The sequence below is a fragment of the Dietzia sp. oral taxon 368 genome (genome assembly GCF_002999155.1).
Lineage (GTDB): Bacteria > Actinomycetota > Actinomycetes > Mycobacteriales > Mycobacteriaceae > Dietzia > Dietzia cinnamea.
Window position 1 is genome coordinate 1,587,324 of record NZ_CP027238.1, and the last position, 57,671, is coordinate 1,644,994.

Genomic DNA, 57,671 nt, shown 5'->3' on the forward strand with positions numbered 1-57,671 from the left:
CGGGTCGGCGGCGGCGTCGGTCGCGTCGTCGGGCAGCCTGCCGGGATCGGTGTACGTCAACCCCACCGGGTCGGTCGGCTCGGGCACGATCGGGTTGGGGTCGATCGCGATCCCCGAGTACATCTTCCCCGTTCTGAGCCTGCAGTTCGCGGGCGGATACTTCGCCGCGCTGGACGAGCGTCAGGACGCGGGCGAGCTCTACCCGCACGAGTTGGACTTCTGGCACGGCCTGGTCGAGGGGTCCGCCGAGGGTGGTGCGCTGCTCACGGACGCGGCGGCCGCGGCGGGCACCGAGCTGCCCGGCGGGCTGGCGGGGAGCATCGAGGCGGTGCAGATCGCCGCGCTGCAGGACCCGTACGAGGACAACGAGCGCCGCCGCGCCGAGGCGCAGGCGGCCGCGGAGGCGGAGGCCGCCGGGCAGACGCAGGAGGACGAGGACGCGTCCGGTGCCGCGGACGGTGCGCCCGGGGCCACGACCGGGGGCGACGACGACGACGAGCTCCCCGCCACCCCGGCCGGCGCGAACGGGCCCGCGGCTGAGGCGGGGGTCGGAACCGGTGCCGGGGGCCGCACCCTGGACGCCGCCGCCGCTCCGGCGCCCGCTCACGCCGCGGCGGCGGACACCACCTCCGGCCCGGCCGGGCAGTCGGCTACCGCCGCGTTGGCGGTGACCGGCGTGCGGACGGCCACGGTGGCGGGTCTGGCGGCCGGGACCGTTCTGCTGGGCGTGCTGCTGCTGGCCGCGTCCCGCCGGCGGGCGTAGGGCGCACCTCGTCGTCGTCGCCCCCCCCGGTGGGCCTCCCCGCGCGGCGGCGGTCGACATCGCGGCGCCGGTGCGCGGCGGTGGGCATCTGGGCGCCGGCGCGCGCGGCGGTATCCGGCGGCGCGGCGGGACTCAGGCGGCGGTCATCTGCGCGCACCGCTCCCACAGGGCGGCCGCGACGTCCGGGTCCCGCGAGGCGCGCGTGGACCGCACTGTCGTCGGGTACCCGGTGAGCTCACCGGGGCCGTCGGGGCCGATGTACGCGCCGCGCCGCACGGACTCGACCGTCGCCGCGTACAGCTGCGGCAGCGCGCCCCGCTCGGCCGGCTGCACCAGGTACGGGATCTTCTCCACGCCCTTCATGACCAGGTCCTGCACGCGGCTGCCGCTGCGGTACTGCAGGTTGGTCGCCGAGTACCCCGGGTGCGCGACCACCGCCTTGAGCGACGACCCCGCCAGCTCGAGCCGGCGTTGCTGCTCGTACGCCAGCATGACGCAGGCCAGCTTGGAGGCGGCGTACGCCGTCATCGGCGAGTAGCGGCGGCGGGTCCAGTCCAGGTCGTCCGGGTCGACGGAACCGAAGCGGTGCATGATCGACCCCAGCCACACGACCCGGTCGGTGAGCGCCGGCGCGAGCAGCTCGGTGAGCGCGAAGTGGCCCAGCACGTTGACGCCGAACTGCATCTCGTGCCCCTGTGCGGTGCGCGACCGCGGGATGTTCATCAGGCCGGCGTTGTTGATGAGCGCGTCCGGCGCCCGGCCACCCAGGACCTCGCCCGCCGCCCGCACCGAGTCGAGGTCGGCCAGGTCGAGCTCGACGACCTCGGCGCGCTCCGGGTGCGCGAGCCCGGCGCGGACGGCCTCGGCGCGTGTCGTGTCGCGGCAGGCCATGACGACCCGGGCGCCCACCTCGGTCAGCGCCCGGGTCGCCTGCAGGCCCAGGCCGGAGTTCGCCCCGGTGATGACGAACGTCCGGCCGGTCTGGTCGGGGATGTCAGCAGTGGTCCATCGGCTCATGCGGGCCAGCGTACGGCCGCCGACCGCCCCGCTCACGGCGCGCGGCGGCGATTCAGTCCCACGTCGCGGTGTCGGGGTCGACGCCGTGGGCGCGGGCACCCGCCTCGACCGCCGCGACGAGCCAGTCCGTCAGGCCGGGCTCGAGGGCCTCGTACGTCGCCGCGAACCGCTCGTCCTGCCGGTACATGCGCGCCAGCAGCACCTGCATCGACCGGGAGCAGTCGTAGAACTGCGAGATCGACGCCCGGTGTCGCTCGACCAACGCGGCCGCCTCCGCCGAGCCGGGATCCACCCCGGCGCGCTTCGCGGCGGCCAGGTCGGCGTTCAGCGACTCCGTCTCGGCCTTGACCCGCTTCCACTCCTCCTTGCTCATCTTCGCCGTGCGCTGCTGCGACTGCTCCCACTGCGGGGTGTCGCCCCAGCGCTCGGCGGCTTCGTCCTGCCAGTTCGGATCCCAGTCGGTGCCGAAGATCTCGGCCCGGTCCTCCGGGGTCAGGGGTGCGTTCACGTCGATCGCCTCCTTCAGGCGGTCCACTGCGGAGACCATCTCCTGCAGGTGAGAGATGCGCTCGACCAGCAGCCGACGCTGGCGGTTCAGGTGGGCGCGCTCGTTGACCTCGGGGTCGTCGAGCAGTGCGCCGATCTCCGCGAGCGGGAAACCCAGCTCCCGATAGACCAGCACGCGGTGGAGCCGCGCGATGTCGTTGTCGTCATACACGCGGTAGTCCGACCACGTCCGCCCGCTCGCCCGCGCCAGCCCGATCCGGTCCCAGTGGTGCAGGGTCCGCACGCTCACGCCGACCAACGCGGCGGCCGCGCCCACTGTGAGCCCGGCCGACCCGCGAGTCCCGTCCGGAGCGGGCGTGCCGTCACCTTCGTGCGTCGTCATCGATCCAGCATCTCTCACACCGACGAGCGTGGGGCCTGACGCCGCGTCAGGGTCAAGCATCGGGTGCGTGGATTGACAAATCATGCCGGGGTGTACAGCGGCGCGTACTCGCCGGTAACCTTGGCGGGCATGAGCCGACCTGCGCCCCGCGTGTACGACCGCCTCCGCGACCTCGTCGCGATCCCCGAATTCCGCGCCGACCCGTCGAGTCGCCCGTCGTCGACCATCAACGAGGTCTTCACCGGCGAGCCGCTCGCGGAGATCCCCGCCGGCACCGCCGACGACGTGGTCGCCGCGGTGGAGCGGGCCCGCGCCGCCCAGGTGGCGTGGGCCGACCGCGACGTAGCCGACCGCGTCGCCGTGATCACCCGGTTCGCCAAGGAGGTCATGCGCAACCGGGCCGAGCTCATGGACATCGTCCAGGCCGAGACCGGCAAGAGCCGTTCGTCGGCGCAGGAAGAGGTCCTCGACTGCCTCATCACCGCCCGCCACTACGCTCGCACCGCTCCCGGCCTGCTCGCGCCCAAGCGGGTCCAGGGCATGCTGCCCGGGTTGACCAAAGCCGTGGTCCGCCGCCAGCCCAAGGGCGTCGTGGGCGTGATCGCGCCGTGGAACTACCCGCTCAACCTCGCCGCCACCGACGCACTCGCCGCGCTGATCGCCGGCAACGCCGTCGTGATCAAGCCGGCGTCGATCACCCCGTTCTGCGCGCTCGCGGCGGCCGACATGTTCTACCGCGCCGGCCTGCCACGCGAGCTGTTCCAGGTGGTCCCCGGTGCGGGCGGGACCGTCGGCGGCGCGATCGTCGACAACGTGGACTACCTCATGTTCACCGGTTCCACCGCGACCGGCCGCACGCTCGGGCGCCAGTGCGGCGAGCGTCTGATCGGATTCTCCGCCGAACTCGGTGGCAAGAACGCCATGATCGTCACCGCGGGCGCCGACCTCGACCGCGTCGCCGAGGTCGCCACGCGCGCCTTCTTCTCCAACTCCGGCCAGCTGTGCATCTCGGTTGAGCGCCTCTACGTGGAGAAGTCCGTGGCGGCGCAGCTGACGGAGAAGCTCACCGCCCGCGTCAAGGCCATGAGCGTCGGCCCGGGGTACGACTTCGAGGCCGAGATGGGCAGCCTCATCTCGCAGGACCAGCTGGACACCGTGAGCGCGCACGTCGACGACGCCGTGTCCAAGGGGGCCCGCGTCCTGGCCGGCGGGCGGGCCCGGCCCGACCTGGGCCCCCTGTTCTACGAGCCCACCCTGCTGGCCGACGTGCCCGAGGACGCGACCTGCTTCGGCGACGAGACCTTCGGCCCGGTGGTGTCGATCTACCCGGTCGACTCCGTCGAGGAGGCGATCGCCGAGGCCAACAAGACCGAATACGGGCTCAACTCCTCGGTGTTCGCCGCCACGGACGCGGAGGGCGAGGCGATCGCGGCGCGCCTGCGGACGGGCACCGTCAACGTCGGCGAGGGGTACGTCGCGGGCTGGGGTTCGGTCGCCGGGCCGATGGGCGGCATGGGCGCCTCCGGGGTCGGCCGCCGGCACGGTGACGAGGGCCTGCTCAAGTACACCGAGGCCCAGACGATCGCCACGCAGCGAGTGATGCACATGGGCGGGCCGTCGTTCCTGCCGCGTAAGCGGTGGCAGCAGGTGCTCGCGCCCGCGACCAACGCGATGCGGTTCCTGCCGGGGCGGTAGCCCGACTACGGGCCGGAGCTGGCCGGTCGTTTGCAGGCCGCGCTCGACCACAGCCGCTCGCCAACATGGCGTCTCGCCCGCCCCGAAGTGTGGGCGAGACGCCATGGCGAGGAGCGGCTGTGTGTCTCGCGTACATCCGGAGGAGCGAGACGCCAGGGAGGCGTGCGGCTGGCCAGGATTTCGCGGGAGCGAGACGCCCGGCCCAGGAGCGAGACGCCATCTGGACGAGCGAGACGCCAGGGAGGCGTGCGGCTGCCCGGGGGCGGGCCGAGGTCCGGAGCGCGCGCCGGCCCGTCGCCCCCGGGGCAGTCAGTCAGCTGCCGCTGCCGCCATCCCGGCGCAGCAGCACGAACGCGCCGCCGATGAGCAGGACGGCCAGGCCGCCGACCACCCAGATCACGGGATTGACTCCGGAGCTCTCGCCGGAGGTCTCGTCGGCGACGTCCGCCTCGGTCGCATCGGCGTCCGCGGACTCGCCACCGGCGTCGGAAGCCGTCGCCCCGCCGGCATCGGAACCCTCGGCCCCGGCACCGCTTTCACCAGCGGTCGCACCGCCCTCACCACCGGCCGCTCCACCGTCCGCGCCGGCGCCACCCTCGGCACCGGCCACGGTGAACACCGAGGAGCCGCTCACCACGTGGCCGTCGGCCGAGGTGACGCGATAGCCGACGGTGTAGGCGCCGGGCGCGAGGTCGTCGACGCGGGCGGTGACGGTCTCGCCGTCGACCATCGGCTTGCCGGCCACGCGGTTCGTCCGGTCATCTCCGGCGGTCACGGCGACGGAGGCGAAGTTCTGGTTGACCTCCTCGTTGAAAGTCAACACGATCTGCTCGGGCGCCGCGTCGAGCTGCGAGCCGTCCTCCGGGTCGACGGAGATCAGCACGGAGTGCGCGGCCGCGACGGGCGCGAGCATCACGGAGGGTGCGGTCGCGCCGCCGAGCAGGGCGGCCGCCACCGCGACCGAACCCAGGCGCCGACGCAGCGGCGAACGCCCGGCCCCCGCCGGACGCCCGGACCGCGCGGAACCGATGTCCAGCTGGGTCACGCCTTGACCCCCAGGCGGGCCAGGACGTCCTTGTTCACGCGGTCGAGTTCGCCGGAGATCGAGGAGTGGATCTCGCGCCGCTGGGCGGTGGGCGTGGTCTCGGCGGTCTCGACGGCCGTGCGCAGGTCGGTCAGGCGAGTGCGGGTGGAGGCGACGAAGTCCTTGACCTCCCGCTCGCCACCGCGGCTCGTCTCGAGCTGGTCGAGGGTCCGCTCGAGGCGGACGATCCGCGCACCCAGGGCGGCACCGGGGCCGGTGGCGTTGATGCCGGCGGCCTTGAGATCGACGCCGCCGGCCCCGGCGGTCTTGTCGGAGCTCTGCACGTTGGACACGACCTTGTAGAGCAGTGGCAGCAGCACCGGGGTGGCGACCTGGGCTATGTTCAGCCAGCGCTGGACGTCGTCCTTGTTGAGCTTGGTGCCCTTGAGCTTGTCGAGCTCCATCTCGGCCAGCTGGTACTCGTGCTTGCGGCCGGCGGCATCGATCTTGTCGGCGAGCTTCCGGTCCTTGGCCAGGATCTTGGCTTCGCGCTTGACGGTCTTGCGCTCCTCCTTGGCGTGGACCTTCTCGGCCTTCCGGTCCCGCTTGGCGGCCTTGCGGTTGAGCTTGTCCTGCTTCTCGGCGCGCTTCCCCTCCCGCTTTGCCCTGCGGTCGGCGTTCTTGCCCTCGAGCTTGGCGCGCTTCTTGGCCTCCGCCAGCTCCACGCGGTGGGCCTCCCTGGCCTGCTTGCGGGCCTCCTTGGCCGCGAGCTTGGCTTCGGTCATGGCGGTGGACTTGAGCGCCGCGGCATGGGCCCGGAGTCCGGCACGCTTGTCGCGGTAGGTCGTCAGCTTGCCCATGGGCGTCGATCCTTCTCTCGTCGCGAACATCAGGCCACCAGCCTAGGCGAATTGCCGGGCACAGAGGACCGGACCGTCGTGCACTGGGCGGCTGGGCCATGATGGACGGCGATGGAGGACGCCGAGCGCACCACGGGCCGGGTCCCCGACGCGGCGGTGGTGGGACCGGCTTCGGGGGCCAGATGTCTGCACCGCGTGGCCCGGGAGCGCGACGCCCGGCCGGGGTGGCGGCGGACCGCGCCGATCGACGAGGGCGTCAGGCTGCGGGCCATGGCTGCGGCGGATCGCCGCGCGGGACTGAGGGAGCGCGCGCTGGCGGGCGCTCGCCCCGACGCCGCGGTGGTGGACGTGGTGGGGGACCACTGGACGGATCTGCCGGGGGACGTACCGGGTGACGACGACGAGGAGGTGACCCTCCGGGCGTTGGCCGACGGGGCGACTCTGGTGTGGGGCGCCGCCCTTCCCGCCGATGAGGGCAGTGGCCGGGCGGGCCTGAGGTGCACGGTGGCGGCCGTGCCCGGCGGTGGGTACGCGCCGGTGTTGGTGGTCAACCACAAGGTGGTCGACCCGCGGCGGGGGAAGGGGTCGTCGACGGCGACGGTGACCCGGCTGCTCGACTGGGCGCCGGCGCCCGATCCGACCCTGCGGGTGCGGCGCCATCCGGCGGACCTCGACCGGCTCGTCCACGCCTGGCGCCTGCTCGAGGCGGTGGGGCACGCGACGTCGTCCCCGGTGGGTGCGGTGCTCGGGCTGGGCTCGGCGCGGGCGGTGGTGCACGACCTCGGGCCGGTGCTCGACCCGGCCGACCGCACCCACGCCACGCGACTGGCGGTGGTACGCGGTGAGCTGGACACCGCCCCCAGCCGGATCGGCGAATGCCGCACCTGCCCGTGGTGGGAGGGGTGGGACGACCGGGACGGGCCCGTCGAGGGGTGTCGCGACCGGCTGGTCCTGTCCGATGACGTCAGCCTCGTCGTCGGCGGCGGACAGGTGGGGGCTCTGAGGGCGCGGGGGATCCGGACCGTGGCGGAACTCGCGGAGGCCGGGCCGGACCGGCCGACCGACTGGAACGGCGAGCCGTACTCCGACGCGGTCCTGCGCGCGCGGGCGCACCGCGACGGCGAGGTCGTGGTGCCCAAGGTGGCGCGGCCGACGATCCCCCGGGCGGACGTGGAGGTGGACGTCGACCTCGAGAGCCACCTCGACGACGGCGCCTACCTGTGGGGCACGCTGCTCACCCTGAGGGACGGGCGGCCGCTCGAGGACGAGGGGTACCGGCCGTTCGTCACGTGGTCTCGACTGCCGGACGTCGACGAGGGGCGGGCGTTCGCGGAATTCTGGCGCTGGCTCACCGGGATACGGGACCGGGCGGCAGGGCAGGGGCGCTCGTTCCGCGCGTACTGCTATTCACGGACCGCCGAGAACGGCTGGCTCCTCTCCTCGGCGGGCAGGTTCGGTCCGGAGGGCTCCCTCGCCGTCGTCAAGGGGGTCCCCGGAGTCGCCGAGGTGCGGCGCTTCATCTCCTCTCCACTGTGGGTGGATGTTCACGAGGCCGTCGCGACGCAGTTCGTCTCCACGCCGGGCCTGGGCCTCAAGGTGGTCGCGCCGGTCGCCGGATTCACCTGGCGGGACCCCGAGGCGGGCGGTGAGGCCTCGCTCGGGTGGTACCGGGACGCGCAGGCGGCCCGGGGCGTCGAACGCGACGCCGGGCGCGAGCGGATCCTCGCCTACAACGAGGACGACGTCCGCGCCACGCGGGCCGTGCGGGAGTGGATCACCAGGTTCGCCTGAGTCGACGCCGCTGACCGGCGAGTATCGGCGTCCTCTTATCCGCCCTGCCGCGAGCCCGCCTCGGGGCGCGCGACCGCGGCGGGGTCCGAAACGGCGCTACGCGACCGACACGGGGTGTGGGAGAAAAGGTCTCACTCCTTATTCTAACTAAGATTTAACTGAGTTGACGCCGTACATCACCTGAACCCGGGGATAGGGTGGGGCGTGGTCCGCATCTCACTGTTGGTGTCGTAACAGCGTTCTCGCGGGCCAGGCAGGCCCCACCCGGGGTGGTCCGGCCATGAGCCTCCGCGCCTGGGAACCCTTTTCCACCCGAGGAGACGCATGGCCGGTCTCCCCGGCGTCGCAGGAGCCCAGACCGGCGGCCTGGATTCCGGCAGCCTCGGCCTGGTCTCCGATTCGCTCGAGGGCGGGTCGGTGCAGATTAATCCCCCTGCCAACGCCACGGGCGAGGGCTCGCTCGACACGTCCGGTTCGACGCTGCTCGGCGAGCCGTCCACCGGGTCCCTCGCCCCGCTGGCGGGCTCGGTCGCGCCCCTCGTCACCAGCTCGGTCGATACGACGGACTCGCTGATCGGTGAGCCCACCACGGGCTCGCTCGCGCCGCTCTATGCTCCCGTCGCCGGCTCCCTCGGCATCGGCGAGGGCGCGACGACCATCATCCAGGACCCGGCTGGTGCCGGCTCGGTCGTGCTGCGCTTCGGCTCCGTCGCCGCGATCGGTGCGGGCATCGCCTTCGCGCCGCAGATCCAGCAGGCGCTGGCCGACGCGGGCATCGTCCTGCCGCCGCTTCCGGGTCTGCCCGCGCCCGCCGGCGCCCCGGCTCCCGCGCCCGCCCCGGCCCCGCCGGCCCCCGGCCCGGGCATCGACAACGGCCGCGGCTGATACCAGTCCCGCCTACGACCGAGGCCCGCCCCGATCAGGGGGGCGGGCCTCAGTCGTCTGCGACGCTGCAGCGCGGCGCAATCCAGCGCGGCGCTCGAGGGGGAGCGCCGCGCTGCCGTGCGCGGCGCGCTGACTAGCGTGGCGCCATGCGCAGGGCGCCGTCCATGCGGATCGACTCGCCGTTGAGGTAGTCGTGCTCGACGATCGCGTTGGCCAGCTGCGCGTAGTCCGACGGGCGGCCGAGGCGCGACGGGAACGGGATCGCGGCCTCGAGCGACTTCTGGAACTCCTCGGTCAGGCCCTTGAGCATCGGGGTCTCGATGGTGCCCGGGGCGATGGTGTTGACCCGGATGCCGAACTGCGCGAGGTCGCGGGCGGCGCAGATGCCCATCGAGTAGACGCCACCCTTGGAGGCGGCGTAGGCGATCTGCCCGACCTGGCCCTCGTACGCGGCGACGGATGCGGTGTTGATGATGACGCCGCGCTGGCCGTCCTCGTCGACGGTGTCCTGGGTGGACATGGCCTCGGCGGCCAGCCGCAGCACGTTGAAGGTGCCCACGAGGTTCACGGAGATGCAGGTCTCGAACAGGTCGAGCGCGTGGACGCCCTTCTTGGAGACGATGCGGGCGGCCGGCGCGATGCCGGCGCAGTTGACCACGACGCGCAGCGGCGCGGCCTCGGTGGCGCGGGCGATGGCGGCCTTGACGTCGTCCTCGCTCGTCACATCGGCGGCGATGAGGGTGATGCCCTCGTCGATGCCCTGCTCGACGGCCTTGTCGATCGACTGCTGGAGGTCGAGGCCGAACACGACGGCGCCCTTCTCGGCGAAGGAACGCGCGGTGGCGTTACCCAGGCCGGAGGCGGCACCGGTGACGATGACGGAAGCACCCTTGATGTCCACGGGCGTTGTCCTTTCACTAGGAACTGCAACGAATGTCGGGTCCAGTGTCCCAGACCCCGCCTCAGCGGACGGTGAAGCCCCGGCTCTCCCCCCGAACCGGGAACAGGCGACCGTCGAGACCGCGGCCCGACGCGGTGTACACGACCCGGTACTCGCCGGCCGGGGTGCCCGGCGGGATGTCCCACGTGACGAGCGCGTTGGTGACGGTGAGCAGCCCCTCGAACACGATCATCGTGGACCAGTCGCCGTCGTCGTGGACCCGGACCCACCGCCCGCCGTCGCGGCGTTCGATCGCCAGGTAGGTGTCGCCCCGGCGCAGGTCCGAGTTGGGGTGGGTGCCGCAGAACCGCGCCAGGACGCGCTGCCCGACGCGGTACTCCGGAAGCGGCTGGTCCAGGACGTCGCCGAAGTTCCGCAGTGGGGCCGGGGTGTCCACGAGCGGGTTGCCCAGCGGGGAGGCCGGGATCTGTCCGGTGAGGTCTCGCTCGGAGGTTCCGGGGTCCAGCGGCGTGCCCGCCCGCATCGAGCCGGCCAGGTCGGCGGCGATCTGCTGGATCGCGGGCAGGGTCCACGGGCCGAAGATCGTCGCGCCGCCCTCGTAGTTCTGGGCCGAGTACTCCTCGGGCGTGGTCACGTAGTGGCCGTACGCGTTGGAGTAGCCCTGGACGGTCACGTGGTCCTCCGCCACGCCCAGCTCGGCCGCGAGCGTGCGCCGCAGCCGCAGACCCGCCACCACGGTGGGCTCGAACCCGAGGGTGAACAGGTAGTGCCCGCCCAGGCGCACGAGGTGGAACGGGTACACGCGCTGGACGGCGTGCGGCACGAGTCCCACCGGGAGCAGGACGTCCTTGGGCGCGTGGGCCTCGCGCAGCCACGCCGGGATCACGATGTCGGTGAGGGCCTTGACCGCCGGGTTGCCGCCGCGGTCGCCCTCGGCGAAGGGCAGTTCGTCCCCGCCACCGCCGTCCTCCTGGCTGCCCGAGGCGAACGACGCGCCCAGTGCCGCGACGGCGGTGCGGTGGGTGCGCCCGTCGCCGGTGAATTCGGGCCGGACCTCGACGGCGGACATGTCGACCCACACGTGTCGCACGTCGATCCCGCCGCCGAGCGGGCGCACGTCCCTGCCCACCTGGTCGCGGGCGGCCGCGAACTGTCGTTCGCCGTTGATGCGGGTGTTGAGCCACTCGTCGGGCGTCGGCCCGCGGCCGGGTTCGAGGTCCAGGTTGGGGCTGACGTCTCCGGGGTTGGTCTGAGCGAACGCGGTGACCAGGTGCGGCGTCCCGCCGGCGAGGTAGTCCTGGCCCGCGACCTCCCGCTCCCAGTGCCAGGCGGCGTACCCCTTGTTGTCCGAGGAGGCGATGCGGGTGTGCGACGTCATGGACGTGGCGTGGGTGGCGAACCAGTTGAGGACGCCCACCAGCCGGCCGCCGCGGGTGATCTGCAGCGACTGTGACCGCGGGTCGATCCCCTCGGGGAAGCGGGCGCGCTCCTCCGGGGTGTCGCGCTCGAACGAGCCGCGGGAACGCTGAACGCCGGCGTCGTGGAGGGTGCCGGTGGTGACGCCGACCTCCGAGGGGGCGAGGTCGTGATGCGCCATCCGGACGGCGTCGACGATGCCGGCGACGTTGGCCTCGAACGTGACCGGGCGGAAGCCGAGCATCGACAGGTCGACCATCGGGTGGCCGGAGGTGCCGCCCGGGGCGACGTGGGTGTGCGTGGCGGTGATGACCACGTTGCCCTCGTGGTAGGTGCCGCCGAACTCCGCCGCCAGGCGTCGGAGGACCTCCTGTTGGATCGACTGGAAGATCAGGCCGATCTCGGCGGTGACGTGGAGGAACCGGGTCGACGACGGCGAGTCGGCGAAGACGAAGGCGCGCGCCCTCTGCCGCAGGTGCAGTCCGACGGAGAGCTGCTCGGTGTCCGCGTACCCGTTCATGCCCGCGCCCAGTGGCTCTCCGGTCATGTCCCCGATGCCGCGGCCGACGTACAGGGCCGTGGACTGCGCTGAGGCGACGGCGGGCAGGACCGATTGCAGGGCCGCGATCCCGCCGAGGGCGGCGGCTCCGCCCAGGACGGTGCGGCGACTCATGCCGGTCGAACCGCCGGTCTGGGAGTGGTCGACCTGTCGCTCGCCGTTGGACACCGAAGGGACCTCACTTCTCGCGCGGGTGCGCCGCTGCGGCGGACGCCGGGGCGGTTGCGTGAGTCACAGTAACGTCTCGGACGACCGTCCGGGTGCGCACCACGGGCCGAGTGCGCACCACGGGCCGGGTCGGTTCCACGTTCCGGGGCCCGGCCGGTTCCACGGTCGCGGACCCCGGCGGCGGACAGGACGCGGCCCGGGCGGGGTGATCCCCACCCGGGCCGCTGTCAGCTCAAGAGAGCCGTGACGGGTCCGATTCCGTCAGCCCTTGGCGGCGGCGTAGCGCTCGGCCACGTCCTTCCAGTTGACGACGTTCCAGAAGGCCTTGACGTAGTCGGCCTTGACGTTCTTGTACTGGAGGTAGAAGGCGTGCTCCCACATATCCAGCATGAGTAGCGGGGTGATGTTCACCGAGATGTTGCCCTGCTGGTCGGTGAGCTGCTGGATGACCATGCGCTGACCGATGTGGTCCCAGCCGAGGACGGACCAGCCGGAGCCCTGCAGGGTGGTCGCGACGGCGTTGAAGTGCGCCTGGAACTTGTCGAACGAGCCGAACTCGGCGTCGATCGCGGCGGCGAGCTCACCCTCGGGGCGGTCGCCACCCTCCGGAGAGAGGTTCTTCCAGAAGATGGAGTGGTTCGTGTGGCCACCGAGGTGGAAGGCCAGGTTCTTGCTCAGCAGCGGGGCCTTGCCGGAGATGCTGCCGTCCTCGCGGGCCGCGGCGAGCTGCTCGAGGGCGTCGTTGGCGCCCTTCACGTAGGTGGCGTGGTGCTTGGAGTGGTGCAGCTCCATGATCTCGCCGGAGATGTGCGGCTCGAGAGCGCCGTAGTCGTAGTCGAGATCGGGAAGAACGTACTCGGCCATAGTGGAGTGTCCTTTCAGTTGGGTGACGGGCAGCGCGCGGGGTCGACCCGTGGCGCCTGTCACGGCGTCCGTCTCCACCATAGTGATCTGCGGGCGAGCGCGTCGTCCGGCGCCGCGGTGGGCTCGCGGGCGGCCGCGGTGTCCTGCCATGATCAGAACCGTGGATCACTCCGATACGGCGGCCGTGCGCACCATCTCGGTCTCGGCCGTCATCCTGAGTCGGCCCGACGGCGCCGTGGTGACGGTGCGCAAGGTCGGCACGGACCGCTTCATGCTGCCGGGAGGCAAGTGGGAGACGGGGGAGTCGCCGCTCGAGTGCGCGGTGCGGGAGATCGACGAGGAGCTGGGGGTGCCCCTCACGCCTGACGCGTTGGAGTCGCTCGGCCGGTTCGACACGGCCACCGCCAACGAGCCCGGGTTCCTGCTGGTCTCTGAGGTGTTCTCCGCCCGGATGGACGGCGATCCCGAGCCGCGGGCCGAGATCGCCGAGGCACGGTGGGTGACGGTGGGCGAACTGAGGGAGATCGCGGCCCTGCCCGAGGACGACTGCGCGCCGTGGGCGCCGCTGCTGGTGCGGGTCGCGCGCGAGCGCCTCGGAGGCCCGTCGGCGAGCTGACCTCGCCGCGTGCCGGGGCCCCGACCGCGCGCTGGCCGGTCAGAGGACGAGCAGGGCGATGAGCACGACCAGAAGGATGACGGCGAGCGCGACGGGCACCGCGATATTGCGGCGGCGGACGTGATCGCTACAGCCGGTCCCCTCGAACGGCTGCGGCTGATCGGCGTCGAAGATGGCGCGAAGTCGTTGGACTGCAGGCTGTGTGGCGGTCACGTCCAGATCCCCCTCGGTCGTACTGGCGACCACTGTAACGCGGACTATGGGATCGGTCACATCACGTCCGGATCTCGATCCCGCGACGCGGTTACCCTGGCTACATGGGCTGGCTACAGGACGCGATCAGACAATCCGCGATGCGACGGGCGACCGAGGTCGTCGACGCCGACTCGGCGCTGCCGGGCCGGGCGGAACCGGTGGTCGTGGCGCCGAAGAACATCGTCACGGGCAATCCGATGGTGCCGCCGTTCCCGGAGGGGCACGAGTCGATCGTGCTGGGTATGGGCTGTTTCTGGGGTGCGGAGAAGGTGCTCTGGCAGCTCGACGGCGTCTGGACCACGGCGGCCGTCTACGCCGGTGGGTGGACGCCCAACCCGACCTACGAGGAGACGTGTACGGGATTGACCGGCCACACCGAGGCGGTTCTCGTGGTCTTCGATCCCGAGGTGCTGCCCGTGGAGAAGCTGCTCGCGGAGTTCTTCGAATGGCATGACCCCACTCAGGGGATGCGTCAGGGCAACGACATGGGCACCCAGTACCGCTCGGCGATCTACACGACCACGCCGGAGCAGCTGGAGGCGGCGCGCCGCATCGCCGAGGGCTACCAGAAGGAGCTCGGCGCCGCGGGCTACGGGCCGCTGACCACGGAGATCGGAATGCTCGACGAGGCCCGCTCCGGAAAGTACGCCTACGCCGAGGACTACCACCAGCAGTACCTGGTCAAGAATCCCGGTGGCTACGACTGCCACGTGCGCAGCGGGGTCGCCTGCCCCATCTGATCGCGGCCGTCGCGGCTCCGGCCTCCGCGGACGCCGCGACCCACGACCTCCGCAGGCGTCGCGGCCTTCGCAGCCGTAGCCCCGAACGCAGCCGCCCCTCGCGATGGCGTCTCGCCCGCTCTTCGGTGCGCGCGAGACGCCATCGCCGGGAGCGGCTGTGCGGGGCCGCGGGAGCGAGACGCCAGGCAGAAGAGCGAGGCGCCATCGCCGGGAGCGGCTGTGCGTGGGCTGCGGGAGCAAGACGGCAGGCAGGGGAGCGAGACGCCAGGCAGGGGAGCGAGACGCCATCGCCGGGAGCGGCTGTGCGCGGGCCCGGACATGCGAGAGGGCCCCGCAGGATTTCTCCTACGGGGCCCTCTCGTGCAGTCTGAGAACGTCAGATCAGTCTGACGTCAGATCACAGCGGGGTGATGTTCTCCGCCTGCAGGCCCTTGGCGCCCTGCGCGACGTCGAAGGAGACCTGCTGGTTCTCCTCGAGCGAGCGGTAGCCCGAGCCGTTGATGGCGGAGAAGTGGGCGAAGACGTCGGCCGAGCCGTCGTCGGGGGCGATGAAGCCGAAGCCCTTGTCAGCGTTGAACCACTTCACGGTACCGGTAGCCATATTGATGCCTTTCGAGAGTCGGTGCTCCGCTTGTCGGAGTACCGGGTGCTGCAGCAGAGAGCGTGCTGTGTGTTTCCCTGCGGTGCCGCACTGCCCTCTCGCAAGGGCGGTGGATCTACAGAAATACAACGAACGATTTCAACTACTGAGAAAGACCATACACACGACGGCACGGTCCGTCACCCCCTCTGTGATGACGGATACATGAACGGCGAGTGGCGCAGATCCGGACCACTCAGTGAGAAGCGTCGAGGATGACGTCCGCCAGGACCGCTGCGTGATTGTGCTCGGTGTCCCGCGACGCATACGCGAGCACCAGCTCCCCGTCGGCCGCCCGGGCCGCGAGGCGCTCCACCTCCGCGGCCGCGGAGGGACGGGACAGTTCGGCGCGATACCGCTCGGCGAAGCCGTCGAAGTCCAGCTCTCCGCCGTGGAACTCGCGCCGCAACTCGGGCGACGGCGCCACGTCGGTACACCACTCGTCGTGGCGGAACGCGTCCTTTCGCACGCCCCGCGGCCACAGCCGGTCCACGAGCACCACGTACGCGTCCCCGGGATCGGCGCGGCCGGAGACGAGATCGTGGACGCGCACACAGCTCAAGGACATGACCCCAGCATGTGCCACACCGCGCGCCCGCGCCATCCGCGGACGCGAGACCGGGCCACCTGCACCGCGCGCCCGCGCCACCCGGGCTGTGCCAGCATGGTCGCCATGACCACACCGCGGCGGCAGGGGCAGTGGCGCTGGGTCGCGCACCCGCCGTGGCGGTCGCCAGTACCGACCCCGCGACCGCCCCTGCCGCGCTACCGCACCGGACCCGCGTGGGGCCCGCGGACACCCGCCTATCCGGCCACCCCGAGGTGGGGCCTGCCCCCGGTTGCGATCCCGCACCGACTCGAGCCGCCCGCCGTACCCCGGCCGGCCCGCCTCGCCTCGGCCGCCCCCGGCATCATGCGCGCCGCCGGCGCCTGGTTCGCCGCGACCGCCGTCGCCCACGGCCTGCGCTACGCCGCACTCGCCTGGTACGCCGACCGGCTCGCGCCGTGGTGGATCGAGGCCGTCACCACGGCGCTGGTCTGGGTGACCGGGATCGTCGCCATCGCCGTGGGCTTCGCCGCCGCGATCACCGCGACCGCCTGGCTCGTGGAGACCCGCCGCCGGGCCTACGCGCCTGTCCCGGACCCCCGGTCACGGGCGGGCCTGTGGGCGGGGGCGCTCCTCGTCGTCGTCAACTTCTTCCGCCTACCCGTCTACCTGGAGGAACTGCGCCGGGCGTCGGACCGTGCCCCCTCCCGATCCGACCTGAGGCGCTGGTGGGCGGCGTGGGGAGTCAACGCCCTGGCCGTCGCCCTGGCGCTGTGGCGCGGCAGCGGCGAGGGCTCCCAGGCCGCCGCCGACACCGTCCTGCTCACCGCCCTGGCAGCCCTCGCCGCCGTGTGGGCCGCCCGCGAGACCCTGTCCGTCATGCGGAGTTTCACCGACCCTTCCCCGCGGTTCACCCGCAGGTTCATCCCGGCGGGGATCGTGGAGGCACCCGCGACCCGGAAGGAGTGAGACGTGACGGTCCCCGAGACCACCCACCTGCCCTCACCCGTCTCCACCCGAAGCGGCGTCGTCGCCCACCGCGGCGCCTCGGCTGAATTCCCCGAACTCACCCGCGTCGCCCACCAGCAGGCCCTCGACCAGGGCGCGGAGGCGCTCGAGGTGGACATCCGCCTCACCGCCGACGGCGTCCCGGTCCTGCTCCACGACCCGCGCACCACCCGCGTCGGGAACCGGGACCTGTGGGTCCACTCCAGCACCCTCGACCAGATCGCGGCCCTCGACGTGGGCTCCTGGCACCCGGTCCACCGCAGGCCCGAGACGGTCATGACCCTGCGCAGTTTCCTCGTGATGGCCGAGGCGTACCCGCACGTGCGCCTGTTCCTCGAGACCAAACACCCCGTGCCCTCCGGCGGGCGCGTCGAGACCGCCCTACGCGACGAGCTCCGGTACTTCGGGTTGGACCGGGCCGCGTCCTTCGCCGAGTCACGCGCGGTGATGATGAGCTTCTCCGTCTCCGCCGTGCGGCGCTTCCGGCAGCTCGCCCCCGATGTGCCGACCGTGCAGCTGCGCGAGCGGCGCAACGTGTTCAAGTCGTGGCCCGCCGAGGGGTTCGGCGCCCAGCTGATGGGACCGAGCATCAGCGCCCTGCGCGCCCGGCCGTGGCTGGCCGAGTACTGGCGCTCGCGCGGGATGGGCACGTACTGCTGGACCGTCGACGACCCCGCCGACCTCCTCCTGTGTCGCGACCTCGGGGTGGACTGGGTGGGTACCAACGCGCCGGCGCGGGCGCTGACCGTCCTCGACGGCGCGACGCCGCCGACCGAGGGACCCGCGGACGGGGCCGGGGCCGCCGGGGCTGTGGCCGCCGGGGCTGTGGCCGGGACGGGGGCGGGCGCGGCTGGTGCAGGAGACGCGGCAAGTGCGGCTACCGGGCAGGGCGCGGCGGTCCGGGGATTGCCGATCGATCCGGCATCATAAGCCCGCTGACCTGCGCTGGTGCTTCGTCCTGCGCGCCCGGAATGGTCCCGTCCGGCAGCGCAAGCCCCGCGAAATCGTGCACTCAGCCAGCGCGGGTCAGAGGAGCAGCGCATCCGAGGGCGGTCGCGCTGGCACTCTGCACAGCGCGGCCACTGGTTCGACTGGCGGGCGCCCGTCGCTGCCGGAGCGCCTCAGCCGGTGACGGCCACCGGAGAGCCGCCGCCGCCCGAGTCCACGGTCCGGCGGGCGGGCTGCGGAGACGCACCGTATCGTGGTGCCCGTGGGTAGACGGAATAGGCACAACGAGCCCAAGGCCGGCGGCAACCGCCAGGCCAAGATCGCCGCACGCGCGGCCGAGCGGGAGGAACTGAGCGTCGAGCCGCGGCCGTTCGCCGGGTTCGCCGGTGAGTGCGACATGGTGGCGATGCGCGAGTTCGTGCCGTCGGCCACGGCGAAGCTCACCACGGTCGCGGGCGACCGCGAGGTGACGTTGGCGACGGTCCTGCCCGGCGCGATCGCGGCGCTCGTCCGCGACGACGAACTCGGCGGCGAGGCGATGGTCGGCCTGCAGGTGCAGGTCCACGGCCCCGATCCGGCGGCCGATCTGGCGTTCGCGATCGACTGGGCGGGCCGCGCCGGCGGCGGGGAGACGCTCACCTCGTCGCACCCGACCGGGTCGACGCCGTCGCTGGCGGACGTCGTGGTGAAGGACGCCCCGCTGGAGATCGTCGTGCACGACGACTTCTCCTGGTGGGTGGCCGAGGGCGTGCAGGTCGCCCCCGAGATCGAGCAGGCGGTCCGCAACGCCAACGAGGTCATGATGCCCTCGGCCCGCGTGGAGGCGGACGGCATCGAGGCCGCGTGGTGGGTCGACGCCGGCGAGAAGGCACACATCCGCTGGGTCCGGCCCGAGGACGAGGACGCGCTGTTCGAGGCGCTGGCCCGGGTCCACGCGGCCGGTGGGTTGCACCTGGGCGAGGGATCCCGTTTCGCCGGGTCCTTCCGCACGCACGGGCTGCTGGTGCCGGTGTTCGACCTGGATCGCGAGATGCACCACCAGGAGTGGGCGCCGGGTCTGCAGGAGCTCGACGCGCGGCTGCGCGAGGCGCTCGCGAACGACGCCCCGCTCACCTCCGAGGAGCGGTCATCCCGCGACGGGTTGCGCGCCCGGCAGGTGACCCTCCGCTAGGAGGCCCGCGCGGCACGGACCCCCGACGGGGCGCCGCGCGTTCTAGGATCCCCACGGGTGGCGACCACGGTCGCCCACGACGCGATGTGTCGACCCGGGACGATCCGAGGGGGTGGGGCGCGTGGCCGACCGGCCGACCAGGGGGGACGACGACGAGACGTGCCGTCTCCCCGAGGTGACGGTCCCGCCGTGGCTGCGGACCGGGCCCGGCCCGGACTCCTCGCTCCCGGGCGTGCCCGCGGTCGACCGGTCTGCGGATGTGGCCGGCGGTGCAGGGGCGTCGCGGGCCGACGGCCGCGCTGACGAGCCCGTGCGTGAGGCCCCGCCGAACCGCATCACCCTGGGTGCGGGTGCGGGTGCGGGTGCGGGTGCAGGCGCACCCGCCTCTGCGGGATCAGGGCCCGCCCGGACGGCGGGCGTCGACGTCGACGACCTGTCGAGCCTCCCGCTGGGCTCCATCGCGACGGAGGTGCCCCGGCCGGTCGACGAGCCGCCGCGGTCGCCCGTGGTGCTCGACCGCCGTCCGGTGCGGATCGCCCTGCTGGTCGCCGCCGGTGTGGCGGTGCTGGGCGGGTCCGCGGTGCTCGGATTCGTCGTGACCCGCGGGGCCGTCAGTCCCTCCGAGGAGGCGGTCACAGGGTGCACCGAGGTCTCGGAGCCCGGCCGCGTGGTCGGCGCCGGCCCCGGATCGCTCGACACGCCCGCCGGCGCGGTCCTGGCGTTCGATCACGCCTACTACGTGGAGCGGTCGGCGGAGAAGGCGTTCGAGGCGGTCTCGCCGTCCAGCCGGATGACCGAGGAGCAGCTGCGCGTCGAGGGAGTCGAGCGGGTCCCCGAGGGCACCACCCACTGCGTGGAGGCGCGGGAGCTGTCGCCCACGCTGCTCGAGGTCGACCTCACCGAGTACCCGCCGGAGGCCGATCCGGTCCTGATCCGTCAGCGCGTGCGACTCGCCGAGAACCCCGACGGCACGTGGGGGATCGTCTCCATCACCCCGGCCGGCTGAGCGCGCGGCCGATCAGGGCCCGGCGTCGATGTACTCCGGGCCGGGGGTCCGCCCGGCGGCGACCGCCTCGAAGAACCCGGTGGTGGTGGGGCCCCACGTCAGATACGAGCCCACCGATCCCGACGCCATCCCGTCGTGGGGGGCGGTCACGGTCAGCGGGTCGTCGCTGAGGCGCCACATCATCCGCGCGAGGGTCCAGATGTGGTCGCCGGTGTCGACGGTGACGGCCTCGGCCCCGGAGTTCAGCAGCGGCACAGCGGTGAACGGGTTGAGCAGGTTCCCGGCAGACAGGGTCTTGCGCATGAGCGCGCCGAGGAACTGCCGCTGGTTGCGGACGCGCTGCAGGTCCTGCTCGGCGAACCCGTAGCGGGTGCGGACGAATCCCAGGGCCTGCGGTCCGGCGAGCGTCTGGCATCCGGCGGCCAGATCGAGGCCGGCGAGCGGGTCGACGATGGGCTCCTCGATGCAGATGTCCACTCCGCCCACGGCGTCGACGATCCCGGCGAAGCCGCCGAACCCGATCTCCGCGTAGTGGTCGATCCGCACGCCCGTCTGCTGCTCGAGCGTCTGGGTGAGCAGCGGCGGCCCACCGAACGTGTAGGCCGCGTTGAGCTTGTTCTCGCCGTAACCGGGAATGTTCACGAGCAGGTCGCGGGGCAGCGAGATGAGCATCGTGCGGTCTCCACCGCGCGGGGTGTAGACGAGCATCATCGTGTCGGTCCGCTTGCCGCCGGCGTCGGACTCGGAGCCGGTCGACAGCTGCGCCTGCTGCTCGGGGGTGAGCCCCTCGCGGGAGTCGGTACCCACGAGCAGGGTCACGGTGCCGGGCGTGTTGCCGCCCCGACCCGGGTAGTCGGTGAGCGCGTCGATCCGTTGCAGCTTCGAGTCCGCCCACAGGGCCGTGACCACACCCAGCGTGAGCACGAGGACCAGGACGAGGCCGACGATGCGCAGCGGCCCGATCCGCCGCCACAGGGGAGCCCGGCCAGGCCGCGGGCCGGGTCGGGCGGCCGAGGCCGCCCGCGCGGACCGACGATCAGGCCGCCCGCCGCGACGGTCGGTCGCCTGTCGATAGGGGTCGCGCCCGCCGGCGCGCGCCCGAGAAGACCGTCGCGGATCGCGCGGATCGCGGGGGTCCCTCGGGTCACGCCCGCCGCGCGGGTCCTCCCGCAGGTAGCGGGCCCGTTCCTCGGGCGTCAGCGGTTGGGGCTCCTGCCGCGGCTGGTAGCCGGTGCGACCGAGCGGACGCTCACGGCCGGCGTCGGCGGCCCTCGCGCCCGGGTCCCGCCGCACCGCGGCATCGCGGGACGCCGCCGGATCGCGCCGGGCGGACTGGTCACGACGAGCCGCCGGATCGCGCCGGGCGCCGGGATCGCGACCGGCCGGGCCCGGGCGGGCCCCCGGATCGCGCGGCGCGCCGGGGTCGGCGTAGCCGCGTCGCTCGCGGGCACGTCGCCGGAGCTCGGCGGCCTCCTCGGGGGTGAGGTGCCGGCGCCTGGGGTCGTCGGTCATGGGATCGGACTCTACTTGCCGGGCTCCGCGGTCGGCGGGTCCCACGGCGTCGGCGGGACCAGCGTCACAACGGCAGCGCTCAGAGCCAGGACACGTGCGGCGCCAGCGCGGCGTATCCCAGGAACGCGATCACGTCCAGCAGCGTGTGCGCCAGCACCAGGGGCCACAGCCGTCGGGTCCGCATCCACCACAGCGCGAACACCACGCCCATCGCGAGGTTGCCCAGCCCGCCGCCGAAGCCCTGGTAGAGGTGGTACGACCCGCGCAGCAGGGCGCTGGCGGCCAGCGCCAGCCACGGCGGCAGGCCCAGCTGCCGCAGCCGCACGAGCAGGTAGCCGACGACGAGGATCTCCTCGGCGGCGCCGTTGCCGGCCGCGGACAGCACCAGCACGACCGGCCGCCACCACGTCTCACCCAGACCCGACGCCGCGACCTGCAGATTGACGCCGGCGGCGACGGCCCCCAGGTACAGCGCCAGGCCGGGCACGCCGATCACCGCGGTCAGGGCGAGCGCCCACGCGACCTGCCGCCCGGGCCTGTCCCACACGAGACCGAGCCCCCGCGCGCGGATGCCGGAGTGCGCGAGCAGCACCAGCGGCAGCAGGGCCCACGCGAGCAACCGCAGCACGCCGAGCGCCTGATAGGCCAGGTCGAGCCACGTGTGCTCCGAGCGGGAGACGTTGAGGGCGGCGGTCTGGTCGGCGAGGTCGGCTGGCGCGAGCAGGGCGGAGACCAGGTCGAGGACGGCGTAGGCGCCGGACAGGCCGAAGGTCACCAGGAGGACGACGACGAGCTCGGCCACCAGCAGTCGGCGGACGCGCGGGTCGGTCACCGGGTCGAACCGAGAGGCGTACCGGGCGATCGCGGCGTGGGGGGAGAGTGCGCGACGGAGGGCCCCGGCGTCGGACGCGGGGCGCGGGGACCCGCTCATCCGGGGAGCCGGATGCTGTCGACGATCTTGTCCATCCACTTGACGCCGGGGGCGGACTGTTGCGCGGTGGTCACGTACGCCACCCACCACCGCCGCCCCTCCGAGCCGAACACGGCGGTGTAGACGAGCCCGCCGGAGTCGAGGTCGGCGAACTCGTCGGGCACCACCACGTAGGAGACCGCGGCGCCCGTGCCCGCATCGTTGGCCACGCGTGTGACCCGCCGCTCGTCGCGGATGCCGGACACGCCCAGGATGTAGAGCTGGATGGTCTCGGCGAGCGCGGTCGCCGCCCCCTGGTCGTCGGCGATCGCGGCGGCGGCGATCCCGGGCTCGAGAGCGCCCGCGAGGATGCGCGTCTCCAGCGCGTGGCCCGTCCCGACGGGCACGATCTGCAGCGATCCGAGCTCCGCGTCGCTCACAACGCGCCACCCCACGGGCACGGACAGCTCCAGCCCCGAGTCCACGTCGAGGTGGTGCTCCCCGTGCAGCGTCGAGTCCCTCGGCAGCACCGAGGCGGGATTGGTGGCCACCGCGACGATCAGCAGGAACGCCAGAAGTCCGAGCGCGACATGCACGGTCCGCGGGCCGCGTTTCTCCTCCGGGGTGAGGTGGGAGGCGTCCGGCGCGTCATCCGGGGCGGGGGAATAGTCGGCCGCGTATTCGGGCACGGGGGCGTCGTCGGTACCCATCGGTGGTCAGCGTAGCAACGGGCGGGGTGTACACCTGAGTGCATGACGGTGTCGCTCGAACTGCTGAGCCGGGGTCCCTCGCGGCCCGATCTCCTGGAGGACCTCGTGGCCGACGAGGCCACCATCGCGGACACGCTCGCCCGCTGGTCGGCCCCCGCCCCGGTCGTGGTCGCGCCCGCCGCCGACCTCGGCCTCCCGCCGTTGGAGGAGGTGTCCGCGGTGCTCGCCGCGGACACCCCCGCGATCGTCGACGTCGCGCGCGGCCTGACCGGTCCCGGTCCCGCCGCCGACCATCTCGCGGACCTGCTCGCCGTTGCCGCGCACTCCGGGGTCGGCTTCGGCTCGGGCCTCGTGCCCCGGTGCGCCGACGCGGACCAGGTGTGGGCGCTGCTCGCGGGCGCCGTGGCCGCGATGACCGGGGCGGACGTGCGCGCCGCGATCGCCGCGCCGGACCCGGCCCGCATCCTGGGCCTGTCGCGATCGGCCCGGGAGGCCATCCGTGATGTCGTGACGTGCACCCTCGTGTCCGACGGGCGGGTCGACGCCGTGTCCGCGGCCCTCGCGTCCGCCGATCCCGACCGTCGCTGACTAGGCTCGTCGTCGTGGTCACCGTCGCCTACCTCGGCCCGCCCGGCACCTTCACCGACGCCGCCCTGCACCGGCTCCGCGCGGACGCGCGGACCTCCGGCCTGCTCGCCGACGCCGGGGCGGTCCCGGCCCCCACCCCCGACGAGGCGCTGGCCATGGTCCGCTCGGGCGCCGCCGACTACGCGTGCGTCCCGTTCGAGAACTCCGTCGACGGCACCGTCAACCCCACCGGTGACGCGCTCGCCGTGGGGGAGCGGCTCCAGATCTTCGCCGAGACCGAGCTCGACGTGGCGTTCTCCATCCTCGTGCGGCCCGGTACCGCGGCCGCCGACGTGCGCGTGCTGCGGACCCACCCCGTCGCCGCCGCCCAGGTCCGTCGGTGGGTGGGCGTCCACCTGCCGCAGGCCCACATCGAGACCACGTCCTCCACCGCCGCCGGTGCCGAGGAGGTCGCCGCGGGCACCGCCGACGCCACCGCGGCGCCCTCCCGGGCCGGCGAGATCAACGGGCTGGTCCCTCTGGCCGAGCGCGTCGCCGACGTCGGCGGCGCCCGCACCCGCTTCGTCCTGGTCGGTCGGCCGGCCCCGCCGCCGCCGCGCACGGGCAGCGACCGCACCAGCGTCGTGTTCGGCCTGCCCCACCAGCCCAATGCGCTCGTCCAGGCGCTGACCGAACTGTCGATCCGCGACATCGACCTCACCCGCATCGGCTCCCGACCCACCCGCGTCGAGCGGTTCACCTACCTGTTCCACGTGGACCTCGTCGGCCACATCGACGACCCCGCGGTGTCCGAGGCGCTCGTCGCTCTGCGCCACCGCACCTCCGACCTGCGCTTCCTCGGGTCGTGGCCCGTCGCCGACGGCGGCGAGGCCGGCGCGCCACCGCCCGACCGTGCCGAGGCGCTGCGCTGGATAGAGGGGCTGCGTCGAGGGGAGGGCGCGGGGTGAGCGCCCGACTCCACCTCGTCCGCCACGGGCAGACCCCCTCGAACGTCGCCGGTGCCCTCGACACCGCGTTGCCCGGCGCCCCGCTCACCGACCTCGGCCGCGACCAGGCGCGGGTGGTGGGTGAGGAGCTCGCCGGGTCCGGCATCCGCCCCTCGGTCATCCTGAGCTCGGAGGCCGCCCGCGCCCGCGAGACCGCCGGCCTCATCGCCGGGGAGATGGGTCTGTCCACCCAGGCCGTACCCGGTGTCCACGAGGTGCAGGCCGGCGCGTACGAGATGGAGAGCGGGCCCGAGGCACTGCTCGCCTACAACAGGGTGGTCCGCGACTGGCTCGAGAACGGTGACCTCGACTCCCGACTGCCCCACGGCGAGAGCGCCCTCGACGTGCGGCGGCGCGCCATGCCGCTCGTCGCCGAGCTACGCGAGTCCTACCTCGACAACGCCGTCGACGTGGTGCTCGTCGTCCACGGCACGCTCATGCGGATGATCGCCGTGTTCGCCGGGGCCGTGCCCTCGCAGTGGGCGCTGGACAACCGGATCCCCAACTGCGGCGTGATCGAGCTGGCCCCGGACGGTGGCGGCTGGGCGTGCGAGCGGTGGGGCGACCACCTGGGGCGGCCCGGGTACTGACGGCTGCGGAGTGGCTCCCGCGGCCGCGCGTCGGCTGCTCCGCTCAGCCCCAGCCGAGGGCGTGCAGGGTCTCCTCGCCGATCCCGAAGTGGTGGGCGATCTCGTGGATCACCGTCACCGCCACCTCGTGGACCAACTCCTCCTCGGTCGAGCAGAAGTCACACAGCGCGCCCCGGTAGATCGTGATGGTGTCGGGCAGGAACCCGGAGTAGGTGGTGTCCCGCTCGGTCAGCGCGACGCCCTCGTAGAGCCCCAGTAGCCCGGGCTCGTCCGGATTCCGGTCGGCGATGAGCACCACCACGTTGTCCATGGCCTCGAACAGCGCGTCCGGTACCGAGTCCAGCGCGTCGTCGACCAGCTCCTCGAACCGCGCCTCGTCGACGCGGATGCTCACGGCGCCCCGCCGGGCACCGGGACGGCGACCGTGCCCTGGCCGGTGTCGGTCGTGGCGCCGGTGTCGCCACCGGGCTGCTGGCCGGGCGGCGGGATCTCTGTGGTGGTGGGCGCGACCGGGGTGTTCCCGTCGATGAGCACACCCTGCCGCGCGGAGCCGCGCAGCACCGCGAACGGCCCGGGCTCGGCGGCCCTCATCAGTCCGCAGTTGACGGTGCGACTGCCCGTGCGCCACGAGATCTCGGAGATGGGATTGACCAGCGTCGAGATGAGCGTCGTGCGGCGCAGCGTCTCGGGGTCGCCGAGGTAGGCGATGCCGGCCTCTCGGCAGGCGTCGGCGGTGAGCTCGGACTGCTGCCGCGGATCCGGCGGGACCGGCCCCTCGGGGAAGGTCCCCGTCACGTCGACGTCGGCGACGATCTCGATCGAGTGGTCGTCCGAGCACGGCACCGGTGCGCCGGGCAGGCCCTCGGCGGTGAATCCCAGGCACGTCCCCGGCTCCCAGCGGCGGTGCTGGTCCGCCTCGGCGAACGTGCCCGTGGACAGGGCGGACCGGCCGTCGAGCTCGGCGGCCGCGATCCCGCACAGGACACTGCGGTCGCCCTTGGCCCAGCCCTCCTCGGACGGCGGCACCACCAGTCCGGTGAAGCGGCCCTGCGGATCGACCTCGCGGCCGCCCGCGTACCGGGAGATCAGCGGCAGGCACCGGTCCGTGCCCACCGGGGCCAGGTCGTCGCTGTCCGGGAGCGGGGTCCCCTCGCCGAACCCGGGGACCTCGGACAGGTCGATCCGCCCCGCCACCTCGAACCGGTGGGGCTCGGCGCAGTCGACCGTGTCGAAGGAGGCCACGCGGTCCGCGGCGTCGATGGACCAGGTCAGGCAGGTGCCCGGGGCGGCGTTGGCGTACGCCGGACCCGACAGGGTCCGCGGGTCGACCTGCGGGACGACCGCCGCGATCCGCCCGGCGCTCGACGAGTTCGGGTCGTTGATCGCCGAGGCCATGAGCGCGCCGGTGACCGCCCCGCCGGACAGGACCGCGAGGAGGGAGGCCATGACCGCGCCCCGTGTGCGGAGCAGGGTCCGACCACGGCGTGACGATCGGGTGGTAGTGGTCATCGCCTTCCATGATGCCGCAACCGCGCCGTCCCGATAGGATTCGGAGCATGAGCGGACAGAACCACGACGAGCGACCCGGCGCGGACGGTGACGTGCGCTCGCCACGGGAGGGTGTGGACCCGGAGGTCCTCGAGTTCGCCCAGATGCTGTTCCAGCTGGCCCGGGACGGCGAGACGGAACGGCTCGCGGCGTATGTCGACGCCGGCGTGAGCCCTGACCTGACCAACGAGCGGGGCGACGCCCTGCTCATGCTCGCCGCCTACAACGGCCACCCGGACACCGTCCGCGCACTGCTCGAGCGGGGTGCCGAGGTCGACCGCGCCAACGACCGGGGTCAGACCCCGCTGGCCGGCGCGGTCTTCAAGGGGTACGGCGAGGTCGTCCGCGTGCTCTACGAAGCCGGGGCCGACCCGTACGGCGGCACGCCCACGGCCGTCGACACCGCGCGCATGTTCGAGAAGGACGCCTTCCTGGAACTGTTCGGCGTCTGAGGGGGCCGCGGCGCCCGGCCGCGACTGGCCGCTGGGAGGATTCGCGCGGGCCGCTAGGCTGAGATGCGTGATCGATCTCAAGCTGCTCCGCGAGAACCCCGACCTCGTCCGCGACTCCCAGCGCACCCGCGGCGAGGATCCGTCGCTGGTCGACCAGCTGCTGGCCGCCGACGAGGCCCGCCGCTCCTCCATCGCGGCCGCGGACTCCGCCCGCGCCGAGCAGAAGGCCCACGGCAAGAAGGTCGGTAAGGCCTCGCCCGAGGAGCGCCCGGCGCTGCTCGAGGCCGCGGGCGCCCTCAAGCAGGCGGTCAAGGACGCCGAGGAGGCCGAGAAGGCCGCGGCGGCCGAGGTCGACCGGCTCCAGCGTCTGCTGTCGAACGTCGTCGAGGAGGGCACGCCCGCCGGCGGCGAGGACGACTTCGTGGAGATCGAGCGGATCGGCGAGATCCCCACCTTCGACTTCGAGCCGAAGGACCACCTCGAGCTGGGCGAGAGCCTCGGGCTGCTCGACATGGAGCGGGGCGCGAAGGTCTCCGGCGCCCGCTTCTACTTCCTCACCGGCTACGGCGCCCTGCTCCAGCTGGGCATGCTGCAGCTCGCCGCGCAGAAGGCCACCGCCAACGGCTTCACCATGATGATCCCGCCCGTGCTCGTGCGGCCCGAGATCATGCAGGGCACCGGCTTCCTCGGCGCCCACGCCGACGAGGTCTACCGACTCGAGGCCGACGACCTGTACCTGGTCGGCACCTCCGAGGTCGCCCTGGCCGGCTACCACCAGGGCGAGATCCTCGACCTCTCCGCCGGTCCCAAGCGCTACTGCGGCTGGTCCTCGTGCTTCCGCCGCGAGGCCGGCAGCCACGGCAAGGACACCCGCGGCATCATCCGCGTCCACCAGTTCGACAAGGTCGAGATGTTCTCCTGGTGCAAGCCCGAGGAGGCGCACGAGGAGCACAAGCGCCTGCTGGGCTTCGAGAAGGAGATGCTCGAGGCCATGGGCCTGCCGTTCCGCGTCATCGACATCGCCGGCGGCGACCTCGGCTCCTCGGCCGCGCGTAAGTACGACTGCGAGGCGTGGGTGCCCACGCAGGGGACCTACCGGGAGCTCACTTCGACGTCCAACTGCACGACGTTCCAGGCCCGCCGGCTCGGGGTGCGCTACCGCGACGACGAGGGCCGGACGCAGACCGCCGCCACCCTCAACGGCACGCTGGCCACCACGCGGTGGCTCGTGGCGATCCTCGAGAACCACCAGCAGGCCGACGGGTCGGTCGTCGTGCCCGAGGCGCTGCGGCCGTTCGTCGGAAAAGACGTGCTCGAGCCGATCCGCTGAGGGATCGCCGGCCTCGTCGTCGTCGTCGTTGTCCGGTCCGTCACGGCCGGAACAGCATCATCACACCGCTCGCGCTGGCGCACGTGCGGCCGTCGGTGTCGGTGACCCGCACCCGAACCACGCACGTCGACCGGCCGGCGTGCTCGACCTCCGCACGGATCGAGGCGGGGGTCTTCTCCGGGCGTAGAGCCCGGATGTAGCGGACGGTGAGGTCCAGCGTGCTGTACCCGGTGCCCTGTTCGACGACGGTCGCCGTGGCGTAGCCGAGCGCCGAGTCCACCCAGCCGGAGACTATCCCGCCGTGGACCGTGCCGCCGTTGTTCAGCGCCCACTCCGCGGGCTCGGCCGTCATGGTCACCGCGCCCTCCTCGGCGGCGGTCAGTCGGACGCCGAGCGAGTATGCGCCGGGAGAGAGATGCCGCTCCCCGGCGATGATCGCCCGCAGAGCGTCGAGACCGGCGTGCGGCGAACGATCGGTGCCGACCGCGAGCGGCGGCCAGGAGTAGTGACGGCTGCGCGTCACGGGATCGACCGAATCGAAGGGGGCGTCGTGGTCCACCCCGCCGAACCTACCGGCGGTCGCGGACACCCTCCGCCGCGGGCCGCTACCCTGGGGCTCGTGGAGCTGCTCTATACAGGGATCATCGGGGTCGCCCGGACGATGTTCAAGGTCCAGGGACTGGACATCACCGTGCGCGGGGAACACCACTTCCCGGCGGTCGGCGGGGCGGTCGTGGTGATCAACCACACCGGGTACTTCGACTTCGTGTACGCCGGCCTCCCCGCCCGCGGGCACAAGCGGTTCATCCGGTACATGGCCAAGCACGAGGTGTTCGAGCACCCCGTGGCCGGGCCGATCATGCGCGAGCTCAAGCACATCCCCGTCGACCGCACGGCCGGCAAGGCGTCGTTCGACGAGGCCGTCGACCGCCTCCGGGCCGGCGAGCTGGTGGGCGTGTTCCCCGAGGCCACGATCAGCCGCAGCTTCGAGATCAAGGGCTTCAAGTCCGGGGCGGTGCGGATGGCGCTCGCGGCCGGGGTGCCGATCATCACCGTCACCATATGGGGCTCCCAGCGCGTGTGGACCAAGGGGCTGCCCAAGAAGCTCCTGCGACCCAGGGTGCCGATCATCATGGAGGTCGGCGAGCCGATGCAGGCGTACGAGCCGGTGGCCGAGTGCACCGAGGAGCTGCGCTCGCGGATGCAGGCGACCCTCGAGCGGCTCCAGGACGAGTACGCCGAGCGCTTCGGGCCGTACCCGGCCGGTGCCACCTGGGTACCGGCCCGCCTCGGAGGGTCGGCTCCCACGCTCGAGCAGGCCACGGCCCTGGACGAGGCCGAGCACGCGGAGCGACTGCGTCGTCGCGCCGAGAAGGCGGCCGCCGAGGGCACGTCGGTGGCCGATGTCGACACCCCGAAGGGACCGGCGGGCCCGGACGCTCCGTGAGTCGGTCGCGGCCGGTCCTCGTCGCCACGGACGTCGACGGGACCCTGATCGGCTCGGACGACCTCGTGCCCGCCGCCAACCTGGCGGTCGTGGAGGACCTCGTCGCCGACGGTGCGACCTTCGTCCTGGCCACCGGTCGGCCTCCGCGCTGGCTCGCGCAGGTGGTCGACCAGTTGCCCGTCGCGCCACTGGCGGTGTGCGCGAACGGCGCCGTCATCATGGACACCGGCAGCGGCGAGTTCCTCGAGACCAGCCTGCTCGACCCGGACACGCTCGCGGCGATCGACGAGGTCCTGCGGGAGCGGCTGCCGGGCAGCGGGATTGCAGCCGAGCGGCTCGGGGCGGATGCCGCCGACGCCGACTTCGTGGCCAGCCCGGACTACGAGCACGCCTGGATCCACCCCGCGCATCTCGAGGTGGGGCACGCCGAGGTCCTCTCCGAGCCGGTGCTGAAGCTGCTGGCACGCGTGCCCGGCATGCCCAGCGCCGACATGCTGGCCGCCCTGCGCGGCGAGGTCGATCACCTGGCCGACGTCACGTACTCCACGACCAACGGGCTGATCGAGTTCGCCGCCCGCGGGGTGACCAAGGCGAGCGGGCTGGCGCGGATCGCGGCGTCCACCGCGGCCGCGACCGCCACCCGGTCCGCGGAGGTGCCCGTCACGGTCGCGTTCGGCGACATGCCCAATGACCTGGAGATGCTGCGCTGGGCCGATCTCGGCGTCGCGATGGGCAACGCGATCCCCGCGGTCCACGCCGCCGCCGACGAGGTCACGCTGACCAACGACGAGGCCGGCTTCGCGCACGTCCTGCGTCGCTGGTGGAACTGACCCGCGGGGTCGGCCGGCGCTTTGATCCCGCGCGCGCCTGAGCCGCCCCGTTCGAGTCCGGCAGCCGTCGCGTCGCCGTCGCCCGCTGGCCGTCGCGCTGACGCCGAGTGGTCGAAGCTGCCCACGTTTACCGAGGACGGGTCCGCCGGAGAGCGGCATTTGCGACCACTCGGCGAGGGGGAGCGCCGTGCCAGGGCATGCCGGCCTGCGTCGGCCGCCCGGGGCGTACTGGGCCGCACCACACCGGCTGGCGCCGGGTCGGGTTGCGTCCGCACGGCTGGCCAAGGCGCCGCTCGTCCCGCTGACCGCCGCGCGGTCACTTATGCCCACGTTTTCCGAGGACGGGTCCGCCGGAAAAGCGGCGTTTGCGACCACTCGACGCGGGGCGCGCCGTGACGGGCCCGGTCAGGCAGAGCCGCGTCGGGCCGGGGTGCGGGAGCTCGCCGGGCGGGGCGTGCTGGGCGGGAGCTCACCGCGCCGGGGCGCTACTGCTCCGAAATAGGTCGCGGACCGGTCCCCACCACTTCCCCGGTGTACCCCTGGCCCCGGTGGGGGAGGGGCACACCTGGTGGGAGCCGGTCCGCAAGTCTGACGTGGCCGCCGCGCCGGGAAGCCCCGAGGCGTCGTGCCGGAGACCGCGCGGGTCACCCGCCGCGCGTGCGGCGGGCGACCCGGTCGTCGGTCAGGGGTTGGGCTCGACGCTGAGCTGCTTGCTCTCCGGGTCGTAGACGAGCGTGCCGCCGACGAACCGCTGGGCGATCGTGCCGTCCTCGCGCTCGGCCTCCGCGGAGACCGGCAGCCCGAGCGGCCCGTGCTCGAAGCCCTGTGCCGCCCACGCGTCGCCGATCACGCCCCACACGGGGTGCGTGCCGGTCTCGGGGGACGAGTACAGCGCGCCGTTCTCGTGCTTGACCAGCGAGACGTTGCCGAATCGCTGCACACCGGACAGCGCCTTGCCGAGCTGGGCGCCGAGCTGTTGGCCGAGTCCGCGGAAATCGCCGCCGGCCAGGTTCTCCACCGATCCGAGGTCCACGCCGACGGCGTCGCCCACCGAGCCGGCGTCGACCGGCAGGTCCGCGAGGGTCTTGCCGCCGAGCAGGGCTCGGGTCAGGGCCGCGGGGTCGAGCCGGCCCCCGGTGAGCACGGTCCGCAGCGCGGAGACGACGGCGTCCTGGATACCCGACTCGGTGATCGTGGGCAGGCCGGCGCTTCCCGTGCCACCGCCACCGCCGGTGCCGCCGCCACCGCCGCCGGTGCCCGGGTTGGACGGGGCCGGGGCCGAGCCCCCGCCGCCGCTCTTGGCGTAGGAGGCGGCGATGTCGCGGATCTGGCCCATCTTGGCGTAGCCGGCCTCGCCCGGGCAGGTGGTGAGGCCGACGTCGCGGTGGGCGAAGATGTTGGGCAGTCGCACGGCGGTGCCGTACGAGTACTTGGTGTACGAGGTGCCCTCGGAGTAGTGGGTGTCCGAGCCCTTGGGGTCGACGCCCGCGACCGACAGACGCCAGCCGATGATCTCGCCGACCTTGCGGATCGTGGCGTCGGGCGGGGAGACGGTCGAGTAGTCGCCCATCATCGAGATGCCCCAGGTGTTGCCGTTGAAGCCACCGGCGTGGGCGCCCTGGACGTTGCGGTCGAGTCCGCCGCGGCGGCCCTCGAAGGCCTGCCCGTACTTGTCGACCAGCACGTTGTAGCCCACGTCGCACCAGCCCAGCGTGCGTGCGTGGTACGTGTAGATGCCGCGCATGACGCCGGCCGAGCCCTCGCGGGTGTAGTTGTTGCTGCCGGCCGTGTGGTGGACGACCGCCGCGGCGAGCGTGGGGTCGTAGGAGGTTCCGCCGCAGCGGATCGACTCGTCGGCGCCCCAGCCGGCGCGGGTGATGATGGACGGCTGCCTGGCCGCGATGTCACCGTGCGCGCCCGTGCCGCCGGAGGCGGTGACGTCGGCGAACGCCTCGGGGTCGGGCGTCGGGGTGTCGTCGGGGGAGAGCAGGACGGCCTGCACCGAGTCGGGGTCGAGGTCGGAGCTCTCGGCGACGGGCTTGATGTCCGCGTAGCGGGTCGGCGCGGGCGGGGCGTCGTCGACGGCCGGGCGGGCCGGGGCGGACGTCGGGCCGGCGGGCGCGGCGGGGGTCGGCACGGCCGACGGGGCGGGAGCGGATTCGGCGGCGCGCGTGGCGGCGACGTCCTCGTCGGCGGGCTCGTCCGGGGTCGCCTCGGGCGCGTCGGCCAGCGAGGTGTCCTCGATGTCGATGCCGGAGAGCGAGATCTGGACCGCCGTGGTGTCGAGTCCCAGGTAGACGGGCTCGGTGCCGCCGGTGCCGGTGACGCTCTCGCCCTTGCCGTCGGTGGACTCGGCCTCGTACCAGGGGCCCCACGAGCCGTCGGGGTTCTTCGCGCGGACCTGCGCGACGGCGGCCGGGTCGTGGCCCTTCCACGTGACGCCGACCATCGAGAACGGCGTGTCGGACGTGACCTCGCGGACGGGGGAGCCGCCGGAGGCGACGTCACTGTCCACGCCCGTGGCGGGCGGAGCCTCGGCCAGCGGGACCGCGGTCTCGCCGGTCGGCAGGCCGCCACCGGCGGTGGCGGTGATGTCGTCGCCGGACTGGACGACCTGGTCCGCCCCGTACACGGCGAGGGGCGTGACGACGGACGCCGCGACCGCCACCGCCAGGGCGAGGGTCCGGCGTCGACCGCTGACGTACAGGGGGCGGCGTCGTGTTCTCAAGGGCTTCTCCAGATCAGGGTCTGTGTCACGCGGCTGCGCGGGCCGCGCGGCACTGCTGCCCTCGAGGCCCCGCCGGAACGAGACCACAGGGACGTGTGTGACGAACGGGGTCAATGTTAGCCAAGAAACGACTGAAACCAAGTGGTAAAAGTGTGAAAGTTGGGACTACAGGGATGTAGTTTCGAACCGGCGTACGACGACGAGAACGCCCGACCAGCACCGTGGGCCACTGCAGTCGCGCCGGGACGTCGTCCTCCTCGTCGTCGTCGGCGTGCCCTGAACCCACCCCCGACCCGCCGGATACCCTTGGACGCGGACCCGCGCCGACCGGCGCGTGGCCAGGTGGGCGGACGCGGGGCGCGACACGGCACCGCACCGCCGCCACGGACTACGGGAAGGCTCGAAGGTTATGGCAGGCGAACGACAGTGGGGCACCTATGACCTCATCGTGGTGGGGTCGGGTTTCTACGGTCTGACGGTCGCCGAGCGGGCGGCGAGCGAGCTCGGCAAGCGCGTGCTGGTGCTCGAGCGGCGTCACCACATCGGCGGCAACGCCTACTCCGAGCCCGAGCCCGAGACCGGCATCGAGATCCACAAGTACGGCGCGCACCTGTTCCACACCTCCAACGAGCGCGTGTGGGAGTACGTCAACCGCTTCACGTCGTTCACCGGCTACCAGCACCGCGTGTTCGCCATGCACAAGGGCACCGCGTACCAGTTCCCGATGGGCCTGGGCCTGATCTGTCAGTTCTTCGGCCGCTACTACTCGCCCGACGAGGCCCGCGCGCTCATCGCCGAGCAGGCCTCCGAGTTCTCCTCCGAGGAGGCGGCGAACTTCGAGGAGAAGGCCATCTCCCTCATCGGCCGCCCGCTCTACGAGGCGTTCATCAAGGACTACACGGCCAAGCAGTGGCAGACCGACCCCAAGAACCTGCCCGCCGGCAACATCACCCGCCTGCCCGTGCGGTACACGTTCGACAACCGCTACTTCAACGACACCTACGAGGGCCTGCCCGTCGACGGCTACACCGCGTGGCTGGAGAACATGGCGGCGCACGAGAACATCGACGTGGTGCTGGACACCGACTGGTTCGACGTCCGCGACGACGTCCGTGCCGCCAGCCCCGACGCCCCGGTCGTCTACACCGGCCCGCTGGACCGCTACTTCGACTACGCCGACGGCGAGCTGGGTTGGCGCACCCTGGACTTCGAGACCGAGGTCCTGCCGACCGGCGACTTCCAGGGCACCCCGGTGATGAATTACAACGACGCGGAGTACGACTACACCCGCATCCACGAGTTCCGGCACTTCCACCCGGAGCGGAAGAACTACCCCACGGACAAGACCGTGATCATGCGTGAGTACAGCCGCTTCGCCGAGCGCGAGGACGAGCCGTACTACCCGATCAACGAGTCCACGGACCGCGAGAAGCTCGCCGCCTACCGCGACCGCGCCAAGGCCGAGACCGTCGCCAACAAGGTGCTGTTCGGCGGCCGACTGGGCACGTACCAGTACCTGGACATGCACATGGCCATCGCCTCCGCGCTGACGATGTTCGACAACACGCTGGCCCCGCACCTGCGCGACGGCGCGCCGCTCGCCGACGGCTGATCCACCCCCGCGAAATCCGCTACTCCCCGGCGGGATCCGCTACTCCTACCGGGGTAGCGGATCCGTGGTCGGGGTAGCGGATTCTGGCGCGTCGGTGCCCGACGGGGCGGCGGCCGCGGGCGCGTCGGCGACCAGCTCGTGGACGGCGGCGTCGCGCTGCGCCGCGTGCACGATCGTCGGCTTGGCCTCGCCGAGGTGCTGCAGCACGGGCGTGACCGACGTCCAGAAGCGGCTCAGCGAGCTCAGGCCCTCGTTCTCGGCCCGTGCCTGTGCGCGTTCGGCCCGCGTGTCGTCAGCGCGCGTGGGGTGCAGCGCGGCGCGCTTGCCCTCGATCCGGTCGTCCTTGCGCTGCGAGATGACGTACCCCAGCGCGAACGCCACGCTCCGCGGCATCCGCCCGGACAGCAGCACGTGCGCCTCCGGGTAGTCGTCGAGCACCTGCTCCACCGCCCCGGACAGCTCCTCCACGAGCCGCGCGAACGCCCGCCGGTCCACCTGCCGGCCGCTCGCGCCCGGGTACCAGCGCCCGGCGGGCAGCGTCCACGGGCGGAGGATGGCGTCGGTGGCCGCGCTGGTGTCCGTGACCGCGCCGACGCCGTTCGCGGTGGTGGGCCCGGTTCCCTCGGCGCCGCTCGCGCCCTCGGTGGGACCCACGACGACGACGAGGTCCGCCGCCTCCCGAAGCGGATGACCCGCGTCCACCTCGGAGACCGGTCCGCCCCCTTCCAGCTGGAGCGAGAGCCAGACCCGCCGCACGGAGGTCCGGTCCGCCGGCGCCTCGACCGCCGACCCGGCGGGCAGGGTCACCATCGCCAGTTCCGCGCCGGCTTGGCTGCGGCGGGACCGCCACCGGCGCTCGGTCCACTCGTCGTCGCCGTCGTCGAAATACACGGTGCGCACGCCGGTGTCCCCGCCCGGGAGGCGCCGCTTCCGGGCCGCCACGGGTAGCTCGGCCAGGTGGGTGCGCTCGCGCAGGAGGATGTCGTAGCCGACCGCCAGCGCCGCCGGGAACGCGAGGTTGGGCGCCAGGAGGAACCCGGTCGCGTCGTCGTCGTCGTTCATCGCCCGCTCGAGCTCGTCGGAGATGTGGTCGACCTCGCGGCGCAGATCCACCACGGCGTTGGCGGTGCCGAACCAGCCCGTCGCCGACCGGAAACCGAGACTGCGGGCGTTGGCGACGTCCACGGCGGCACGCATCCGATCCGCGCTCTCGGCCGGCAGCAGGCGCAGGTAGTACAGGGTGCCGTTGTGTGCCATGAGCCACGCGCGCAGAGCCATCGCCACCACCAGCACGAGCAGGGTGCCGAAGAACCAGCCCAGCCGGGACGGCGAGGTGCAGGTGTCGGACCACAGGTCGGACACCGTGGAGATCGTGCACGACGCGTCGCGGGCGACGAGGTCCTCGGCGACGAGCCCGCCGAACGCGGTGGTCAACGCGACCGTGATGGCGATGAGCGTCTCGAGGAGGAACACGCGCATGAGCGTATCTGTCGCCTCGGACACCTGCCGCGAAGTGGCGGCGCGACCTCCCGGGCGGGCCTAGGCTTCTGGCATGACCCGCACGATCGCCCGGCCCCTGCCCCGCACGGTGTCCGCTCCCGCCGTCGACCCCGCCCCGGGCCGGGCGGCGGTCCTGTGCGGCGTCGCGGCCGCGCTGTTGCTGGCGCTGTTCCTCCTGCCGTTCGCGCCGGCCCGCGCCCAGGCACCCGCGCCCGCCCAGGCACCCGCGCCCGCCCAGGCACCCGCGCCCGCCGAGGTGGCCGTGGGCGTCACCGACCGGGCCGGCGTCCTGTCGTCCGGCGACCAGGACCTCTTGCGCACCGAGACCGCGCGGATCGCATTCCCGCCGCAGGTCACGCGTGTCGAATACCTGGTCTTCGACGACGACGGCGACAACCTCAACGACACCGTCGAGCGCTTCGCCCAGTCCGAGCGGCCCGACCTCGTCGCCGAGGACCGCGAAAAGTGGGCGCCGGGCACGCTCATCGTGGCCAACGACACCGAGGCGCGTGACGTGGGCATCTACTGCGGCGACGACGTCTGCGGCGCCCTCGACATCTTCGAGGGCCCGCACCTCGACGGCGCGCTGGAGGCGATGAAGGACCCGATGCGGCGGGAGAACCACGCGATGGGTCTGCTCGCGGGCGCGCAGGCCGCGAACGACCCGACAGTGACGGGCCCGGAGCCCGAGGAGGCGCCGGCCTGGCTTCCGTGGGCGCTGGGCGGTGCGGGCGTCGTGGGCGCGGGCGCGATCGGCGCGGGCGTGGCGGCGAGCCGGAAGAAGAAGGCGACGACGGCGAGGGAGCGTTACGACCGGGTCTCCCGCGAATACGGGCGGGTCGCGCAGGAGCTCACCGGGTTGGACGTCCGCGCCAACTCGCTCACCTCCCCACTGGCCGACGACGAGCTGCGGTCCCAGTGGGCGGACGTCCGGGACCGGTTCCTCTCGCTGGACACCGTGATGGGGCGGATCGGCGACCTGCGGCCCGACTCGACCGACGCCGAGTTCCGGGCCAAGGCCACCGACATCGAGCTCGCGCACACGACGGTCGACCAGATGGAGACGGCGGAGAAGAACATCGACCAGCTGTTCCGCATGGAGCAGGGTGACGCCGACGTGCGCCGCCGCCAGCTCGGCGAACTGCACGAGGACATGACCGCCGCCGCGCTGGGGACAAAGGACGAGCGGTTGGCCGCGGAGGCCCGGGCGCTGGACGCCCGGGCGGACGAGCTGGCCCGCGACACGCAGGCACCCGACTTTATGGACCGGTACGCGCGGCTGGTGGTGGACTACCGCCTCGTCGTGGAGGCGATCCGCGAGCGGGAGATGTCGGATGTGAAGACGGCCAAGGATGCGGGGGACCGCCACGCGCCCCGGCTGTACGACCGCGACTGGCGCGCCGGCTACGGCTACAACGGCTTCGTCCCGTACTACGTCGTGTCGAGCTGGCACGCCCACGACGTGCAGGCGGCGCAGTCGGCGAGCTCGACCAACACGAGCTACTCCAACGCATCGTTCTCGGGCGGCGGCGGGTCGAGCGGGTACTGACCCGCCGCCCCGCCGCCCCGCCGCCCCGCCGGGTCAGCCCTCGACGATCTCCACCGACTCGATGGTGTGCGTGGTCTGGGGCCGACCCTGCGGGCTGCCGTCGGACTCGATCGCGGTGACGGCCTCCATTCCCTCGGTGACGGTGCCGAAGAGGCTGTAGTCCGGCGGCAGCGAGACGCCGGAGTCACCGGTGACGATGAAGAACTGGGAACCGTTGGTGTCGGGGCCGGCGTTGGCCATGGCCACCGACCCGATCTCGTACTCGCCCTCGGCGGGCAGTTCGTCGGCGAACTCGTAGCCCGGGCCGCCGCTGCCGGTGCCCTGCGGGTCGCCGCCCTGGATCATGAAGCCGGGGATCACGCGGTGGAAGGTGATGCCGTCGTAGTAGTTGTGGCGGGCGAGGAAGACGAAGTTGTTGACCGTCTCCGGTGCCTTCTCCTCGAGCAGGTCCACGGTGACGGGCCCGGCGTCGGTGGTGATGACGGCCGAGTAGTCGACCCCGGGGGTCAGGCACATCGGCGGGGCCGAGTCGAACGAGGTCGTGCGCTCGTCCGTTCCCTCGGCGGGCGGGCACTCGACCTCGCCGCCGGACTCGCGGCCCTCGGACTGCGCCGCGCTGGTGGTGCCGCCGGTCGCCTGCTCGTCGGAGGCCGCGTCGTCGGAGGCGCAGCCGGCGAGCGCGAGGGGCGTGGCGAGGGCGAGCACCCCGAGGGCGGTGCGGACGGTCGGGCGGCGGCGGGGTGAAGCGGTGAGGTGCATGGGACGAGACTAGGTCAATGGCCTTGTTCGCGATCGGTCGGCGGTGGCGGGTGCAGTGGCGTCGACGACCGGCCATAGGGCCCGCGAGAACTCTGTGGCAGGCAATGTTCACCACCCTGACACATGTCGAGATAATCTATACGAATGGATCACGCTGCCCTCCGTGAAGAAGTCTTGCCCCTCCCCACGGTCGAATCCGGGTATCGCCGAGTACTCATGTTGGGGACCACCGGCGCGGGCAAGACGACCGTTGTCAGGCAACTGCTCGGGACGAACCCACGCACCGAACGGTTTCCGTCCACGTCGACCGCAAAGACAACGGTCGCCGACACGGAGATCGTCCCGTGCGACGAACCCTTCTTCCGAGCGGCTGTCACCTTCATGCCCCGCGACGAAGTCGAGGACCATCTGCTCGACAATGTCGTGGCTGCAGCGCAAGCCGTATACGAGGGTGCGGCTAACGACGTCGTCTACATGAAGCTCCTCGATCACGAGGGGCAACGGTTTCGCCTGAGCTACCTACTCGGCCGTCCGATCGTGGAGGACGACGACGACATCATCGATGACGCAATCGATGATGACATCGTCGAGGACGAGGCGAACCGCGAAACCGGGGACGAGAGCACGGAGATGTCCATCGCGGCGGGCACCGGGCTCGTGGAGGTCGACGTTTCTCAGTCACGAGAAGTGGTGGATCTCGCCGTGGCCAGGGTTCAGACAATGGTCCAGTCGATCCTCCCAAGGATCGGAATGTCAGAGGCCTCCGAGGAAGGCGAAGACGCCTTTTACGAGGCGCTTCAGGACGCGGTCGCGGACTCGGCGATCACCGGCGAGGTGATCTCGATGCTGGTCCGCGAGGTGACCAGCCGCTTCTCCGCACTGTCGTTTGGGTACCTGACGTGGGACGACGAGGGCTGGCCGCTCATGTGGACCCAGACCTCTGCCGACCGGGTCCAGTTCCTGGCGGAACTGTCTACGTTCTACGGTAACTCCGCGACCGGATTCGGGCGTCTTCTCACCCCGGTGGTCAACGGGATCCGCGTGAGCGGCCCGTTCGTCCCGACTTGGTCCGACCGACCACTCCGCCTGGTGATCATCGACAGTGAGGGGCTCGGACACACCCCTTCGTCCATCTCGTCGCTGTCATCTTCGCTCGTGAAGAAGGTGGGACAGAGCGACTCGGTTCTTGTGGTTGACAACGCGCAACAGCCGATGCAGGCCGGGCCGCTGGCGGCGTTGACCCAAATAGTCGAATCCGGGAGTGTGGCGAAGCTCCATCTCCTGTTCACCCACCTCGACGCGGTAAAGGGGGCCAACCTCACCGGCTACGCTGCTCGGACCGGGCACGTCCGGGAATCGGTGGAGAACGCGCTCTCGAGTATCGAGTCCGCGGCCGGGGCCGCTGCCGCGCGAGCTCTGCGTCGGCGCTTGGACACTTCCGTTTACTATGCGGGGCGGCTCGATCGGGTCCTTACCGCCAAGGACATCTTTGGACGCAAGGGGGCCACGGAGTTCTTGCGCTTGCGTGAGGAGCTGGAGGGGGACGAGCCGGTACGCGATCATGGGGACGCCGAGATCGTCATCGCCCGCAAGGGGGTGGTCATCGCCGTCGAGAAAGCCACGGCCCGATTTCAGGAGGAATGGCTCGTCCGGTTGGGCGTGGAGAGGCCGGCGCCCGGAGCTGACCTCCGAGCCGAACACTGGGCGAGGATAAAGGCGCTCAACCGGCGGATAGTCGGGCGGACCGACTTCGAATACCGCGACCTCAAGCCGGCCGGCGACTTACGGCGGGCACTGCAGAGTGTCCTTTACGCGATGCTGCAGAACCCCGTGCGCTGGCAGGGACAGTCCGTGTCCGAGGACGAGCGGAGTGAGGTCGTCGACACGATCGCGCTGGCATTGACAGACAAAGTCGTCGGGCTTGCCGATAAGCAGATCATCCTCGACCGAATGGACGCCTGGGACGCGGCGTGGGCCGAGTCCGGGAAGGGGTCGGTGGCCCGTCGCGCCCACATTCTGGCCGAGGACGTCATCAAATGTGGTGCCCCGGTTCCTACGGCCGACATGTCCATCGCAGCGACCCAGCTGGTCGACGCTGTTGAGCGCATTCTGGAAGAGGTCCGTGCGAACCACCATCTGACGCTGGAGTAGGTGATCACCCGCGTCGACCGCGTCAATCACCTGGGCGCGCGGGTGGGGCCCCGGCGCGTGGTGGGCGGGGTGTGTCGGCCCCGACGGGTACGATCGACCCGGCTTTCGTCCCGCAGCCGCGCCTCCCCGGCGGCGGCGCAGCGGGCGCGGAGGTGCGACAGGGCACAGCAATGTGAACGAGGGCGGCCCCGGCCGTCGGGACGGGGACACGCACACATGGAACATCACGGCCACCACGAGTTGGTCGACGAGGTCGAGCGATCGGTCGCCGCGCTCGCCGATCCACGTGGCCGGGAATGCCTCCAGCGGATCATCCTGCCGCGGGCCGGCGAGCCGCTCGACGTGCGCTCGCTCTACCTCGACGAGGCCCCCACCAACTCCCGCCGCGCCCACTCGTCCACCCGGACGTCGCTCGGCATCGGCGCGGACTCCGAGGTTTCCTTCGCCACCTACTTCAACGCGTTCGCCGCGGCCTACTGGCGCCGGTGGACGGTCCTGGACGAGGTCGTCCTGCGGCTGACCGTCCGCGGCGCGGGCCGCGTCGACCTGTACCGCTCGAAGATCGACGGCTCCCGCATCGCGATCGCCGGGGACGTCGTCGGCGAGCCGGGTCGCGCCGGGCAGGTCACCACGGTCGAGTTCGTGTGCGACCTCGGTCCGTTCGAGGACGGCGGCTGGATCTGGTTCGACCTCACCTCCGACACGGACGTCGAGCTGCTCTCGGGCGGCTGGTACTCCGCCGTCGACGCCCCGGCCACGCGCCCCGACGCCGGCCCGGACGGTCGACCCGACCCGGCCGTGCAGGTACCCAACGACCGCCGCGTGACCGTCGGCATCCCCACGTTCAACCGCCCCGGTGACGCGGTGGCCGCGCTGCGCGCGCTGACGTCCGACCCCGAGGTCGACGCGGTGATCGACGCGGTCCTCATGCCGGACCAGGGCGACAGGAAGGTCCGCGACGAGCCCGGGTTCGCGGAGGCGGCGGAGTTCCTGGGCGACCGGCTGCACATCTTCGACCAGCCGAACCTCGGCGGGTCGGGCGGCTACAGCCGCATCATGTACGAGGCCCGCAGGCTGACGGACTCGCCGTACATCCTGTACATGGACGACGACATCGAGATCGAACCCGACTCGATCCTGCGGGCGCTGGCTTTCGGGCGTTTCGCCACCGTCCCGATGCTGGTCGGCGGGCAGATGCTCAACCTGCAGGAGCGCAGCCATTTGCACACGATGGGCGAGGTGGTGGGCGCCCACGACTTCATGTGGACCGCCGCCCCGCACGCGGACTACGACTACGACTTCTCCACGTACCAGCTCACGGACCGCGACAACCCCAAGCCGCTGCACCGCCGCATCGACGTGGACTACAACGGCTGGTGGATGTGCCTCATCCCGCGCGTCGTGGCAGAGAAGATCGGCCAACCGCTGCCGCTCTTCATCAAGTGGGACGACGCGGAGTACGGGCTGCGCGCGCGACGCGCCGGCCACCCCACGGTCACCATGCCCGGTGTGGCGATCTGGCACATGGCGTGGTCGGACAAGGACGACGCGATCGACTGGCAGGCCTACTTCCACCTGCGCAACCGCCTCGTGGTGGCGTCGCTCTACCACGACGGCGACCACAAGGGGATCATGCAGTCCAGCCTCAAGGCGCTGGTCAAGCACCTGGTCTGCCTCGAGTACTCGACGGTGGCCATCCAGATCGAGGCGATCCGCGACTTCCTCCGCGGCCCCGAGGCCCTGTACGAGTTGTTGCCCACCGCCCTGCCCAAGGTGCGGGCCATGCGCGCGGAGTTCCCGGACGCCGTGGTCATCCCGTCGGCCGTCGACCTGCCCGCGCCGTCGGGCGGCCCGGCCGGGATCCACTCCGAGCCCCGCGGCCCGGTCCGCAAGGCCGTCGCGCTGGCCAGGGGTCTCGCGCACACACTGAGCAAGGACGACAAGCGTCACCACGAGGTGCCGCAGGCGAACTTCCCGCCGATCGAGGCGCGCTGGTACTCGCTCAGCCGGGTCGACGGCGCCACGGTCACCACCGCCGACGGCCGCGGGGTGGTCTACCGCAAGCGCGACCGCGAGCTGGCCGCCGCGCTGTTCAAGGAGTCGGCGGCGCTGCACCGCGAGCTGTACCGGCGGTTCCCCGAGATGCGGCGCCGCTACCGTGACGCCCACACCGAACTCGTGACCAAGGAGGCCTGGAGCCGTGTCTTCGATGCCTGATCCCGTGGGTTCGGTCGAGATCCCCGTAACCACCGGCGAGGTCCGGCTCCTGGCGGCGGTGCAGAAGCGCCTGCTCGCGGTGCCCGGGTCGCGTCAGGCGGCCGTGACGCTGTCGCACGTCGGCGAGCACGCCCTCGGGTGGATGGTGATCGCGGCGGCCGGGATGGTCGTCGATCCCGCCCGCCGGGGTCGCTGGGCGATGGTGGGCATCGGCAGCTTCGGCGCCCACGCCACGTCCGTCGTCGTCAAGCGCGTCGTGCGTCGTCGCCGGCCGGACCACCCGTCCGTCGCCGTGGGGGTGGGCACCCCCTCCAAGCTGAGCTTCCCCTCATCCCACGCGACCTCGACGACCGCGTTCGCCCTGCTCGCGGGGTCGGTGACCGGGGTGCCCGTCGCGCCGGCGCTCGTGCCGGTGATGCTGGCGTCCAGGTTGGTGCTCGGAGTCCATTACCCTTCCGATGTGGTCGCCGGTGCCGCCGTCGGTGCGGGCTGTGCCGCCCTCACCCGCGCGGTCTGGCCCTCGGACGCGGTCCAGCAGGTCCTGCCCGGGGCACTGCGCGACGGCGCGGCGGGCCCGCGCGCCACCCAGATTCCCGAGGAGAAGCGATGACCGATCAGACCGGAGTGCCGGCCGCCCGGGGCGGGACGGAACACCATCTCCTGGGCGCCGAACCGCACACGGCCAACGAGATCGACGACATCGAGGAGGCCGCCGAGGAGTCCGGGGGCGCGCCCCCGAAGAACCTGCTCGACGGGATGGTCAAGGCCCTCCGGCCGCGGCAGTGGGTCAAGAACGTCCTCGTCATCGCGGCGCCCGCCGCGGCGGGGTCGCAGACGCTCACCGACGGCAGCGTCCTGTTCTCGGTCTTCATCGCGTTCGTGGCGTTCTGCATGGCCGCCTCGAGCGTGTACCTCATCAACGACGCGATGGACGTCGAGGCCGACCGCGCCCACCCGACCAAGCGTTTCCGGCCCATCGCGGCCCGCGTGCTGCCCGTCGGCCTCGCCTACGCGATGGCGGTGGTGCTCATCGTCGCCGCGCTCGTCATCTCCGTGCTGTTCGCGCACCCGGCCCTGGCGATCGTCGTGGCCGTGTACATCGTGCTGCAGCTCATGTACTGCTTCGGGCTCAAGCACCAGCCGGTGCTCGACATCGCGTTCGTCTCCTCCGGCTTCCTGTTGCGCGCGGTCGCCGGCGGCGCGGCCGCCGAGGTCGAGATCTCGCAGTGGTTCCTGCTCGTCATGGCGTTCGGTTCGCTGTTCATGGCGGCGGGCAAGCGGTACGCGGAGCTGAGCCTGCACCTGAAGACGGGCGCGAAGATCCGCAAGGCGCTGGAGAGCTACACCCCCACCTACCTGCGGTTCGTGTGGACGCTGTCGGCCACCGTGCTCGTGCTCTGCTACGCCCTGTGGGCGTACGACCGGGGCTCGGACCCCACCCAGCCGAGCGGTGCGGCGATCTGGCTGCAGATCTCGATCGTGCCGTTCACCATCGCCGTCCTGCGCTACGCGGTCGACGTCGACGCCGCGCAGGCGGGCGAGCCCGAGGACATCGCGCTGGGCGACCGGGTCCTGCAGGTCCTCGCCGCGCTGTGGGTCCTGACCGTGGTGATCGGGGTCTACATCGTCCCGTCGCTGGCCTGATCCCGGCGGACCCACGATGTCGGAGGTGACGGCAGAGCGCCGTGACGGTCGTCGCGACCAGCGCGGGGCCGGATCCGGCGACCCGCGGGCCGAGCACCGCGACGTGGTCGGACGCGGTCGGGGGGACGCGGTTTTCTGGTCCGGGCTCGCCGTGGTGGTGGCGATCTTCTTCGCCGGCGCGTGGCAGCGGCGGTGGATCGCCGACGACGGTCTCATCGTGCTGCGGACGGTCCGCAACCTCGTGGCCGGCAACGGCCCGGTGTTCAACGCGGGGGAGCGGGTCGAGTCCAACACCTCCACGTTGTGGACCTATCTCATCTACGGCACCCATGAGGTCGTCGGCTACCGCCTCGAGCTGGTCTCGCTGGGCCTGGCGCTCACGCTGAGCATGCTGGCGGTGGCGTGCGCGATGCTGGGCGCCCGCGTCATGTACCGCGGGACCCGACGCGCCCCGGCGGGCGGGCCGATGCTGCTCCTGCCGTTCGGCGTCCTCGTCTATGTCATGCTGCCGCCGGCCCGCGACTTCGCCAGTTCCGGACTCGAGACGGGGCTGGTGATCTGCTGGATCGGCGTCATGTGGCTGGGCCTGCAGCTCTGGGCCCGGTCCCCGCATCGCGAGGGCCGCTTCGGCCTGCCCGCGCCGGGGACGGCGGCGATCGCGTTCATCGCCGGCCTGGGGCCGCTCGTGCGGCCCGAGATGGCGCTGGCGGCGGCGGTGTTCCTCGCGATGATGGCGGCGTCCCGCCAGTCGTGGCGGCACCTGGGTTGGCTCGTGGTCATCGCGGGCACGGTGCCGGTCGTCTACCAGCTCTGGCGGATGTCCTACTACGCGCTGCCGTACCCGCTCACGGCCGTGGCCAAGGACGCCGGCGGGTCGAAGTGGGACAAGGGCGCCGAGTACCTGTGGGATCTGCTCGCGCCGTACGTGCTGCTGCTGCCGCTCGTCGCCGTCCTCGTCGCGGGCCTCGTGGCCCTGTGGGCCCGCACGGCCCCACGTCGCGCGGCCGGTGCGTCGTCCGGACATCCGCTACTCCGACTCGGGATCCGCTCCCTTCACAGGGGTAGCGAATCCGGTCCGGCGGTAGCGGATTCCGGGTCAGGAGAGGGTGACGACGACGAGGGCGGCCGGCTGCTCCGCCTGCGGGGGCGGGTCCGCTCCACCCCGGTCGTCACGGTCGCGTTCCTCGTCGTGGCCCTGGTGATGCTGCTGTACGTCACCCGCGTCGGCGGCGACTTCATGCACGGCCGCGTGCTCCTGCCGTCCCTGTTCCTGATCCTCCTGCCCGTTTCGGTGGTGCCTCTGCCCGTAGGGCCCGCACGCGGGTCCGCGGACGCCTCCGTGCGGCGGGTGGCGGTACCCGTGACCGCGGCCGCGTGGCTCGTCGTCGTCGGATGGGCGGTGACCGTCCAGATCACCGAGGATCCCTTCCGCGAGGAACCGGAGTCCATCACCGCGGCCGGCATCGTCGACGAGCGGCAGTTCTACATCCAGCGCACGGGTCACAAGCACCCGCTGCTCGCCGAGGACTACCTCGACTTCCCGCGCATGCGCGCGCTCGTGCGCGACGTCTCCCGCAACGAGACGGGGGCGGTGTTCCTGCCGGTGCCGGGCTTCCAGGACCGCTGGGACGTCGTCGCCTACGACCACCCGATGCCCGGGCTCGCGCCGTTCGAACTGCCCGAGGACCCCGTCAAGACCGTCGTGTTCCTCAACCTGGGCATGACGAGCATGAACCTGCCCCTCGACGTGGGCGTGTACGACACGGTCGGTCTGGCTTCGCCGCTCGCCGCGCACACGGACCGGATGGAGGACGGGCGGATCGGGCACGACAAGTTCCTGCCGTACGACTGGGTGCTCGCGCAGAAGCAGGTGATCGAGGACCCGGTCAACTTTCCGCGGTGGATCGACGTCAACTGGGTCAACCAGGCCGAGGTGGCGCTGCAGTGTCCGGCGACGCAGGCGCTGATCGAGTCGTATTCCGCCCCGTTGACCCCCGAGCGGCGGTGGTCCAGCCTGGTGAACGCATTCTCATTCGCCGAGTACCGCATCAACAGAATCCCTGCGTACGAGGTGCAGCGGTGCGGCTTACCGATGCCTGAGGAGGTGGAGAAGTACCAGGGCACTCGGTAGGGTGGCGCTCGCTGTTGTCTCGAAACGGTAACAGTCAGGGGTCGAATCGGTCCCCGACCTGTAACACCTGTCCCAAAATGCGCGACAGTATCGATGACCTCGATGTCGCAGTTCCGGTCCTTCCCTGGTGGGGCCGGTCCGATGAACGTCACCGATGCCCCGCGGGGCACCAGGAACGAACAAAGGAACCAACGAATGTCCCACTCCACCCTCCGGCGCCGGTTCGCCGCCGGGCTCACCGCTCTGGCGACGGCCGCAGGGCTCCTCGTCGGCGCCCCGGCACTGGCCGGCGCCCAGGCGACCGAGCAGGGTTCCTCTGCCAGCCTCGGCTCGGCGGGTTCGTCGGCCCCTCCGCCGGCCGCCCCCGCGTTCCAGCCCGCCGGCGGCAACGAGAACCCGGTCGGTTTCCGCAACTGGCTGCGGCCGGGCTGCGAGTGGGATCCCGTCGCGTCCTGGGTCCAGCTCTGCCACGTGTGGTCCCCGGCGATGAACCGGCACATCAAGGTGCAGGTGCAGCCCGCGCGCTTCGGCGGCAACGCCGGTCTCTATCTGCTCGACGGACTGCGGGCGCGTGATGACTGGAACGCGTGGACCCACGACGCCCAGGCGCAGCGCATCTTCCTGCAGGACAACATCACCCTGGTCATGCCCGTCGGCGGCCAGGTGTCCTTCTACTCCGACTGGCAGCGACCCATCAACCTGGGCGGCAACCTGCTGGAGTACAAGTACGAGACGTTCCTGACCCGGGAGCTGCCGAACTACCTGGCGGACCACTTCGGCGTGCGGCGCGACAACAACGCGATCGCCGGTCTGTCGATGGGCGGCTCCGCCGCCGCGTCGCTCGCGGCCAACCACCCGAACCAGTTCAAGCAGGTGTCGGTCTTCTCCGGCTACATGAACCCGACCGCCCCGGGCATGTACACCATGATCCCGCTGGCGATGTTCGACCAGTGCAAGTGCGACCCGTTCGCCATGTGGGGCCTGCCCGGCGCTCCGGCGTGGGGTCGCAACGACCCGCTGCTCAACGCCGACAAGCTGCGAGGCATCCCGATGTACGTCACCGCCGGCTCCGCGATCCCGGGCCAGTACGACCAGCCCTCCAGCCTGCAGGCCGTGTTCAATACGTTCAACGGCATCATTCTCGAGGGCCTGTCACGCGGTTCGACCCTGGCGTTCCAGAACACGATGAACGCGGCCCCCAACAAGGCCATCTTCGAGTACCGCACCACCGGTATCCATGGTTGGGGCTACTGGAACGACGACCTCATTGCGGCGCGCTCGGCGCAGATCCTGAACGTGATGGACGCCCACGCCTGGGCGGGGTACTGAGCCACACAGGCGAGGCGGGACAACTAAATAGGACGGATTCGCGCTCTCACAGCGAGTCCTCACCCGTCACACCGGGGCCCCGCGCGTAGATTCTGTGCGGGGCCCCGGTCGCATCTGACCACCGGGTTCGGCCGCGGGAGGGGAACCCGCGGGCGTGCCGCGGACCCGGGCCCCGGACACGGGTGACGCGGGCCGGGTGCGACGCGCGCCCACCAGACGATCCGGCGAGACGACGCGGCAAGAAAGAGATCAACACATGGCGACCCCCAGCGCACACGCGAGCCCCCGTTCCCGGTGGGCGTCCCTCCTCGCGGCTCCCCTCGTGGTGTCGGTGGTGGGGTCGGGCCTCGTCCTGCCGCCCGTCGCCGCGGCGCAGGAGACGCCGACCCGTCCGACCCCGGCGCAGAGCAGCCCCGCGCAGACCGCTCAGCCGCGGTCGACGACCGCCGCGCCGGACCCGGCGGGCGCGCCCGACGCGCCGAGCCTGCGCGTGCCCGCGGCGCCGCCCTCCGGCGTGCGTCTGGACAAGGTCGAGTGGAAGTCGGCCAACCGTGTGGCCCTGTGGGTGCAGTCGCCGGCCATGGAGCAGGCGGTGCAGGTGCAGCTCCTGCTCCCCGCCCAGTGGAACGCCGACCCCGGCCGCACCTACCCGTCCCTGTTGCTGCTCGACGGGCTCCGGGCCCGCGATGACGCGAGCGGCTGGACGCTCGAGACCAAGGTCTCCCAGTTCTTCGACGCCAAGAACGCGGTCGTCATCCTGCCGGTGGGCGGCCAGTCGAGCTTTTACACCGACTGGGTCTCCGACGCGAAGGGCGCGGCCTACCAGTGGGAGACGTTCCTCATGCAGGAGCTGCCCCCGCTGCTGGCGCGTGACTGGCGCGTCGGCGACAAGCACGGCGTGGCCGGGCTGTCCATGGGCGGTACCGCCGCCATGATGCTCGCCCAGCGCTACCCCGAGCACTTCCAGTTCGCGGCCAGCTACTCCGGCTTCCTCGACACCACCAGCTTCGGCATGCCCGAGGCCATCAAGGTGGCCATGCAGGACGCCGGCGGCTACCCGGCCGAGAACATGTGGGGGCCGCTCGGCTCGGAACGGTGGCAGGAGCAGGACCCCAAGCTCCACACCGAGAAGATGCGCGGGCAGAGCATCTACGTCTCCGCGGGCAGCGGCAACACCGGACCGTGGGACCAGCCGTCCGGGCTGCCGGACATCCCCACCAACTTCCCCGGCTACGGGCTCGAGCTGCTCTCGCGGATGACCACCCAGACCTTCGTCAACAAGGCGCGCGCCGAGGGTGTCGAGGTCACCGCGAACTTCCGCCCGTCGGGTACCCACACGTGGCCGTATTGGCAGTTCGAGATGACCCAGGCGTGGCCGCAGTTCGCCGCCGCGGTGGGCATCGAGAACGTCGAGAAGCCGTGCGCGGCGGCGGGCGAGATCGCCCGCGTGGCCGAGCGTCAGCCCGGACTCGGGCCGTGCCTCACCGGCGAGTACGACGTCCGCGGCGGCAAGGCCACCGACTTCCGCTTCGGCCGCGTGTTCTGGTCGCAGGCCACGGGGGCGCATTCCGTCCTCGGGGCGATCGGCGCCGCCTATCAGGCCGAGGGCGGACCCGACGGCGTGCTCGGGTTGCCGACGTCCGGGGAGACGACCACCCCGGACGGGCGCGGCCGGTTCTCCACTTTCCAGAACGGCGTCATCTACTGGTCGCCCTCCACCGGCGCGCACGCGGTCCGCGGCGGCATCCGGGCGATGTGGCAGGAGCGTGGTGCGGAGCGCGGCGACCTCGGGTACCCGACCACCGACGAGATCACCAACCCCAACAAGCCGGGCGTCGTCCAGGGCTTCCAGGGCGGGACGGTCTACTGGTCGGAGGAGACGGGTCCCAAGGTCGTCGAGGGGGACATCCTCAAGGCCTACCGCGAGGCCGGGGCCGAGAACTCCGAGCTCGGCTACCCCGTGACCGACGAGATCGCGCTCGACACCCGGCGCGGCGCGTTCAGCCGGTTCCAGGGCGGCGCGATCTACTGGTCCCCGCGCACCGGTGCCCACGTCGTCCCCCGCGGACCCGTGTTCGACGCCTGGGGCACGGTCGACTACGAGCGCGGCCGGCTCGGCTACCCGACCGGCCCGCTGCGCAACACCGCCGGCGGCCAGGTGATGGAGTTCGAGGGCGGCCGGATCACCGTGTCCGGCGGCCGGGCGGAGATCTCGTGAGGTCCCGCGCGCTCACGCTCGGCGCCGCGCTCCTCGTCGCCGGCGGGATGCTCACCGCCTGTGGGGGCGGGGACTCGACGGTCTCCGGCGTCCCCGATTCCGAGACGCTCGCCCCGCCGCCGGGCGGCGGCTCCGCCGGTGCCTCCCGCGTCCCGGCGACGGAGGACTCCGGCCGGTACACCGAGGCGCCCGCCCCGGTCGCCCCGGACGCGCCGGGGTACACCGCCCCGGCCGTCGGTGCGCGCGAGCGCGGCTATCTCTCCGCGCTGGAGAAGGAGGGCATCGAGACCGCCGACCTGTCGGACTCGCTCGTCGCCGCCGGCAACACCATCTGCCGCATCCGCACCACCGGTGGAGCCGCGGACGAGACCACGACGATCGCCGACGCGGTCGCCGGCCAGATCTCCGCGGGTGGCTACTCCGACCGCGAGGTCGACGAGCTGTCGCGGATCGTCGTGGACGCCTCGGCCGGGCAGCTCTGCCCGTAGCGGCCCGCCCAGCGCACTGCCGCCCGCTCGGCCCGCGCAGCACGGCGGCGGTCGTCGGCGTGCGGCGGCCGTTCCGGGTGAGCCCGGACACCTCACCCGGCACCTGAGGAACCCGCGCGGACCGCGGGGCGTTGAACCGGTCGTCGGCCACCCGCCACAGTCGTGCGGGAGGTCGGGAAGGAGTTCGTATCGTGGCTCGCGGAACGCGTCGTGGGGGAGGCCGCCGTCTCGGCTGCTCGCTGGGGGCGCTCGTCCTGATCGTCCTGCTCGTGCTCGGCATCGGGTGGTGGCTCGGCAACCGGGGGTTGCCGACCGGCCCCGACGGCCCGCTGCCCGGCCCGGACGAGACCGAGCAGACCCAGCCCGCCGACTGCCCGGACGTCGAGATGATCGCCGTCCCGGGGACGTGGGAGAGCAGCCCCACCGACGACCCGTTCAATCCGGGCTTCCTGCCCAACGCGCTGCTGCGGACGATCACCGACCCGCTGAGCGAGCAGTACCCGGGCGAGCGCCTCGAGGTGTTCACCGTCCCCTATGTGGCGCAGTTCCGGAACCCGCAGCGGCCCAACGAGATCACCTACGACCAGAGCCGCGCGGAGGGCACCGAGCGTGCCCGTGCCGAGCTCGCCGCCGTGCACGGCCGCTGCCCGTACACCTCGTTCATCCTGCTGGGCTTCTCGCAGGGAGCGGTGATCGCCGGGGACCTGACCAACGAGATCGGCACCGGCAACGGGCCCGTCCCCGCCGACCTGGTGCGCGGGTCCGTCCTCATCGCCGACGGACGCCGCCTGCCCGGCGAGGGGCAGTCGCCGGGACTGTCGCCCGGCAACGGCCAGGGGATGGAGATCTCCCTGCAGCCGGCCACCGGGCTGACCCAGCTCATCGCGGGCGCCACCATGACCGGGCCGCGCCCGGGCGGGTTCGGCGAACTGAACGACCGCACGGCCCAGATCTGCGACTCGCGGGATCTGATCTGCAACGCCCCGCTCAACGTCGTCGACGGTGCCGCCCGGTTCCAGGAGTTCGTCGCCAACAACGCGATCCACGCCATGTACGCCACGAACCCGGACGTCATCGCCGGGACCACCGTCCCCGAGTGGACGATCGGCCACGTCAGAGAGCTCGTCGACGCCGCTCCGGAGATCGCCCACGAGTGACCGTCGCGCCCGGTCCCCGGCGCCCGGGGTGCGACACGCCAGGCGAGCGAGGATTCGGAGTTCGGATGTGTCCTGAGGCACGCTGTAGGATCGACCAGGCTTGTCGTCAGTGCACCCGGCATATCCGTGGTCGACGACGTCGACCAACGTAGGACGGATCGGAACGGAGCAACGTGGAGTTCGAGCAGTATCACGACGTCGGTGGGGCGATCGTCATCCCTGATCGCACCACCCTTGTCGACTTCGTCGAAGCCAACGTCTCCGCCGCGCGCCAAGACCCCGCCCGTGACGGGCTGGTCTATCGCTACATCGACTACTCGGCCTCCCGCGACGGTGAGGTGCACGAGCTGTCGTGGACGCGGTTCGGCGAGCGGCTCTACGCCATCGCGGCCCGCCTACAGCAGGTCGCGAAGCCGGGGGACCGCGTGGCCATCCTCGCCCCGCAGGGCCTGGACTACATCGTGTCGTTCTTCGCTGCAATCCAGGCCGGGCTCATCGCCGTGCCGCTGTTCGACCCGGACGAACCGGGTCACCACGACCGCCTCCACGCGGTCCTGAGCGACTGCACACCGGCGGTCATCCTCACCTCGACCGAATCCGCCGCCGGGGTCCGGAAGTTCTTCCGCGAGCTGCCCGCCCGCGAGCGTCCGCGCACCGTCGCCGTCGACGCCATCCCCGACGAGCTCGGCTCCGGCTGGTCCCGACCGGACCTCGGCGCCGACGACGTCGCTTACCTGCAGTACACCTCGGGCTCAACCCGGGTGCCCGCCGGAGTCGAGATCACGCACCGCAACGTGGTCACCAATGTCATGCAGCTCTTCGACAGCCTGGGGCTGACCCGAGCCTCGCGCGGCGTCACCTGGCTGCCGCTGTTCCACGACATGGGTCTGCTGACGGTGATCCTGCCCGCGATGGGCGGGGCAACCATCACGGTGATGAGCCCCCGAGCGTTCGTGCAGCGGCCCGGCCGGTGGGTCTCCCAGCTCGGCGCCGCGAGCGGTGGTGACGGCGTGTTCGCCGCCGCCCCCAACTTCGCGTTCGAGCACGCCGCCCGCCGGGGCCTCCCCCGGGAGGGCGAGACCTTCGACCTGTCCGGCGTGACCAGCATCATCAACGGTTCGGAGCCGGTCACCCCGGCCTCCATGCGCGCCTTCAACGAGGCCTTCGCGCCCTACGGGCTCGCGCCGACCGTCATCAAGCCGTCCTACGGCATGGCGGAGGCGACCCTGTTCGTCTCGTCGCCGCGCCGCGACGACGAGGCGATCGTCATCCACGTGGACCGGACGGATCTCAACCAGGGCGTCATGACGGTCCTGGACCCCGCCCAGGTCGAGGGGAACGAGGACGCCATCCCGCAGGTCGCCTGTGGTTACGTCGCCCCGAGCCAGTGGGCGACCATCGTCCACGCGAACATCGACGAGTCCACGGGCGAACACGACGGCACCGGTCGCGAGCTCCCCGAGGGCCGTGTGGGCGAGATCTGGCTGCACGGCACCAACGTCGGGCGCGCCTACTGGGGACGCCCCGAGGAGTCCGACGCCACGTTCGGCAACCGGCTCGTCGAGCGGCTCGAAGAGGGCTCCAAGACCGTCCGCGAGTTCGGGACAGTCCCCGAGGACGCGCGGTGGCTGCGCACGGGCGACTACGGGGCGTACGTCGACGGCCAGCTGTACATCACCGGCCGCGTCAAGGACCTCGTGATCGTCGCCGGCCGCAACCACTACCCGCAGGACTTGGAGAACACCGCGCAGAGCGCGTCAGACGCCCTACGTCCCGGCTTCGTCGCCGCGTTCTCCGTGCCGGCCAACCAGCTGCCGATCGACGCGCGTAACGGCGCGGACATCGCCGCCGATGATTCCTCGGAGACGCTCGTCGTGGTCGCCGAGCGTGCGCCCGGGGCGGGCAAGGCCGATCCGGGCCCCGTCGCGGACGCCGTCCGATCGGCTATCTCCGCGCGACACGGCGTGACCGCCCAGGACGTGCTCCTGGTCCCCGCCGGATCCATCCCCCGCACCTCCAGTGGCAAGATCGCGCGCCGTGCCTGCAAGGCGGCGTACGTGGACGGCACACTGCGCGGGGGCTACAAGCAGACCGCCTTCCCGGACCTGCCGGCGCAGTAGCGTCCTCCCGGCCGGGCCGGTTCAAGGCACCAAGGGTGCCCCGCCGCGACGGGACATACCGGACGAAACCTTCAGGAAAGGCGAGCCGCGACGATGGCACAGAGCGAGATGACGGTAGTGGAGCTCCGCGAATGGATGCGGGGCTGGGTCTGCCGGGCCACCGGGCTCGACGTCTCCAAGGTGACCGACGACCGCTCGCTGGAGGAGTACGGTCTGTCGTCCCGCGACGCGGTGTCCCTGTCCGCGGACCTCGAGGACCTCATCGGCCGGCCGCTCGACGCGACCGTCGCCTACCAGCACCCCACCATCGCCTCGCTCGCCGAGTACGTGGTCAACGGGCCGGCGGAGGTCGACGAACCGACCGACTTCCACACCTTCCGCGAGCGCGGCGCCGGGATGGAGTTCGACGTGGCCGTCATCGGGTTCGCGACCCGCTTCCCCGGCGGCGCCGACACCCCCGAGGCGACCTGGGAGCTGCTGGCCTCCGGCCGCGACGCCACGACCCCGCGCCCCGACGGCCGCTGGTCGGAGTGGGCGGGCGACGCCTACGTCCAGCAGGTCCTGGCCGAGGCCCCGGACCGCGGCGGCTGGCTCGACGACTCCGAGGTCAAGGACTTCGACGCCGAGTTCTTCGGCATGAGCCCGCGCGAGGCCGAGATGGTCGACCCGCAGCAGCGGCTCGCGCTCGAGCTCACCTGGGAGGCCCTGGAGAACGCCCACATCCCGGCCAGCGACCTCAAGGGCCGCGAGGTCGGCGTGTTCATGGGCTCGTCGTCCAGCGACTACCAGGTCCTGCTCACGTCGGACTCGGCCGCGGCCTCGCCGTACGCGGTCACCGGCGCGTCGAACTCGATCATCTCCAACCGGATCTCGTATACGTTCGACTTCCGCGGCCCTTCCATGACGCTGGACACCGCCTGCTCGACGTCGCTGGTCGCGATCCACGAGGCCGTCAACTCCCTGCGCCTGCACGAGTCGGACCTCGTCGTGGCCGGTGGCGTCAACATGATGCTCGCGCCCGCCGCCACCATGGGCTTCGCCAAGACCGGCGCCGCGCTCAGCCCCGACGGGCGCATCAAGGCGTTCTCCTCCGACGCCAACGGCATCTGCCGCGCCGAGGGGGGCGGCGTGTTCATCCTGAAGCGCCTGTCCGAGGCGGAACGGGACGGTGACGAGATCCTCGCCGTCATCAAGGGGTCCGCCGTGAACTCGGACGGTCGCTCCAACGGCATGACCGCCCCCAACCCGGACGCCCAGGTCTCCGTCCTGCGCCAGGCCTACGCCGACGCCGGCGTGGACCCGCGCGAGGTCGACTACATCGAGGCCCACGGCACCGGCACGATCCTCGGTGACCCCATCGAGGCCACCGCCCTGGGCCAGGTGCTCGGCCGCGGCCGCGACGCCGACCGGCCCACGCTCCTGGGCTCGGCCAAGACCAACTTCGGGCACATGGAGTCCGCCGCCGGCGCCGCCGGCCTGGCCAAGATCATCCTGGGCATGCAGCACGACGCCGTGCCGCCCACGATCAACTACGCGGGCCCCAACCCGTACATCGACTTCGACGCCGCCCGGCTCAGCGTGGTCACCGAGACCACCTCGTGGCCGCGCTACAGCGGCCGCGCGGTCGCCGGCATCTCCGGCTTCGGCTTCGGTGGCACAAACGCGCACGTCGTGGTGGCCGAGTACCGGCCGCAGCCGGCCCACGTCGTCGTCGACGCCCCGTCCGACACCTCCACCGACGCCCCGGCCGACACCGACCCGACCACGGCGACCACCGACGCCGCGACCACCACCGCGACGGCCACGGACGACGACGTCGCCCGCTGCGTGGCCGACGCCGTCGCGCGCAACGCCGACGAGCTCGCCACCACCGGCACCGCTGTTCCCGGCCCTCCGGCCACGGTGCTGGTCGTGTCCGCGTCCCTGCCGTCGCGCCGCAAGGCCACGGCCGCCCAGGTCGCGGACTGGCTCGAGGCGCAGGACGACTCGATCGACCTCGGCGCCGTCGCCCGCACCCTGTCCACCCGCAACCACGGCCGCTCCCGCGGCGCGGTCGTCGGCCACACCCGCGCCGAGCTCGTCGCCGGGCTCCGCGCGCTCGCCGCGGGCGACCCGGGCCCCGGCGTGTTCAGCGCCGACGCCCCCGCCGGCACGGGCGACGTGTGGGTGTTCTCCGGCTTCGGCTCCCAGCACCGCAAGATGGCCAAGGAGCTGTACCTGTCCAACCCGCTGTTCGCCTCGTGCCTGGACGCGGTCGACGAGCTCATCGACTTCGAGGCCGGCTACCGGATCGTCGAGCTGATCCTCGACGACTCGCAGACCTACGAGCTCGAGAACTCCCAGGTCGGCATCTTCGCGATCCAGGTGGCGCTCGTCGACACCCTGCGCGCGCTCGGCGCCAAGCCCGAGGCCGTCATCGGGCACTCCATGGGTGAGGTCGCCGCCGCCTACGCGACCGGTGGCCTGGGCCTCGAGGACGCGGTGCGCGTGATCTGTGTGCGCTCGCGCCTCATGGGCGACGCCGAGGGGCAGGTCTCGGAGGAGGAGGCCGGCGCGATGGCGCTGGTCGAGTACTCAGCCGAGGAGATCGCGCAGATCATCGCCGACAACCCGCAGTTCGCCTCCATCGAGCCCGCCGTCTACGCCGCGCCCACCCACACCACGGTCGGTGGCCGCGCCAAGCCCGTCGCCGACTTCGTCGCGTGGGTCGAGGAGCAGGGCAAGTTCGCCCGTCAGCTGCAGGTCCGCGGTGCCGGGCACACCTCGGACGTCGACATGCTCCTCGGCGAGCTGGCCGCGGAGATCGCCGGCCTCGAGCCGCGCGAACTCACCTCCGGGCTGTTCTCGTCCGTCGACCGCGAGACCTTCTACCGCGCCGGCCACGAGCCGGTCCACGCGGAGGAGTACTGGGTCAAGGGCATGCGCCACTCGGTGTGGTTCACCCACGCCGTGCGCAAGGCCGTCGACGCCGGGTACGTCACGTTCCTCGAGCTGGCCCCCAACCCGGTGGCCGCGATGTCGGTGGCCGCCACGTGTTTCGACGCCGGTCTCATGGAGCCGAACCTCCTGCACACGCTCAAGCGCAAGGAGTCCGAGGCCGACACGCTCCTGCACGCGATCGCGCAGCTGTACGTCCACGGGCACACGATCGACATGCCGAGCGTCGTGGAGATGATCCACGGCTACGTCACCGGCCCCGACCGGTACGCGCCGGTGCCGGGCACCGCGTGGAAGCGCCGCACCCTGTGGCCCAAGGTCACCGCGGGCGGCGGGTCCGGCGACGGCCGCATGCCGGGGTCGTACGTCGCGCTGCCCGACGGCCGCCACGCGTGGCAGGTCCGCGCCGATGTCGTGCCCAGCGTGGATGCACTGATGTCCGCCGCGGCCGCCGCGGTGATCGAG

Annotated in this window: 49 protein-coding genes (2 of these 49 cut by a window edge); 30 read left to right on the top strand and 19 right to left on the bottom strand. The window is 72.2% G+C overall.

The genetic code is table 11. The features are described from left to right. Positions 1-763 carry the 3' portion of a hypothetical protein gene (locus C3V38_RS07440; protein WP_106385424.1) on the top strand. It extends 332 nt beyond the left edge of the window, so only the last 763 of its 1,095 coding nucleotides appear in the window; its start codon lies beyond the left edge, outside the window; it ends in the stop codon at positions 761-763. A 132-nt stretch (positions 764-895) separates the two neighbouring features. On the opposite strand, the gene C3V38_RS07445 is transcribed toward C3V38_RS07440, so the two are convergent. Both C3V38_RS07445 and C3V38_RS07450 read right to left on the bottom strand, forming a co-directional pair. Further along, entirely contained in the window at positions 896-1,780 is an 885-nt protein-coding gene (locus C3V38_RS07445) for an oxidoreductase (RefSeq protein ID WP_061227900.1), read from the bottom strand. 52 nt (positions 1,781-1,832) lie between these two features. Next, a complete protein-coding gene (locus C3V38_RS07450) occupies positions 1,833-2,669 on the bottom strand; it encodes a MerR family transcriptional regulator (RefSeq protein WP_061914213.1) in 837 nt (278 codons plus the stop codon). A 129-nt stretch (positions 2,670-2,798) separates the two neighbouring features. Between C3V38_RS07450 and C3V38_RS07455 the strand changes: the two genes are divergently transcribed. Further along, positions 2,799-4,364, top strand: a complete 1,566-nt coding sequence (locus C3V38_RS07455) for a succinic semialdehyde dehydrogenase (RefSeq protein WP_061227850.1) — start codon at positions 2,799-2,801, stop codon at positions 4,362-4,364. A 313-nt stretch (positions 4,365-4,677) separates the two neighbouring features. On the opposite strand, the gene C3V38_RS07460 is transcribed toward C3V38_RS07455, so the two are convergent. Both C3V38_RS07460 and C3V38_RS07465 read right to left on the bottom strand, forming a co-directional pair. After that, positions 4,678-5,409 carry a copper resistance CopC family protein gene (locus C3V38_RS07460; protein WP_106385425.1) on the bottom strand — a complete coding sequence of 244 codons (732 nt, stop codon included), beginning with the start codon at positions 5,407-5,409 and terminating at the stop codon, positions 4,678-4,680. Next, on the bottom strand, positions 5,406-6,248 hold the full coding sequence (locus C3V38_RS07465; protein ID WP_106385426.1) for a DUF6474 family protein: 843 nt from the start codon (positions 6,246-6,248) through the stop codon (positions 5,406-5,408). Before C3V38_RS07465 ends, C3V38_RS07460 begins: the two co-directional genes overlap by 4 nt. Before the next feature lie 111 nt (positions 6,249-6,359). On the opposite strand from C3V38_RS07465, the gene C3V38_RS07470 reads away from it, so the two are divergent. Both C3V38_RS07470 and C3V38_RS07475 read left to right on the top strand, forming a co-directional pair. Continuing rightward, a complete protein-coding gene (locus C3V38_RS07470) occupies positions 6,360-8,039 on the top strand; it encodes a TM0106 family RecB-like putative nuclease (protein ID WP_106385427.1) in 1,680 nt (559 codons plus the stop codon). A gap of 324 nt (positions 8,040-8,363) precedes the next feature. Then, positions 8,364-8,924, top strand: a complete 561-nt coding sequence (locus tag C3V38_RS07475) for a hypothetical protein (RefSeq protein WP_106385428.1) — start codon at positions 8,364-8,366, stop codon at positions 8,922-8,924. 133 nt (positions 8,925-9,057) lie between these two features. Here C3V38_RS07475 and C3V38_RS07480 read toward each other — a convergent pair whose 3' ends face one another. The 3 genes from C3V38_RS07480 to C3V38_RS07490 form a co-directional block, all read right to left on the bottom strand. Next, on the bottom strand, positions 9,058-9,825 hold the full coding sequence (locus C3V38_RS07480; protein WP_007629673.1) for an SDR family NAD(P)-dependent oxidoreductase: 768 nt from the start codon (positions 9,823-9,825) through the stop codon (positions 9,058-9,060). A gap of 61 nt (positions 9,826-9,886) precedes the next feature. Next, positions 9,887-11,968, bottom strand: a complete 2,082-nt coding sequence (locus tag C3V38_RS07485; protein WP_106385429.1) for a neutral/alkaline non-lysosomal ceramidase N-terminal domain-containing protein — start codon at positions 11,966-11,968, stop codon at positions 9,887-9,889. Between the two features lie 261 nt (positions 11,969-12,229). Next, entirely contained in the window at positions 12,230-12,832 is a 603-nt protein-coding gene (locus C3V38_RS07490; protein WP_007629669.1) for a superoxide dismutase, read from the bottom strand. A gap of 160 nt (positions 12,833-12,992) precedes the next feature. Between C3V38_RS07490 and C3V38_RS07495 the strand changes: the two genes are divergently transcribed. Further along, a complete protein-coding gene (locus C3V38_RS07495) occupies positions 12,993-13,448 on the top strand; it encodes an NUDIX domain-containing protein (protein ID WP_232303002.1) in 456 nt (151 codons plus the stop codon). A gap of 39 nt (positions 13,449-13,487) precedes the next feature. Here C3V38_RS07495 and C3V38_RS17585 read toward each other — a convergent pair whose 3' ends face one another. After that, complete coding sequence (locus C3V38_RS17585; protein WP_165001081.1) at positions 13,488-13,661, bottom strand: hypothetical protein; 174 nt, start codon at positions 13,659-13,661, stop codon at positions 13,488-13,490. Between the two features lie 104 nt (positions 13,662-13,765). On the opposite strand from C3V38_RS17585, the gene msrA reads away from it, so the two are divergent. Continuing rightward, on the top strand, positions 13,766-14,443 hold the full coding sequence (gene msrA / locus C3V38_RS07505; RefSeq protein ID WP_106385430.1) for a peptide-methionine (S)-S-oxide reductase MsrA: 678 nt from the start codon (positions 13,766-13,768) through the stop codon (positions 14,441-14,443). Between the two features lie 397 nt (positions 14,444-14,840). Here msrA and C3V38_RS07510 read toward each other — a convergent pair whose 3' ends face one another. Both C3V38_RS07510 and C3V38_RS07515 read right to left on the bottom strand, forming a co-directional pair. Further along, the gene (locus tag C3V38_RS07510; protein WP_063972317.1) at positions 14,841-15,044 is read right to left on the bottom strand and encodes a cold-shock protein; all 204 of its coding nucleotides are present in this window, start codon (positions 15,042-15,044) and stop codon (positions 14,841-14,843) included. A 235-nt stretch (positions 15,045-15,279) separates the two neighbouring features. Then, positions 15,280-15,651 carry a DUF488 domain-containing protein gene (locus C3V38_RS07515; protein WP_254426119.1) on the bottom strand — a complete coding sequence of 124 codons (372 nt, stop codon included), beginning with the start codon at positions 15,649-15,651 and terminating at the stop codon, positions 15,280-15,282. 105 nt (positions 15,652-15,756) lie between these two features. Between C3V38_RS07515 and C3V38_RS07520 the strand changes: the two genes are divergently transcribed. The 4 genes from C3V38_RS07520 to C3V38_RS07535 all read left to right on the top strand — a co-directional run bounded on the left by C3V38_RS07520 (position 15,757) and on the right by C3V38_RS07535 (position 19,763). After that, positions 15,757-16,599 (top strand): DUF4328 domain-containing protein, encoded by an 843-nt coding sequence (locus C3V38_RS07520; protein ID WP_254426120.1) that lies wholly within the window; start codon positions 15,757-15,759, stop codon positions 16,597-16,599. A gap of 3 nt (positions 16,600-16,602) precedes the next feature. Further along, positions 16,603-17,568: a glycerophosphodiester phosphodiesterase family protein gene (locus C3V38_RS07525; RefSeq protein ID WP_305790981.1), complete on the top strand. Its 966-nt coding sequence runs from the start codon at positions 16,603-16,605 to the stop codon at positions 17,566-17,568. A gap of 280 nt (positions 17,569-17,848) precedes the next feature. Further along, entirely contained in the window at positions 17,849-18,757 is a 909-nt protein-coding gene (locus C3V38_RS07530) for a DUF5926 family protein (protein ID WP_106386402.1), read from the top strand. 121 nt (positions 18,758-18,878) lie between these two features. Continuing rightward, positions 18,879-19,763: a hypothetical protein gene (locus tag C3V38_RS07535; protein ID WP_254426121.1), complete on the top strand. Its 885-nt coding sequence runs from the start codon at positions 18,879-18,881 to the stop codon at positions 19,761-19,763. Between the two features lie 12 nt (positions 19,764-19,775). Here C3V38_RS07535 and C3V38_RS18020 read toward each other — a convergent pair whose 3' ends face one another. The 3 genes from C3V38_RS18020 to C3V38_RS07550 form a co-directional block, all read right to left on the bottom strand. Next, a complete protein-coding gene (locus tag C3V38_RS18020; RefSeq protein WP_254426122.1) occupies positions 19,776-21,275 on the bottom strand; it encodes an LCP family protein in 1,500 nt (499 codons plus the stop codon). A 79-nt stretch (positions 21,276-21,354) separates the two neighbouring features. Next, positions 21,355-22,206, bottom strand: a complete 852-nt coding sequence (locus C3V38_RS07545) for a CPBP family intramembrane glutamic endopeptidase (RefSeq protein WP_106385433.1) — start codon at positions 22,204-22,206, stop codon at positions 21,355-21,357. Beyond that, positions 22,203-22,895 (bottom strand): hypothetical protein, encoded by a 693-nt coding sequence (locus C3V38_RS07550; RefSeq protein ID WP_106385434.1) that lies wholly within the window; start codon positions 22,893-22,895, stop codon positions 22,203-22,205. The genes C3V38_RS07545 and C3V38_RS07550 overlap by 4 nt, the downstream gene beginning before the upstream one ends. A gap of 42 nt (positions 22,896-22,937) precedes the next feature. Between C3V38_RS07550 and C3V38_RS07555 the strand changes: the two genes are divergently transcribed. From C3V38_RS07555 to C3V38_RS07565, 3 genes are read left to right on the top strand one after another with little or no spacing between them, the layout of a single operon-like run. Beyond that, a complete protein-coding gene (locus tag C3V38_RS07555) occupies positions 22,938-23,483 on the top strand; it encodes a hypothetical protein (protein ID WP_106385435.1) in 546 nt (181 codons plus the stop codon). Positions 23,484-23,497: 14 nt separating this feature from the next. Continuing rightward, complete coding sequence (gene pheA, locus C3V38_RS07560) at positions 23,498-24,430, top strand: prephenate dehydratase (RefSeq protein WP_106385436.1); 933 nt, start codon at positions 23,498-23,500, stop codon at positions 24,428-24,430. Then, complete coding sequence (locus C3V38_RS07565; protein WP_106385437.1) at positions 24,427-25,059, top strand: histidine phosphatase family protein; 633 nt, start codon at positions 24,427-24,429, stop codon at positions 25,057-25,059. The genes pheA and C3V38_RS07565 overlap by 4 nt, the downstream gene beginning before the upstream one ends. Positions 25,060-25,102: 43 nt before the next feature. On the opposite strand, the gene C3V38_RS07570 is transcribed toward C3V38_RS07565, so the two are convergent. Continuing rightward, on the bottom strand, positions 25,103-25,453 hold the full coding sequence (locus tag C3V38_RS07570; RefSeq protein WP_007631889.1) for a metallopeptidase family protein: 351 nt from the start codon (positions 25,451-25,453) through the stop codon (positions 25,103-25,105). Beyond that, a complete protein-coding gene (locus C3V38_RS07575) occupies positions 25,450-26,568 on the bottom strand; it encodes a septum formation family protein (protein ID WP_239550431.1) in 1,119 nt (372 codons plus the stop codon). Before C3V38_RS07575 ends, C3V38_RS07570 begins: the two co-directional genes overlap by 4 nt. A gap of 47 nt (positions 26,569-26,615) precedes the next feature. On the opposite strand from C3V38_RS07575, the gene C3V38_RS07580 reads away from it, so the two are divergent. Together C3V38_RS07580 and serS are read left to right on the top strand one after the other, a co-directional pair. Continuing rightward, the gene (locus C3V38_RS07580) at positions 26,616-27,059 is read left to right on the top strand and encodes an ankyrin repeat domain-containing protein (RefSeq protein ID WP_061227868.1); all 444 of its coding nucleotides are present in this window, start codon (positions 26,616-26,618) and stop codon (positions 27,057-27,059) included. Between the two features lie 67 nt (positions 27,060-27,126). After that, the gene (gene serS, locus C3V38_RS07585) at positions 27,127-28,389 is read left to right on the top strand and encodes a serine--tRNA ligase (protein WP_061914205.1); all 1,263 of its coding nucleotides are present in this window, start codon (positions 27,127-27,129) and stop codon (positions 28,387-28,389) included. Positions 28,390-28,429: 40 nt separating this feature from the next. On the opposite strand, the gene C3V38_RS07590 is transcribed toward serS, so the two are convergent. Next, the gene (locus C3V38_RS07590; protein WP_254426123.1) at positions 28,430-28,948 is read right to left on the bottom strand and encodes a PaaI family thioesterase; all 519 of its coding nucleotides are present in this window, start codon (positions 28,946-28,948) and stop codon (positions 28,430-28,432) included. A gap of 60 nt (positions 28,949-29,008) precedes the next feature. Here C3V38_RS07590 and C3V38_RS07595 point away from each other — a divergent pair, with 60 nt between their 5' ends. After that, positions 29,009-29,836, top strand: coding sequence for a 1-acyl-sn-glycerol-3-phosphate acyltransferase (locus C3V38_RS07595; protein ID WP_174705765.1), 828 nt, complete (start codon positions 29,009-29,011; stop codon positions 29,834-29,836). After that, complete coding sequence (locus C3V38_RS07600; protein ID WP_106385439.1) at positions 29,833-30,666, top strand: HAD family hydrolase; 834 nt, start codon at positions 29,833-29,835, stop codon at positions 30,664-30,666. The genes C3V38_RS07595 and C3V38_RS07600 overlap by 4 nt, the downstream gene beginning before the upstream one ends. A gap of 682 nt (positions 30,667-31,348) precedes the next feature. On the opposite strand, the gene C3V38_RS07605 is transcribed toward C3V38_RS07600, so the two are convergent. Continuing rightward, positions 31,349-33,394 carry an N-acetylmuramoyl-L-alanine amidase gene (locus C3V38_RS07605; protein WP_254426124.1) on the bottom strand — a complete coding sequence of 682 codons (2,046 nt, stop codon included), beginning with the start codon at positions 33,392-33,394 and terminating at the stop codon, positions 31,349-31,351. Between the two features lie 409 nt (positions 33,395-33,803). Here C3V38_RS07605 and glf point away from each other — a divergent pair, with 409 nt between their 5' ends. Next, a complete protein-coding gene (glf, locus tag C3V38_RS07610) occupies positions 33,804-35,006 on the top strand; it encodes a UDP-galactopyranose mutase (protein WP_061914203.1) in 1,203 nt (400 codons plus the stop codon). Positions 35,007-35,051: 45 nt separating this feature from the next. Here glf and C3V38_RS07615 read toward each other — a convergent pair whose 3' ends face one another. After that, positions 35,052-36,485, bottom strand: a complete 1,434-nt coding sequence (locus tag C3V38_RS07615; RefSeq protein WP_106385441.1) for a hypothetical protein — start codon at positions 36,483-36,485, stop codon at positions 35,052-35,054. A 73-nt stretch (positions 36,486-36,558) separates the two neighbouring features. Here C3V38_RS07615 and C3V38_RS07620 point away from each other — a divergent pair, with 73 nt between their 5' ends. Continuing rightward, the gene (locus C3V38_RS07620; RefSeq protein WP_106385442.1) at positions 36,559-38,055 is read left to right on the top strand and encodes a DUF5129 domain-containing protein; all 1,497 of its coding nucleotides are present in this window, start codon (positions 36,559-36,561) and stop codon (positions 38,053-38,055) included. A 33-nt stretch (positions 38,056-38,088) separates the two neighbouring features. Here C3V38_RS07620 and C3V38_RS07625 read toward each other — a convergent pair whose 3' ends face one another. Beyond that, positions 38,089-38,814 (bottom strand): peptidylprolyl isomerase, encoded by a 726-nt coding sequence (locus C3V38_RS07625; protein WP_061227876.1) that lies wholly within the window; start codon positions 38,812-38,814, stop codon positions 38,089-38,091. A 144-nt stretch (positions 38,815-38,958) separates the two neighbouring features. Here C3V38_RS07625 and C3V38_RS07630 point away from each other — a divergent pair, with 144 nt between their 5' ends. The 11 genes from C3V38_RS07630 to pks13 all read left to right on the top strand — a co-directional run. Continuing rightward, positions 38,959-40,965: a hypothetical protein gene (locus tag C3V38_RS07630; RefSeq protein ID WP_129591174.1), complete on the top strand. Its 2,007-nt coding sequence runs from the start codon at positions 38,959-38,961 to the stop codon at positions 40,963-40,965. A 216-nt stretch (positions 40,966-41,181) separates the two neighbouring features. Further along, positions 41,182-43,182, top strand: a complete 2,001-nt coding sequence (locus C3V38_RS07635; RefSeq protein WP_106385444.1) for a glycosyltransferase — start codon at positions 41,182-41,184, stop codon at positions 43,180-43,182. Further along, a complete protein-coding gene (locus tag C3V38_RS07640; protein WP_106385445.1) occupies positions 43,175-43,792 on the top strand; it encodes a phosphatase PAP2 family protein in 618 nt (205 codons plus the stop codon). The genes C3V38_RS07635 and C3V38_RS07640 overlap by 8 nt, the downstream gene beginning before the upstream one ends. Continuing rightward, the gene (locus C3V38_RS07645) at positions 43,789-44,826 is read left to right on the top strand and encodes a decaprenyl-phosphate phosphoribosyltransferase (protein ID WP_106385446.1); all 1,038 of its coding nucleotides are present in this window, start codon (positions 43,789-43,791) and stop codon (positions 44,824-44,826) included. Before C3V38_RS07640 ends, C3V38_RS07645 begins: the two co-directional genes overlap by 4 nt. A gap of 16 nt (positions 44,827-44,842) precedes the next feature. After that, positions 44,843-46,957, top strand: coding sequence for an arabinosyltransferase (locus C3V38_RS07650; RefSeq protein ID WP_106385447.1), 2,115 nt, complete (start codon positions 44,843-44,845; stop codon positions 46,955-46,957). Between the two features lie 195 nt (positions 46,958-47,152). After that, entirely contained in the window at positions 47,153-48,286 is a 1,134-nt protein-coding gene (locus tag C3V38_RS07655) for an alpha/beta hydrolase family protein (protein WP_106385448.1), read from the top strand. A 256-nt stretch (positions 48,287-48,542) separates the two neighbouring features. After that, positions 48,543-50,504, top strand: a complete 1,962-nt coding sequence (locus C3V38_RS07660) for an alpha/beta hydrolase-fold protein (RefSeq protein WP_106385449.1) — start codon at positions 48,543-48,545, stop codon at positions 50,502-50,504. After that, positions 50,501-50,992 (top strand): DUF732 domain-containing protein, encoded by a 492-nt coding sequence (locus tag C3V38_RS07665; RefSeq protein ID WP_106385450.1) that lies wholly within the window; start codon positions 50,501-50,503, stop codon positions 50,990-50,992. The genes C3V38_RS07660 and C3V38_RS07665 overlap by 4 nt, the downstream gene beginning before the upstream one ends. 191 nt (positions 50,993-51,183) lie before the next feature. Further along, positions 51,184-52,149: a cutinase family protein gene (locus C3V38_RS07670; RefSeq protein ID WP_106385451.1), complete on the top strand. Its 966-nt coding sequence runs from the start codon at positions 51,184-51,186 to the stop codon at positions 52,147-52,149. A gap of 173 nt (positions 52,150-52,322) precedes the next feature. Further along, the gene (gene fadD32, locus C3V38_RS07675; RefSeq protein WP_106385452.1) at positions 52,323-54,269 is read left to right on the top strand and encodes a long-chain-fatty-acid--AMP ligase FadD32; all 1,947 of its coding nucleotides are present in this window, start codon (positions 52,323-52,325) and stop codon (positions 54,267-54,269) included. A 93-nt stretch (positions 54,270-54,362) separates the two neighbouring features. Next, on the top strand, positions 54,363-57,671 hold the 5' portion of the coding sequence (gene pks13 / locus C3V38_RS07680; RefSeq protein ID WP_106385453.1) for a polyketide synthase Pks13. Its footprint extends 1,755 nt past the window's final position; the window shows 3,309 of its 5,064 coding nt (coding positions 1-3,309); the start codon lies at positions 54,363-54,365; its stop codon lies beyond the right edge, outside the window.

Bases quoted from the DNA above. Each gene is read 5' to 3' on its own strand.
- C3V38_RS07445 (WP_061227900.1), bottom strand. From the start codon at position 1,780: ATGAGCCGATGGACCACTGCTGACATCCCCGACCAGACCGGCCGGACG.
- C3V38_RS07450 (WP_061914213.1), bottom strand. From the start codon at position 2,669: ATGACGACGCACGAAGGTGACGGCACGCCCGCTCCGGACGGGACTCGC.
- C3V38_RS07455 (WP_061227850.1), top strand. From the start codon at position 2,799: ATGAGCCGACCTGCGCCCCGCGTGTACGACCGCCTCCGCGACCTCGTC.
- C3V38_RS07465 (WP_106385426.1), bottom strand. From the start codon at position 6,248: ATGGGCAAGCTGACGACCTACCGCGACAAGCGTGCCGGACTCCGGGCC.
- C3V38_RS07470 (WP_106385427.1), top strand. From the start codon at position 6,360: ATGGAGGACGCCGAGCGCACCACGGGCCGGGTCCCCGACGCGGCGGTG.
- C3V38_RS07475 (WP_106385428.1), top strand. From the start codon at position 8,364: ATGGCCGGTCTCCCCGGCGTCGCAGGAGCCCAGACCGGCGGCCTGGAT.
- C3V38_RS07490 (WP_007629669.1), bottom strand. From the start codon at position 12,832: ATGGCCGAGTACGTTCTTCCCGATCTCGACTACGACTACGGCGCTCTC.
- msrA (WP_106385430.1), top strand. From the start codon at position 13,766: ATGGGCTGGCTACAGGACGCGATCAGACAATCCGCGATGCGACGGGCG.
- C3V38_RS07510 (WP_063972317.1), bottom strand. From the start codon at position 15,044: ATGGCTACCGGTACCGTGAAGTGGTTCAACGCTGACAAGGGCTTCGGC.
- C3V38_RS07515 (WP_254426119.1), bottom strand. From the start codon at position 15,651: ATGTCCTTGAGCTGTGTGCGCGTCCACGATCTCGTCTCCGGCCGCGCC.
- C3V38_RS07520 (WP_254426120.1), top strand. From the start codon at position 15,757: ATGACCACACCGCGGCGGCAGGGGCAGTGGCGCTGGGTCGCGCACCCG.
- C3V38_RS18020 (WP_254426122.1), bottom strand. From the start codon at position 21,275: ATGACCGACGACCCCAGGCGCCGGCACCTCACCCCCGAGGAGGCCGCC.
- C3V38_RS07545 (WP_106385433.1), bottom strand. From the start codon at position 22,206: ATGAGCGGGTCCCCGCGCCCCGCGTCCGACGCCGGGGCCCTCCGTCGC.
- C3V38_RS07550 (WP_106385434.1), bottom strand. From the start codon at position 22,895: ATGGGTACCGACGACGCCCCCGTGCCCGAATACGCGGCCGACTATTCC.
- C3V38_RS07555 (WP_106385435.1), top strand. From the start codon at position 22,938: ATGACGGTGTCGCTCGAACTGCTGAGCCGGGGTCCCTCGCGGCCCGAT.
- C3V38_RS07575 (WP_239550431.1), bottom strand. From the start codon at position 26,568: ATGACCACTACCACCCGATCGTCACGCCGTGGTCGGACCCTGCTCCGC.
- C3V38_RS07580 (WP_061227868.1), top strand. From the start codon at position 26,616: ATGAGCGGACAGAACCACGACGAGCGACCCGGCGCGGACGGTGACGTG.
- glf (WP_061914203.1), top strand. From the start codon at position 33,804: ATGGCAGGCGAACGACAGTGGGGCACCTATGACCTCATCGTGGTGGGG.
- C3V38_RS07615 (WP_106385441.1), bottom strand. From the start codon at position 36,485: ATGCGCGTGTTCCTCCTCGAGACGCTCATCGCCATCACGGTCGCGTTG.
- C3V38_RS07620 (WP_106385442.1), top strand. From the start codon at position 36,559: ATGACCCGCACGATCGCCCGGCCCCTGCCCCGCACGGTGTCCGCTCCC.
- C3V38_RS07625 (WP_061227876.1), bottom strand. From the start codon at position 38,814: ATGCACCTCACCGCTTCACCCCGCCGCCGCCCGACCGTCCGCACCGCC.
- C3V38_RS07630 (WP_129591174.1), top strand. From the start codon at position 38,959: ATGGATCACGCTGCCCTCCGTGAAGAAGTCTTGCCCCTCCCCACGGTC.
- C3V38_RS07635 (WP_106385444.1), top strand. From the start codon at position 41,182: ATGGAACATCACGGCCACCACGAGTTGGTCGACGAGGTCGAGCGATCG.
- C3V38_RS07640 (WP_106385445.1), top strand. From the start codon at position 43,175: ATGCCTGATCCCGTGGGTTCGGTCGAGATCCCCGTAACCACCGGCGAG.
- C3V38_RS07645 (WP_106385446.1), top strand. From the start codon at position 43,789: ATGACCGATCAGACCGGAGTGCCGGCCGCCCGGGGCGGGACGGAACAC.
- C3V38_RS07650 (WP_106385447.1), top strand. From the start codon at position 44,843: ATGTCGGAGGTGACGGCAGAGCGCCGTGACGGTCGTCGCGACCAGCGC.
- C3V38_RS07655 (WP_106385448.1), top strand. From the start codon at position 47,153: ATGTCCCACTCCACCCTCCGGCGCCGGTTCGCCGCCGGGCTCACCGCT.
- C3V38_RS07660 (WP_106385449.1), top strand. From the start codon at position 48,543: ATGGCGACCCCCAGCGCACACGCGAGCCCCCGTTCCCGGTGGGCGTCC.